This is a genomic window from Novosphingobium sp. ZN18A2, assembly GCF_036784765.1.
GTDB lineage: Bacteria > Pseudomonadota > Alphaproteobacteria > Sphingomonadales > Sphingomonadaceae > Novosphingobium.
The window spans coordinates 1,285,115-1,341,525 of record NZ_CP136651.1; the positions used below are offsets into that span (position 1 = coordinate 1,285,115).

52 protein-coding genes (2 of these 52 running past the window's edge) are annotated in these 56,411 nt (G+C 64.5%); 30 read left to right on the forward strand and 22 right to left on the reverse strand.

The genetic code is table 11. From position 1 onward, the window contains the following. Positions 1 to 776, forward strand: partial view of a lipoyl synthase gene (gene lipA / locus RXV95_RS06440; protein WP_338468185.1) — the 3' portion only. The gene continues 187 nt to the left of window position 1, outside the view; 776 of the gene's 963 nt are visible here — the last part of the coding sequence; its start codon lies beyond the left edge, outside the window; the stop codon is at positions 774 to 776. A gap of 5 nt (positions 777 to 781) precedes the next feature. Beyond that, the gene (locus RXV95_RS06445) at positions 782 to 1,243 is read left to right on the forward strand and encodes a type II toxin-antitoxin system RatA family toxin (RefSeq protein ID WP_338468186.1); all 462 of its coding nucleotides are present in this window, start codon (positions 782 to 784) and stop codon (positions 1,241 to 1,243) included. 264 nt (positions 1,244 to 1,507) lie between these two features. Here RXV95_RS06445 and RXV95_RS06450 read toward each other — a convergent pair whose 3' ends face one another. From RXV95_RS06450 to RXV95_RS06460, 3 genes are read right to left on the reverse strand one after another with little or no spacing between them, the layout of a single operon-like run. Next, positions 1,508 to 2,032, reverse strand: a complete 525-nt coding sequence (locus RXV95_RS06450; RefSeq protein WP_338468187.1) for a CinA family protein — start codon at positions 2,030 to 2,032, stop codon at positions 1,508 to 1,510. Further along, positions 2,032 to 2,580, reverse strand: coding sequence for a hypothetical protein (locus tag RXV95_RS06455; protein ID WP_338468188.1), 549 nt, complete (start codon positions 2,578 to 2,580; stop codon positions 2,032 to 2,034). Before RXV95_RS06455 ends, RXV95_RS06450 begins: the two co-directional genes overlap by 1 nt. 26 nt (positions 2,581 to 2,606) lie before the next feature. Then, on the reverse strand, positions 2,607 to 3,791 hold the full coding sequence (locus RXV95_RS06460) for a bifunctional 2-C-methyl-D-erythritol 4-phosphate cytidylyltransferase/2-C-methyl-D-erythritol 2,4-cyclodiphosphate synthase (RefSeq protein WP_338468189.1): 1,185 nt from the start codon (positions 3,789 to 3,791) through the stop codon (positions 2,607 to 2,609). Positions 3,792 to 3,872: 81 nt separating this feature from the next. On the opposite strand from RXV95_RS06460, the gene dusB reads away from it, so the two are divergent. The 8 genes from dusB (at position 3,873) to RXV95_RS06500 (ending at position 13,978) form a co-directional block, all read left to right on the forward strand. Beyond that, entirely contained in the window at positions 3,873 to 4,889 is a 1,017-nt protein-coding gene (gene dusB, locus RXV95_RS06465; protein WP_338468190.1) for a tRNA dihydrouridine synthase DusB, read from the forward strand. Between the two features lie 44 nt (positions 4,890 to 4,933). After that, positions 4,934 to 6,043 (forward strand): ATP-binding protein, encoded by a 1,110-nt coding sequence (locus RXV95_RS06470; RefSeq protein ID WP_338468191.1) that lies wholly within the window; start codon positions 4,934 to 4,936, stop codon positions 6,041 to 6,043. Further along, positions 6,040 to 7,497, forward strand: a complete 1,458-nt coding sequence (locus RXV95_RS06475) for a sigma-54 dependent transcriptional regulator (RefSeq protein WP_338468192.1) — start codon at positions 6,040 to 6,042, stop codon at positions 7,495 to 7,497. The genes RXV95_RS06470 and RXV95_RS06475 overlap by 4 nt, the downstream gene beginning before the upstream one ends. Positions 7,498 to 7,555: 58 nt before the next feature. Next, positions 7,556 to 9,805, forward strand: a complete 2,250-nt coding sequence (locus tag RXV95_RS06480; protein WP_338468193.1) for an ATP-binding protein — start codon at positions 7,556 to 7,558, stop codon at positions 9,803 to 9,805. Between the two features lie 28 nt (positions 9,806 to 9,833). Next, a complete protein-coding gene (locus tag RXV95_RS06485; protein ID WP_338468194.1) occupies positions 9,834 to 11,213 on the forward strand; it encodes a sigma-54 dependent transcriptional regulator in 1,380 nt (459 codons plus the stop codon). A 181-nt stretch (positions 11,214 to 11,394) separates the two neighbouring features. Further along, a complete protein-coding gene (gene hfq, locus RXV95_RS06490) occupies positions 11,395 to 11,997 on the forward strand; it encodes an RNA chaperone Hfq (RefSeq protein ID WP_338468195.1) in 603 nt (200 codons plus the stop codon). A gap of 69 nt (positions 11,998 to 12,066) precedes the next feature. Further along, positions 12,067 to 13,389: a GTPase HflX gene (hflX, locus tag RXV95_RS06495; RefSeq protein WP_338468515.1), complete on the forward strand. Its 1,323-nt coding sequence runs from the start codon at positions 12,067 to 12,069 to the stop codon at positions 13,387 to 13,389. 151 nt (positions 13,390 to 13,540) lie between these two features. Next, positions 13,541 to 13,978: a peptidylprolyl isomerase gene (locus RXV95_RS06500; RefSeq protein ID WP_338468196.1), complete on the forward strand. Its 438-nt coding sequence runs from the start codon at positions 13,541 to 13,543 to the stop codon at positions 13,976 to 13,978. 24 nt (positions 13,979 to 14,002) lie between these two features. On the opposite strand, the gene mazG is transcribed toward RXV95_RS06500, so the two are convergent. From mazG to RXV95_RS06515, 3 genes are read right to left on the reverse strand one after another with little or no spacing between them, the layout of a single operon-like run. Further along, a complete protein-coding gene (gene mazG / locus RXV95_RS06505) occupies positions 14,003 to 14,779 on the reverse strand; it encodes a nucleoside triphosphate pyrophosphohydrolase (RefSeq protein WP_338468197.1) in 777 nt (258 codons plus the stop codon). A gap of 11 nt (positions 14,780 to 14,790) precedes the next feature. Further along, the gene (locus RXV95_RS06510) at positions 14,791 to 15,336 is read right to left on the reverse strand and encodes a histidine phosphatase family protein (protein WP_338468198.1); all 546 of its coding nucleotides are present in this window, start codon (positions 15,334 to 15,336) and stop codon (positions 14,791 to 14,793) included. A gap of 3 nt (positions 15,337 to 15,339) precedes the next feature. Beyond that, a complete protein-coding gene (locus RXV95_RS06515) occupies positions 15,340 to 17,940 on the reverse strand; it encodes an ATP-dependent DNA helicase (RefSeq protein ID WP_338468516.1) in 2,601 nt (866 codons plus the stop codon). 267 nt (positions 17,941 to 18,207) lie between these two features. Here RXV95_RS06515 and RXV95_RS06520 point away from each other — a divergent pair, with 267 nt between their 5' ends. Next, positions 18,208 to 19,227 (forward strand): adenosine deaminase, encoded by a 1,020-nt coding sequence (locus tag RXV95_RS06520; RefSeq protein WP_338468199.1) that lies wholly within the window; start codon positions 18,208 to 18,210, stop codon positions 19,225 to 19,227. 1 nt (position 19,228) lies between these two features. Then, a complete protein-coding gene (locus RXV95_RS06525; RefSeq protein WP_338468200.1) occupies positions 19,229 to 19,801 on the forward strand; it encodes a phosphoribosyltransferase family protein in 573 nt (190 codons plus the stop codon). On the opposite strand, the gene RXV95_RS06530 is transcribed toward RXV95_RS06525, so the two are convergent. Then, positions 19,798 to 20,688, reverse strand: coding sequence for a mechanosensitive ion channel domain-containing protein (locus RXV95_RS06530; RefSeq protein WP_338468201.1), 891 nt, complete (start codon positions 20,686 to 20,688; stop codon positions 19,798 to 19,800). The two genes, RXV95_RS06525 and RXV95_RS06530, sit on opposite strands and share 4 nt — an antisense overlap. A gap of 254 nt (positions 20,689 to 20,942) precedes the next feature. On the opposite strand from RXV95_RS06530, the gene RXV95_RS06535 reads away from it, so the two are divergent. From RXV95_RS06535 to RXV95_RS06545, 3 genes are all read left to right on the forward strand, one after another. Next, entirely contained in the window at positions 20,943 to 21,986 is a 1,044-nt protein-coding gene (locus RXV95_RS06535) for a rod shape-determining protein (protein WP_338468202.1), read from the forward strand. Between the two features lie 70 nt (positions 21,987 to 22,056). Then, positions 22,057 to 23,694 carry a lysine--tRNA ligase gene (locus tag RXV95_RS06540; RefSeq protein WP_338468203.1) on the forward strand — a complete coding sequence of 546 codons (1,638 nt, stop codon included), beginning with the start codon at positions 22,057 to 22,059 and terminating at the stop codon, positions 23,692 to 23,694. After that, on the forward strand, positions 23,669 to 24,211 hold the full coding sequence (locus RXV95_RS06545) for a DUF1003 domain-containing protein (protein ID WP_338468204.1): 543 nt from the start codon (positions 23,669 to 23,671) through the stop codon (positions 24,209 to 24,211). Before RXV95_RS06540 ends, RXV95_RS06545 begins: the two co-directional genes overlap by 26 nt. A gap of 3 nt (positions 24,212 to 24,214) precedes the next feature. On the opposite strand, the gene RXV95_RS06550 is transcribed toward RXV95_RS06545, so the two are convergent. Together RXV95_RS06550 and RXV95_RS06555 are read right to left on the reverse strand one after the other, a co-directional pair. Next, positions 24,215 to 26,116: a DUF885 domain-containing protein gene (locus RXV95_RS06550; RefSeq protein ID WP_338468205.1), complete on the reverse strand. Its 1,902-nt coding sequence runs from the start codon at positions 26,114 to 26,116 to the stop codon at positions 24,215 to 24,217. A 2-nt stretch (positions 26,117 to 26,118) separates the two neighbouring features. Continuing rightward, positions 26,119 to 26,781 (reverse strand): 2OG-Fe(II) oxygenase, encoded by a 663-nt coding sequence (locus tag RXV95_RS06555; RefSeq protein ID WP_338468206.1) that lies wholly within the window; start codon positions 26,779 to 26,781, stop codon positions 26,119 to 26,121. 291 nt (positions 26,782 to 27,072) lie between these two features. Between RXV95_RS06555 and RXV95_RS06560 the strand changes: the two genes are divergently transcribed. Next, on the forward strand, positions 27,073 to 27,456 hold the full coding sequence (locus tag RXV95_RS06560; RefSeq protein WP_338468517.1) for a winged helix DNA-binding protein: 384 nt from the start codon (positions 27,073 to 27,075) through the stop codon (positions 27,454 to 27,456). Between the two features lie 185 nt (positions 27,457 to 27,641). Here RXV95_RS06560 and RXV95_RS06565 read toward each other — a convergent pair whose 3' ends face one another. Both RXV95_RS06565 and RXV95_RS06570 read right to left on the reverse strand, forming a co-directional pair. Continuing rightward, positions 27,642 to 27,779 (reverse strand): entericidin A/B family lipoprotein, encoded by a 138-nt coding sequence (locus RXV95_RS06565; RefSeq protein WP_338468207.1) that lies wholly within the window; start codon positions 27,777 to 27,779, stop codon positions 27,642 to 27,644. Between the two features lie 77 nt (positions 27,780 to 27,856). After that, entirely contained in the window at positions 27,857 to 28,831 is a 975-nt protein-coding gene (locus RXV95_RS06570; protein ID WP_338468208.1) for a DMT family transporter, read from the reverse strand. A 5-nt stretch (positions 28,832 to 28,836) separates the two neighbouring features. Between RXV95_RS06570 and RXV95_RS06575 the strand changes: the two genes are divergently transcribed. Further along, entirely contained in the window at positions 28,837 to 29,061 is a 225-nt protein-coding gene (locus RXV95_RS06575) for a hypothetical protein (protein WP_338468209.1), read from the forward strand. 27 nt (positions 29,062 to 29,088) lie between these two features. Here the strand turns inward: RXV95_RS06575 and RXV95_RS06580 are convergent, their stop codons facing one another. After that, positions 29,089 to 30,639 (reverse strand): CpaF family protein, encoded by a 1,551-nt coding sequence (locus RXV95_RS06580; protein ID WP_338468210.1) that lies wholly within the window; start codon positions 30,637 to 30,639, stop codon positions 29,089 to 29,091. A gap of 114 nt (positions 30,640 to 30,753) precedes the next feature. Next, positions 30,754 to 32,310, reverse strand: a complete 1,557-nt coding sequence (locus RXV95_RS06585; protein ID WP_338468211.1) for a hypothetical protein — start codon at positions 32,308 to 32,310, stop codon at positions 30,754 to 30,756. Between the two features lie 242 nt (positions 32,311 to 32,552). On the opposite strand from RXV95_RS06585, the gene RXV95_RS06590 reads away from it, so the two are divergent. Then, on the forward strand, positions 32,553 to 33,470 hold the full coding sequence (locus RXV95_RS06590) for a DMT family transporter (protein ID WP_338468212.1): 918 nt from the start codon (positions 32,553 to 32,555) through the stop codon (positions 33,468 to 33,470). Next, positions 33,470 to 33,808, forward strand: coding sequence for an HNH endonuclease (locus tag RXV95_RS06595; RefSeq protein ID WP_338468213.1), 339 nt, complete (start codon positions 33,470 to 33,472; stop codon positions 33,806 to 33,808). The genes RXV95_RS06590 and RXV95_RS06595 overlap by 1 nt, the downstream gene beginning before the upstream one ends. 3 nt (positions 33,809 to 33,811) lie before the next feature. Here the strand turns inward: RXV95_RS06595 and RXV95_RS06600 are convergent, their stop codons facing one another. The 6 genes from RXV95_RS06600 to RXV95_RS06625 form a co-directional block, all read right to left on the reverse strand. Beyond that, positions 33,812 to 34,129, reverse strand: a complete 318-nt coding sequence (locus RXV95_RS06600) for a hypothetical protein (protein WP_338468214.1) — start codon at positions 34,127 to 34,129, stop codon at positions 33,812 to 33,814. A gap of 100 nt (positions 34,130 to 34,229) precedes the next feature. Beyond that, positions 34,230 to 34,484, reverse strand: a complete 255-nt coding sequence (locus RXV95_RS06605) for an ATP synthase F1 subunit epsilon (RefSeq protein ID WP_338468215.1) — start codon at positions 34,482 to 34,484, stop codon at positions 34,230 to 34,232. Positions 34,485 to 34,537: 53 nt separating this feature from the next. Next, a complete protein-coding gene (gene atpD / locus RXV95_RS06610; RefSeq protein WP_338468216.1) occupies positions 34,538 to 35,995 on the reverse strand; it encodes a F0F1 ATP synthase subunit beta in 1,458 nt (485 codons plus the stop codon). A gap of 24 nt (positions 35,996 to 36,019) precedes the next feature. Next, positions 36,020 to 36,889 (reverse strand): F0F1 ATP synthase subunit gamma, encoded by an 870-nt coding sequence (locus RXV95_RS06615; protein WP_338468217.1) that lies wholly within the window; start codon positions 36,887 to 36,889, stop codon positions 36,020 to 36,022. Between the two features lie 28 nt (positions 36,890 to 36,917). After that, the gene (gene atpA / locus RXV95_RS06620; protein ID WP_338468218.1) at positions 36,918 to 38,447 is read right to left on the reverse strand and encodes a F0F1 ATP synthase subunit alpha; all 1,530 of its coding nucleotides are present in this window, start codon (positions 38,445 to 38,447) and stop codon (positions 36,918 to 36,920) included. 14 nt (positions 38,448 to 38,461) lie between these two features. Next, positions 38,462 to 39,016 (reverse strand): F0F1 ATP synthase subunit delta, encoded by a 555-nt coding sequence (locus tag RXV95_RS06625; protein WP_338468219.1) that lies wholly within the window; start codon positions 39,014 to 39,016, stop codon positions 38,462 to 38,464. A gap of 134 nt (positions 39,017 to 39,150) precedes the next feature. On the opposite strand from RXV95_RS06625, the gene RXV95_RS06630 reads away from it, so the two are divergent. Then, the gene (locus RXV95_RS06630) at positions 39,151 to 39,867 is read left to right on the forward strand and encodes a dienelactone hydrolase family protein (RefSeq protein ID WP_338468220.1); all 717 of its coding nucleotides are present in this window, start codon (positions 39,151 to 39,153) and stop codon (positions 39,865 to 39,867) included. Positions 39,868 to 39,926: 59 nt separating this feature from the next. Here the strand turns inward: RXV95_RS06630 and RXV95_RS06635 are convergent, their stop codons facing one another. After that, positions 39,927 to 41,492, reverse strand: a complete 1,566-nt coding sequence (locus RXV95_RS06635) for a serine protease (protein WP_338468221.1) — start codon at positions 41,490 to 41,492, stop codon at positions 39,927 to 39,929. Positions 41,493 to 41,597: 105 nt separating this feature from the next. Between RXV95_RS06635 and ada the strand changes: the two genes are divergently transcribed. Then, positions 41,598 to 42,650, forward strand: a complete 1,053-nt coding sequence (gene ada / locus RXV95_RS06640) for a bifunctional DNA-binding transcriptional regulator/O6-methylguanine-DNA methyltransferase Ada (protein WP_338468222.1) — start codon at positions 41,598 to 41,600, stop codon at positions 42,648 to 42,650. 13 nt (positions 42,651 to 42,663) lie between these two features. Here ada and RXV95_RS06645 read toward each other — a convergent pair whose 3' ends face one another. Then, positions 42,664 to 43,296 carry a glutathione S-transferase gene (locus tag RXV95_RS06645; protein ID WP_338468223.1) on the reverse strand — a complete coding sequence of 211 codons (633 nt, stop codon included), beginning with the start codon at positions 43,294 to 43,296 and terminating at the stop codon, positions 42,664 to 42,666. A gap of 29 nt (positions 43,297 to 43,325) precedes the next feature. Next, on the reverse strand, positions 43,326 to 45,491 hold the full coding sequence (locus tag RXV95_RS06650) for a primosomal protein N' (protein ID WP_338468224.1): 2,166 nt from the start codon (positions 45,489 to 45,491) through the stop codon (positions 43,326 to 43,328). Positions 45,492 to 45,628: 137 nt separating this feature from the next. On the opposite strand from RXV95_RS06650, the gene fsa reads away from it, so the two are divergent. The 9 genes from fsa to RXV95_RS06695 form a co-directional block, all read left to right on the forward strand. Beyond that, positions 45,629 to 46,282, forward strand: a complete 654-nt coding sequence (fsa, locus tag RXV95_RS06655) for a fructose-6-phosphate aldolase (RefSeq protein WP_338468225.1) — start codon at positions 45,629 to 45,631, stop codon at positions 46,280 to 46,282. Positions 46,283 to 46,377: 95 nt separating this feature from the next. Beyond that, positions 46,378 to 48,192, forward strand: coding sequence for a cobaltochelatase subunit CobT (gene cobT / locus RXV95_RS06660; protein ID WP_338468226.1), 1,815 nt, complete (start codon positions 46,378 to 46,380; stop codon positions 48,190 to 48,192). Between the two features lie 32 nt (positions 48,193 to 48,224). Beyond that, complete coding sequence (locus tag RXV95_RS06665; RefSeq protein WP_338468227.1) at positions 48,225 to 48,926, forward strand: nitroreductase; 702 nt, start codon at positions 48,225 to 48,227, stop codon at positions 48,924 to 48,926. Between the two features lie 175 nt (positions 48,927 to 49,101). Then, a complete protein-coding gene (locus tag RXV95_RS06670) occupies positions 49,102 to 51,129 on the forward strand; it encodes a CHASE2 domain-containing protein (protein ID WP_338468228.1) in 2,028 nt (675 codons plus the stop codon). Beyond that, a complete protein-coding gene (locus RXV95_RS06675) occupies positions 51,122 to 51,877 on the forward strand; it encodes a hypothetical protein (protein WP_338468229.1) in 756 nt (251 codons plus the stop codon). Before RXV95_RS06670 ends, RXV95_RS06675 begins: the two co-directional genes overlap by 8 nt. Positions 51,878 to 51,893: 16 nt before the next feature. Continuing rightward, entirely contained in the window at positions 51,894 to 52,652 is a 759-nt protein-coding gene (locus tag RXV95_RS06680) for a hypothetical protein (protein WP_338468230.1), read from the forward strand. Positions 52,653 to 52,703: 51 nt separating this feature from the next. Next, positions 52,704 to 54,167 carry a cysteine--tRNA ligase gene (cysS, locus tag RXV95_RS06685; protein WP_338468231.1) on the forward strand — a complete coding sequence of 488 codons (1,464 nt, stop codon included), beginning with the start codon at positions 52,704 to 52,706 and terminating at the stop codon, positions 54,165 to 54,167. 115 nt (positions 54,168 to 54,282) lie between these two features. Next, positions 54,283 to 55,221 (forward strand): D-2-hydroxyacid dehydrogenase, encoded by a 939-nt coding sequence (locus RXV95_RS06690; protein WP_338468232.1) that lies wholly within the window; start codon positions 54,283 to 54,285, stop codon positions 55,219 to 55,221. Between the two features lie 196 nt (positions 55,222 to 55,417). After that, positions 55,418 to 56,411: the 5' portion of an acetolactate synthase large subunit gene (locus tag RXV95_RS06695; protein ID WP_338468233.1), read on the forward strand. It continues 668 nt past the right edge of the window; 994 of the gene's 1,662 nt are visible here — the first part of the coding sequence; its start codon is at positions 55,418 to 55,420; its stop codon lies off the right edge, out of view.

The following is a 56,411-nucleotide window of genomic DNA, read 5'->3' on the forward strand; positions in this document are numbered from 1 at the left end:
GCGAATGCTGGACGAAGAAGCACGCGACCGTGATGATTCTGGGAGACGTTTGCACGCGCGCCTGCGCGTTCTGCAACGTGAAGACGGGCATGCCGCGCAAGGTCGACCCGCTTGAGCCGGAACACGTGGCGACCGCCGCCGCAAAGATGGGGCTTGAGCACATCGTGATCACCAGCGTGGACCGTGACGACCTGCCCGATGGCGGCGCGGGCCAGTTCGTGAAGGTGATCGAGGCGCTGCGCCGCAACACGCCGGACACCACGATAGAAATCCTGACGCCCGATTTCCGCGGCAAGATGCGCCCGGCGATTGAAGCGATCGTTGCGGCCGGGCCGGATGTGTTCAACCACAACCTTGAAACGGTGCCGCGACTTTATCCCACCATCCGTCCCGGCGCGCGCTATTACGCGTCGCTGCGCCTGCTGGAGGAAGTGAAGGCGCACGATCCGATGATTTTCACCAAGTCGGGCATCATGCTGGGGCTTGGGGAAGAGCGGCTGGAGGTCCACCAGGTGATGGACGACATGCGCTCTGCCGGGATCGATTTCCTGACCATGGGCCAGTATCTGCAGCCGACGCCGAAGCACGCCAAAGTGATCGATTTCGTTACGCCGCAGGCGTTCGACGCTTTCGGCGCTATCGCGCGGGCCAAGGGCTTTCTGCAGGTCGCTTCCAGCCCGCTGACGCGCTCCAGCTATCACGCGGGCGAGGATTTCGCTGAAATGCGTGCCGCGCGTGAAGCCAGGCTGGCGAAGGCGGCGGCAAAAGCAGGCTGACCTAATTGACGCACCGGATCACCGAAACGCGGGCAATGCCGTGGTCGGCGCAGCAGATGTTCGACCTGGTGGCCGACGTGCGCCGCTATCCCGAATTCCTGCCATGGGTCGTCGCTACGCGGATCAGGTCCGACAGCGAGACCGAGATGGTGGCCGACATGCTGGTGGGCTTTTCCGCGTTCAAGGAGAAGTTCACCTCTCGCGTGGCAAAGCACCGGCCCGACCGGATCATGGTGGAATACCTTGAAGGCCCGCTGAAGAAGCTGGAAAACGGCTGGACGTTCGCGCCCGGAGAGGATGGCGGGTGCACGATCGAGTTTCGCGTGGAGTTCGAATTTCGCAGCGCGATCCTGGAAAAGCTGGCGGGGCAATACATGGACCGCGCGTTCCGCAAGATGGTGGCCGCCTTCGAAAAACGCGCGGCGGAGCTTTACGGACAACCGGCGAAGGCGCGGGGGAAAACGTGAAGGCCCGTTGACGGCTTCGGACACGCCGGATGGGATGCCGGAATGGCCGTAGTTGAGGGGAGCGGACATTGCACCAGCCCACCCCCAACCCCTCCCGCAAGCGGGAGGGGAGCGAGACTTGCGCCGCTGAAGGCGGCGCTAGTCGCAGCGGGGTGGGCAAATGCGCAACGTCCGCAATGTTAGCGTATCCGGAAGGTCGGCTTTCGCACAGGATCACCAGGAGGCGGATATTCTCCAGGTGTCTCGCGGCTTCCTCGGCCTGCCCTATTCCTCGCCCGCCTTCGGCAGCAGCAGTTCCAGCGCGATCAGCGTCGCCTGCCGGCGCACCTCGGCGCGGCTGCCGTTGCAATCGAAATGCTTCATCTCGGCGGTCACGTCTTCAGGGTCGCCGCCGCGCTCCGCCAATGCGAAAACCACCGTGCCCACCGGCTTTTGCGGACTGCCGCCATCCGGTCCGGCAACGCCCGTGATCGCGACGGCCACGTCCGCGCCGGAATGGGCCAGCGCGCCCTGCGCCATCGACCATGCGACCGCGACGGAGACCGCGCCGAATGTGTCGATCAGGTCCGCCGGCACGTCGAGCATTTCGCGCTTGGCTTCGTTCGAATAGGTGACGAAACCGCGGTCCAGCACCGCCGAGCTGCCCGGCACTTCCGTCAGCGCGCCGGCCACAAGGCCGCCGGTGCAGCTTTCCGCCAGTGCCACCTTCCGGCCTGTCGCGGCGTTTTCGGCCACGACGCGCTTTGCCAGCTCTGCGATGTCGGGCGGAAGAAGGTTGCCGGTATCCATCACGCGGTGGCCTTGCAGACGGGCATCTTCACCTTTTCGCCGGCCTTGTCGCGCGACACCAGGACCATGATGAAGGCCACCAGGTCCGCCGTGTTCTGCGCGGGCAGCGGTGCGATCAGGCTGGTCCCGCGTTCGATGTCGCTGCAACTGGACGGCTTGATCCGGTCACCCACGAGTTGCTGCATCATGCCCTCCACGAACGGCTTCAATGCCTCGTCGGGCAACTGGCCGATCTGCTCCATCGTTTCCGGGTTCTTGCCCGCGCCGAATTTCAGGAACGCTTCTTTCGCCATCGGCCAGGCCGCGTCCTTGCCGGCAGCATAACGGGCAACAAGGTCGGCGCCTCTGGTGGCGAAGAAGCCGTTTGCCGAAAGGTGCGCGCGGCAGCTTTTCATCACGCCGCGCAGGACGGACGGCATGGAGAATGCAGCCATGCCCGAAACTTCCGCTTCGGTAAGGCACGGCGCAGGAGCGGCGGCGCTGGCGGCCTGCGCCTGAAGCAGCGCGGCACCGGCAAGCACGGCGAACGCGGGACGGGCAAGGGTCATCGGTCGTAACGCTCCAATGCGAATCCTCAAGGCGCGGGGAATACCGTGGCGATGGCCTGGGCTGCAATGCCTTCGCCGCGCCCGGCGAATCCCAGCTTCTCCGTCGTCGTCGCCTTTACGCTGACAGTATCGGGCGCAAGCGCAAGGATTTCCGCCAGTCTCGCGCGCATCGCGTGCTTGTGCGGGCCGATCTTCGGCGCTTCGCAGACGATCGTCACGTCGACATTGCCGATCACATAGCCCGCTTCGCGAACCAGCGCGGCGGCATGGGCCAGGAACCGGTCGGACGCGGCGCCGCGCCATTGCGGGTCGTTTGGCGGGAAATGCTCACCGATGTCGCCCGCGCCCACGCTGCCGAGCAGGGCATCGACGAGCGCATGGATCGCAACGTCGGCATCCGAATGCCCGGCAAGTCCGCGCGGATGGTCTATCTTCACGCCGCACAGCCACAAGTCCACTCCATCGGCCAGGCGATGCACGTCAAAGCCGGTGCCGGTGCGGGGGTAAAGCTGTGTCATGGACTGTTCCTCGCCTGCCTCCGATGTGCCGAAATCTGAAGCAAAGGTGATCTTCTTCAGCGCCTCGTCGCCTTCGACCAGCGCCACGGCCAGTCCGGCGGCCTGCGCCACCTGCGCATCGTCCCCCGCGTCCGGCGCGCCGTCCCATGCGCGATGCGCGGCAAGGATATCGGCATAGCGGAACGCCTGGGGCGTCTGCACCCGGCGCAGCGCCTCTCTCCGGGCGGGCGCGCCCATCAAGGCCCCTTCGGCATGGCACAGGCTGTCCACCACCGGCAGGACGGGGATTGCCCCTGGCCATTGGCCAAGCGCCGCGACCAGCGCGTCCATTACGCGGCGGGGCAGGCCGGGGCGGGCGGCGTCGTGGATCAGCACCCGCGCGGGGGCATCCGCCTCGAGTGCGTCCAGCGCCCGGCTGACAGAAGCCTGCCGCGTTTCGCCGCCGGTCACGAAGCGAATGCGATCCAGCCCCTGTGCCGCGCTTCGGGCTATCGCTTCCGCCCCTTCGGGAATCGCCACGACGATGGGAGCGACGCCCGCGCCGGCCAGCGCTTCCAGCGAATGGCGCAGCAGCGGCTTGCCGCGCCACGGCGCGAACTGCTTGGGCACCTCTCCGCCCGCGCGCAGGCCCTTGCCCGCGGCGACGACGATGCCCGCGGTTCCGGGGGCAAGGGGAGGGACGCTGTCCTGCATGACCGGCGGCCTCTATCAGCCTTGCCGGACTTGCCGCAATGCACTATGCGCTGCCTGTTTTTTAGGCAGACCCGTTTTCAGATGACCGAAGCTCCCGTTCCGCCCACTCTCGCGCCGATCAGCGTCGGACCCGTGCAGATCGACTGCCCGGTGATCCTCGCGCCGATGACCGGCGTGACCGACAGGCCGTTCCGCACGATGGTGCGGCGCTATGGCTCGGGCCTCAACGTGACGGAGATGATCGCCAGCGAAGCGGCGATCCGCGAAACGCGCCAGTCGATCCAGAAGGCCGAATGGGACCGCATCGAGGAACCCGTGTCGATGCAGCTTGTCGGCTGCGATCCCGCCAGCATGGCCGAAGCGGCAAAGTTGCAGGAAGGCAATGGCGCGGCGATCATCGACATCAATTTCGGGTGTCCGGTGCGCAAGGTTGTGGGGCAGCTCGCCGGTTCGGCGCTGATGCGCGAAGTGCCGCTGGCAACGAAGCTGATGGAAGCGACCGTCAAGGCGGTGAACGTGCCGGTCACTGTCAAGATGCGCATGGGCTGGGACCACGGCGACCTGAACGCGCCTGAACTTGCGAAGATTGCCGAAGACCTGGGCGTGAAGATGGTCACCGTCCACGGCCGCACCCGCAACCAGATGTACAAGGGCAGTGCCGACTGGGCCTTTGTGCGCAATGTAAAGCAGGCGGTTTCCATCCCCGTGGTTGTCAACGGCGACGTGTGCAGCATAGACGATGCCGCGCAGGCGCTGGAACAGTCTGGCGCGGACGGCGTGATGATCGGGCGCGGCGCCTATGGCCGCCCCTGGCTGCTGGGGCAGGTGATGCACTGGCTGCGCACCGGCCAGCGGCTGGACGATCCGGGCATCGAGGAACAATATCGCACGATCGTAGAGCATTACGAGGCGATGCTTGACCATTATGGCAGCTTCACCGGCGTTCGCATGGCGCGCAAGCACCTGGGCTGGTACACCAAGGGGCTGCCCGGTTCGGCGGAATTCCGCAACAAGGTGAACTTCATCGAAGACCCGCGCGAAGTGCTGGACCGGCTGGAAGGATTCTACGCCCCCGCAGAACGCCGCGCGGCGGCTTGAGTGGTTCGCCATGATGGTTCCGGATCGATGAACGGGCCGGGGCAATGAGCGGGCCTGGCGATTGGCGGCGGCCCGATCCGCAGCGCATCGTTGCAAGCCTTCCGCTCGCGGTGCTGATGCTGGCGCCGGACCTGACGATCGCATCCGCCAACCCCGCGGCCGAACAGCTTATCGGGCAGGGCGCGCGCCGCCTTTCGGGCAAGCCGGTGGCGTCCATGTTCGAATTCGAGGAACCGCTGATCCTGCAGCGGCTGGTGGAAGGCGATGCGCAACTGTTCGCGCGCGGGTGCAAGGTTTCGATCAAGGGCCAGCGCCCGCGCCGGCTGGACGTGATGACCGCGCCCGTCACCCATGCGCCGGGCTGGCAATTGCTGGCGCTGCATGAAATCATGGGGGTAGAGGCGCTGACCGGAGACGGCAGCGGCGCGGGCGGCGGCGATGGCGTTGTGCTGCGCGCGCCCGAAGTTCTGGCGCATGAAATCAAGAACCCGCTTGCCGCAATCCGCGGTGCCGCGCAGTTGATCGACCGAAAGCTGGAAGGCCATGACAAGGCGCTGCCGGGGCTGATCACGGCGGAAGTGGACCGCATTGCCAAGCTGATAGACCAGATGCAGTCGCTTTCGCGCCGCAGCCAGGAACCTGCCGTAAACTGCAACCTGCACGAAGCCGTGCGCCGCGCCCAGGCAGTGATCGCAGCGGGCCGGCCGGATGCGGTTACGATAGAGGAAGAGTTTGATCCGTCTCTTCCGGCGGTATCGTGCAATCCCGATGCACTGGTGCAGGTGGTGCTCAACCTGCTGACCAATGCCTTCGAAGCGAACGAGGGAAGCGAGAAGCCGCGCGTTGCCGTGCGCACACGATTTGCCAGCGGCATCGCGCTTCATGCCGGGCCGGGCGGCAAGCCGTTGCGCCTGCCGATCGAACTGCGGGTGACCGATAACGGGCCGGGCATCGATCCGGCGCTGCGCGACCACATCTTCGAACCGTTCGTCAGCGCCAAGAAAAGCGGGCAGGGGCTGGGGCTGGCGCTGGTCCAGAAACTGGTGCGCGAGATGAACGGACGCATCACCCACGATCGCGACGACGCGCGCGGCCTTACGCACTTCAGGCTGCACCTGCCCGTCGCCGAAACCGGAAAGGAAACCGGCCGATGAGCAGGCGTGTGCTGCTTGTGGAGGACGATGCGTCCATCGCTATCGTCATCACGGCCGCGCTGGAGGACGAAGGCTATATCGTCGACCGGTGCGATTCGGTGGCAGGGCGCGACGCACTGCTGGCCGAGAACGATTACGCGGTGATGCTGACCGATGTGGTGCTGACCGACGGTGACGGGATAGAAACGCTGGGCCGGGTGACTCAGGCGCACCCCGCGATGCCGATCATCATCCTGTCTGCGCAGAACACGCTCGATACGGCAGTCCGCGCGACCGATACCGGCGCGTTTGAGTATTTTCCCAAGCCCTTTGATCTGGACGATCTGGTGCGCACGGTGCGCCAGGCGATCGGTTCCGCCGAACAGTCCGAAGACGTGGGCGGAGACAAGCCGCAGGCGATGCCGCTGGTGGGCCGCAGCCCGGCGATGCAGGCAGTGTTCCGCATGATCACGCGCGTTCTGCGCAACGATCTGACGGTGCTGATCCTGGGCGAATCGGGCACGGGCAAGGAACTGGTGGCGGAAGCCATCCACCAGCTGGGCAATCGCGCGTCTGGCCCGTTCGTGGCGGTCAACACTGCGGCCATTCCCGCCGAACTGATCGAGAGCGAACTGTTCGGCCACGAAAAGGGTGCATTCACCGGCGCGGTCGCCCGCCATACCGGCAAGTTCGAGCAGGCAAGCGGCGGCACGCTGTTCCTCGACGAGATCGGCGATATGCCGATGCAGGCGCAGACCCGCCTTCTGCGCGCGCTGCAATCGGGCAAGATCCGGCGCGTCGGCGGCGCGGAAGAGATTGCCGTCGATGCGCGCATCATCGCGGCGACCAACAAGGATCTGATGCCGATGATTGCCGCCGGGCAGTTTCGCGAAGACCTGTATTATCGGCTCGCCGTCGTTCCGATCGAGCTTCCCGCGCTGCGCGAACGGCGCGACGACATAGAGGCGTTGGCGCGCCATTTCCTGGGCCTTGCCGCGAACGAGGGCCTGCCGCGCCGCCAGCTTTCGGAGGACGGCGCGGCCCTGCTGGCGCGTCAGCCCTGGCGCGGCAACGTGCGAGAGCTCAGGAACTTTGTCTATCGCCTTGCCCTGATGAGCCGCGACGACGTGATCGACAGCGCGGCGATCCTGCCGCTCCTTGAGGATGGCGATATGGGGCAGGGCGGCGATGGGACCGGCGGCGCGGCGGGTGTTTCGGGCCACGGCGCCGGCATGGGCGATCCAACGCTGGACGTGGCATTCGCGCACTGGCTTGCGGATGCCGATCCGCAGCCCGGCGCGCTTTACGAAGCCGCGCTTGCCGCGTTCGAAAAGCCGCTGTTCGAACACGCGCTTGAGCAGACAGGCGGTAACCAGCTTCGTGCGGCGCAGCTTCTGGGGATAAATCGCAACACATTGCGCAAGCGGCTGGTGCAGCTCGACATCGATCCGGAGCGTTTTGCCGCGCGGGGTTGATGCCGTTACAAAAAATGGCTTGCATTCCTGCAACAGCAGGTGTTGTTTCCGCGCAACTATGGCACGGTCGCCTTCCGCAAGATCAAACCGCTCGCCGCGCTGGTGGCGCCGGACGCTGGTGGCGTTGCGGCGTGCCAATATATTCCTGCTTCTTGAATTGCTTTCTGCCGCCGCGCTGGCGGTGATGGTCGTGGTCAGCTGGATGGCGCTGACCAACACCGATACATCGGGAACGCTTCTGCCTTCGCGCCTGTCCAGCAGCCTGCTGATCGGCACGCTGGTGCCCGCGATGGCGCTGATCGTGCTGATCGGGCGGCGCATGGCGCTTCGCCGCGCGGCAAAGAGCGTTGCGGGCACTAACGGGCGCTTTCACGTCCGGCTGGTCTGGCTCTTCTCGCTGATCGCCGCGGTTCCGACCCTGCTTGTGGTGGTCTTCGCCTCGCTTCTGTTCCAGTCGGGCGTGGACTTCTGGTTTTCGGACAATTCGCGCAGCATCCTGCAAAACGCGAACCAGCTTGCGCGCGGCTATTACCAGCAGAACCTGCGCGAGGTGGAGAACGAAGCGATCGCCATGGCCGGCGACATGCGCAGCTATCTGAACCAGGCCCCGATCACGAGTCCCGATTTCGCAGAGGGCTATTCGTGGCAGGTGGTAACCCGCAAGTTGAGCGAATCCGCGATCGTGAAGCGGTCGAAGGACAATTCGTTCATCACGCTGGCAATCGTTGATCCGCAGAAGAACGATAACCGCCAGCGCATCACGCCGGAAGAGTTGAAGAAGCTCGACGCAGGCGAGGCGGCCGTGGTGCAGGTCCATGACGGACGGATAGAGGCGGTGACGCCGATCGACGCATCGCAGGGCCTGTTCCTCTATGTCGCGCGGTCCGACTACAACCCGCTGATGCTGCAACAGTCGCAGCGCGCGCAAAGCGTGGTGAAGGCCTATAACACGCTGGCCGAGCAGGCGCGCACGATCCAGCTTCGCTTCAACATTGCCCTGTTCACGATCAGCCTTGCGCTTGTGGGGCTGGCGGTATGGGCGGCGCTGCGCTTCGCGGACCGGCAGGTGGCACCGCTTGCCGAACTGCTGTCCGCCGCGCGCGACGTGGGATCGGGCAACTTCGCGGTGCGCGTGCCCTATCAGGGTGGCGCGGATGAGATCGGCCTGCTCAGCCGCGCGTTCAACCGCATGACCGCGCAGATCGAAGGCCAGACCAAGGCGCTGGTGGGGGCCAATTCCGAACTGGAAGAGCGCCGCGCCTTTATCGAGGCGGTGGTGGAATCGATGACCGCGGGCATCGTTTCGGTCGATCAGCACGGCACGGTGCAATTGATGAACAGTTCCGCGCAGAAGCTGTTGCTTGACGACGGCATGGCCGGAACGGCGCAGGGCATGAAGCTGGCCGAGGTTGCGCCGCAGTTCGATCAGTTGGTGCGTAATGCGCAGCGCAGCGGCGTTATCCAGTACGCCAAGGATGGCGACCTGCTGACTCTCGCCGTGAAGGTGGTTGCCGATCCCGAAGGCCACGTGATCACGTTCGAGGATATCACGCGCCAGTTGCTCGACCAGCGCCGCGCCGCATGGTCGGACGTTGCGCGGCGCATCGCGCACGAGATCAAGAACCCGCTCACGCCGATCCAGCTTGCGACGGAACGGCTGCGCCGCCGCTATGGCAAGCAGATCACCGCCGATCCCGAACTGTTCGAGGAACTGACCAGCACCATCGTGCGTCAGGTGGGCGACCTGCGGAAGATGGTTGATGAATTCTCATCCTTCGCGCGCTTGCCCAAGCCGGTGTTTCGCGGAGAGGACGTGGCCGACCTGGTCCGCCAGGCGCTGTTCCTTCAGGAAGTCGCGCATTCCGACATCGCCTATGCGTATGAAAGCGACGAGACGAACGTGCCGGTGCAGTGCGACCGCCATCAGATCGGCCAGGCGATGACCAACGTCCTGAAGAACGCGGCCGAAGCGATCGAGGCCCGCGCCGCGCGCGCGGAAGTGGATTATCGCGGCCGTATCGCCGTTTCCATCGCCAGCGACGAGGACACCGTGACCGTGACGATCGAGGACAACGGCGTGGGCCTTCCGGCAGAGCGCGACCGTATCCACGAACCCTATGTGACGACACGCGAAAAGGGCACGGGGCTTGGCCTCGCCATCGTCAGCAAGATCGTTGAGGAACACGGCGGCGAAATGACGTTCTCGCCCGCGCCGGGCGGTGGCACGCGCGTTACCATGCATCTGGCGCGCGATCCGGTTCACGTATTGGCCGAGCGCGGGGAGGGCGCGGCCGAGGCTGCCGAATAGACAGATATAGCTTGCGGAAGACCAATAGATGTCCCTTGATATCCTGATCGTCGACGATGAACGCGACATTCGCGAACTGGTGGCTGGTGTGCTCAGCGACGAGGGGTACGAATGCCGTCTGGCGGCAGACAGCACGTCGGCCCTGGCCGCGGTGGACGAGCGCCGGCCGAGCCTGGTGCTGCTGGACGTGTGGCTCCACGGCAGTCCGATGGACGGGCTGGAGGTGCTTGACGAGATCAAGAAGCGCGAGCCCGAATTGCCGGTGATTATCTTCTCCGGCCACGGCAATATCGATACTGCCGTCTCCGCGATCAGCCGCGGGGCGATGGATTTCCTGGAAAAGCCCTTCGAAGCGGAGCGCCTGCTCCTGCTGGTCGGCCGCGCGACAGAGACGGAGCGGTTGCGGCGCGAAAACGCGCAACTGCGCCAGGGCGTGACGATTTCTGACGAATTCACCGGGTCGAGCGGCGCGATCAACACGGTGCGCGCGACGTTGAAGCGCGTCGCCAATACCGGCAGCCGCGTGCTGATTACCGGGCCGGCCGGATCGGGCAAGGAAGTGGCCGCGCGCCTGCTGCACAGCTGGAGCCCGCGCGCCAACAGTGCCTTCGTCACGGTCAATTCGGCGCGCATCACGCCCGAACGCTTCGAACAGGAACTGTTCGGTGAAGAGGCTGACGGCAAGCTGGTGCGCGCAGGGCTGCTGGAAATGGCCGATGGCGGCACGCTGTTCCTTGACGAAGTGGCCGAAATGCCGGCGTCCAGCCAGGCGCGCATCCTTCGCGTGTTGACCGAACAGACCTTTGCCCGCGTTGGTGGGCACCGGCAGATTCGCGTGGACGTGCGCGTGGTCTCGTCATCGTCCCGCCCACTGGAAAAGGAGATCGAGGAGCGCCGCTTCCGCGAAGACCTGTTCTACCGGCTCAACGTTGTGCCGGTAGCGATCCCCTCGCTTACCGAACGGCGTGACGATATTCCGGCATTGGTCGATCATTTCTTCGCGCGCTATGCGGCCGACCAGGGCGTTTCGCCGCCGGCGATCGCTTCGGAAGCGATGGCGGCGCTGCAAAGTTATGACTGGCCGGGTAACGTGCGCCAGCTTCGCAACGTCGTCGAACGCACGGTGATCCTTGCTCCGCAAGAGCGGCTGGGGCGCATCGAAGCCGATATGCTTCCGTCCGAAATCGTGTCCGGCCCGCTGGGCGATTCGAACGGCGCGTCCGCGTTGATGGGCGTGCCGCTGCGCGAGGCGCGCGAGAATTTCGAGCGGGAATACCTGCGCGTCCAGATCCGGCGCTTTTCGGGAAACATCTCGAAAACCGCCAATTTTATCGGGATGGAACGCTCTGCCCTGCATCGTAAGCTGAAGCTGCTGGGAATGGCAGACCGGAAGGAAGACGACGACTGATCGTATCTTTTCTACCAATTGATGATAAAAAATCGGAACGCCGGGTTGTTTTCCAAGTTTACGCGAAGGCAATCCGCCAATAGAATTGCATCCGAACCCGGTTTGTCGCGATGGAGACATCGTGACGGGCCAGATTGCGGGACCAGCGACCGGCCCCGCCAAAAGCATGGAGTCACGAGAAATGACCGGCAAGACACTATCCGCACGCCCCCGGCCCAAGTCCGAGCCGGCGGTTGAAGAGACACCTTCGGCCCCCCGCGCATCGTCGCGAGCGGCCACGGCCAATGGCCACGCATCCGGCAAGGCCGGGCAGAACCTTCAGGACGCTTTCCTCAACTTGCTGCGCAAGAACAAGGTGCCCGTCACCATGTTCCTGGTGAAGGGCGTGAAGCTTCAGGGCATCGTCACCTGGTTCGACAACTTCTCGATCCTGCTTCGGCGCGACGGTCAATCGCAGCTGGTTTACAAGCACGCGATCTCCACCATCATGCCGGGCTCGCAGATCTCTATCGAGCAGTTCATGGGCGGTGGCGAGGATTCGGGCAGGAAGAACCGCCTGTTGCAGGACGTGTTCCTGTCCAGCGTGCGCGATGCCGGCGTGCAGGTCACCATGTTCCTGGTGAACGGCGTGATGCTGCAGGGCAAGGTCGCCGCATACGACCTGTTCTGCATGCTGCTTGAGCGCGAGGGATATGTGCAGCTTGCCTACAAGCACGCGGTATCCACGATCCAGCCGGCCAGCCATGTCGACCTTTCGGGCGACTGGGACGGCGAGGAAAGCTGATTAGGGACGCCTGAGCTGAGCGGACGCAACCCCGAAGACGACACGCGCACGCGCGATTCGGATGAGCTGATCGGTGAAGTGACCCGCGGCGCGCGGGCGCTTGTGGTCGTGCCCGATATCCGCATCCGCGGCGCGGGTCTGGGGGAAGACGCGGACGCTCGGCTGGAGGAAGGCAAGGGGCTTGCCCTTGCCATCGGCATCGAAGTGGTTGAGGGTTTTGTCCTGCCGATCCGGCAGGTGAAGCCGGCCACGCTGTTCGGTGAAGGTCAGGTCCAGAACATCGGAATCGCCGCCAACCAGTCCGACGCGGAACTGGTTATCGTCGATGGTGCGCTGTCGGCGATCCAGCAACGCAACCTTGAGGAAAAGCTGGGGCGCAAGGTCATAGACCGGACCGGGCTGATCCTGGAAATCTTCGGGGAACGTGCCGCCACCGCCGAAGGGCGGCTGCAGGTGGAACTTGCGCACCTCGATTACCAGGCCGGGCGGCTGGTGCGGTCATGGACGCACCTTGAGCGTCAGCGCGGCGGCTTCGGATTCCTTGGCGGACCGGGCGAAACCCAGATCGAGGCGGACCGGCGCATGATCCGCGACCGGATGGCCCGCATCCGGCGCGAACTGGAGCAGGTGCGCCGCACGCGCGGCCTCCACCGCGAAAGGCGCCAGCGCGCGCCGTGGCCGGTGGTGGCGCTGGTCGGCTATACCAACGCGGGAAAGTCCACGCTGTTCAACCGCCTGACCGGCGCGGGCGTGATGGCGGAAGACCTGCTTTTCGCAACGCTTGACCCCACCATGCGCGCGATCCGCATGCCCGGCGTGGAAAAGGCGATCCTGTCCGATACCGTGGGCTTCATTTCCGACCTTCCGACCCAGCTTGTCGCGGCGTTTCGCGCCACGCTGGAGGAAGTGACGGCGGCCGACGTGATCGTGCACGTGCGCGACATTTCCAACCCCGCCAGTGCCGCGCAGAAAAAGCAGGTCGAGGACGTACTGGAAGACCTGGGCGTGCTGGGCGGCGAAGAGGGAGAGCCGGGCGAGCAGATTCCCATCGTCGAGGCGTGGAACAAGTGGGATCTGCTTTCGCCCGACGAACGGGAAACAAGGCGAGACATCATCGCCGCGAACGTGGCGGACGTGCCGGTGGTGCCCATTTCCGCGCTGACCGGCGAAGGCACGGATGACCTGTTGCAACTTGTCGGCAGCCTGCTGACCGGCGAGGCTGAAACGATCGAGGTGTCGCTGCCGGTCAGCGACGGGCAGAAGATCGCGTGGCTCCACGCGCATGGCGAAGTGCTGGACGAGCATGAGCGTGAGAATGCGGGCGGCGTGCCGGAACTGTGCATGAAAGTGCGGCTGGCGAAAAGGGACGTGGGCCGCTTTTACAGCCTGTAAGGCGCCAGGCCCGCTGCAATCCTCCCCGTCCGGCGCCGGGCATTGACGGACCGGCTTTGAATCACCACCCTAAAGGGGAACTGGCGCGCGACGATGCGCCGATCGAGCGGCGCCGCGCGCGCCGGAACCGAACAATCCAAAAGGAATATCCATGCAGACGGCCAAGAACGGCGATACCGTCGTTATCGATTTCGTGGTGCGCACCGCCGACGGACGCATTGTGGGCAGCACAGAGCAGGAAGGCCCGCAGACCGTGACGCTGGGTGAATCGCAGATCTTCCCGCAGGTCGAATCCGCGCTGAACGGCATGGAAGTCGGCAGCGAACAGGAGGTGACGGTTGCTTCCGACGACGCGTTCGGTCCGCGGCGCGAAGAACTGGTGATCCAGATCCCGCGTGCGAACCTGCCGCAGGAAACCGAACCGCAGCCCGGCATGGGGCTTTCGGCGCAGCAGCCGGACGGTTCCACAATCGACATGATCATCACCCAGGTGAGCGATGCAGACGTTACGGCCGACGGCAACCACCCGCTTGCCGGGGAAGACCTGCATTTCGGCCTGACGCTGGTCGAGATCAAGCCCGCTGCATAATCGGCGGGCATAGCGGCGGAGTGGTTATTCCGCCGCTTTTACCCGCTGCCAGAGGACTTCCTGTTCGTCGAGCGAAAGCTCGGCGAACGTCCCTGGCGCGAGCGCTTCCATCGCCCGAAATCGGCGTTCGAACTTGGCGTTGGCAGCGCGCAGCGCGTCTTCGGGTGCTATGCCGTTGGCGCGGACAAGGTTGACCGCGGCGAACAGCAGGTCGCCCGCTTCCAGCAGGCGCTCTTCATCGGTTGTTGCGGCGGCAAGCTCGTCCATTTCTTCGGCCACCTTCGCCGCCGGGCCTTCAGTGTCGGGCCAGTCGAATCCCTGCCGCGCCGCACGTTTTTGCAGTTTTTCCGCGCGCATCAGTGCGGGAAGGGCCAGCGCCACGCCGTCCATGGCGCTGGTCGCGCCCTTTGCCTCGCGCTCTTTCGCTTTCAACGCTTCCCAGCGTTCCTCGCGCCCAGTGGGTTCGTGATCGCCTTCATCGAAGATGTGCGGGTGGCGCGCTTCCATCTTTTCGGAGATCGCATCGGCAACCGATCCGAAATCGAACTGTCCCGCTTCCTCGGCCATGCGCGCATGGAACACGACTTGCAGCAGAAGGTCGCCCAGTTCCTCGCGCAGCAGGGCCATGTCGGACCGCTCGATCGCGTCGGCCACTTCATAGGCTTCCTCGATCGTGTAGGGCGCGATGGTAGAAAAATCCTGCGCCAGGTCCCATTCACATCCGCCGCGCGGATCGCGCAGGCGCGCCATGATCGCCAGAAGGCGCTGCATCGGGGCAAGGTCGGGCAGGCGGTCGGTCATTCCGGTGATGCTCAGTCCACCATCTGCGGGCCAAGCGAAGGATCGAGATCGCGCGGGCGCGTCATCGCCACGAGTTTCGCGCTGCGTTCCGCCACGTCGGCCCAGCGGTCCACCGGGATTTCCAGCACGGCGAAGGTCGCCGTGGGGAACTTCATCTCCACTTCGTCACGCAGCGGGCTCGATCCGTCGTCGGGCACAAGGTCGAAGATCAGGTCTTCAAGGCCGGGGTTGTGGCCCACCATCATCACGCTGGCCGGATCGCCAGAGATGCCGTGGAGCAGGTCCAGCAGGGTCGCCGAACTGGCAAGGTAGATGCGCCGGTCCCATTCGACCGGAAAGCTTTGACCGAACGCCTTGGTCGCTTCCTCGATCGTTTCGGCCACGCGCACCGCGGGCGAGGCGATCACGCGGTCGAAATGGAAGCCCGAATCGCGCACATGCTCGCCCATCAACCGCGCGCCCTTGCGTCCGCGCGCGTTCAGCGGCCGGTCGAAATCGCGCGCGCGCGCATCCGACCAGTCGGACTTGGCGTGACGGAAAAGGCCAAGGGTCTTCAAGCGCTATCCTTCTTGTGCGGCATTTGCAGGGGCAGACGCGCCATCAGGGGAAGCACGCCGGGCGACGCGTTGTAAAGCCTCTTCAAGCGTCAACCGCGTGACAGGCGTGCCCGGCGGGAAAGCGGTGAGCAGCCGGCTGGGAAAGGCGGCGGAAAGCACAACGAAAGCGCCGTGGTCTTCGCGGCTGCGGATCAGGCGGCCGAATGCCTGCGCCAGCCGCGCGCGGATGATCCTGTCGTCGAATGCAGAGCCGCCGTTCGCGGCGCGGCGCGCGCGATGGAGGATCGACGGTTTGGGCCAGGGCACCTGTTCCATTACCACCAGCCGCAGCGAATGGCCGGGCACGTCCACCCCGTCGCGCAGCGCATCGGTGCCCAGCAAGGAAGCATGCGGATCGTCGCGGAAGATATCCACCAGCGTGCCGGTGTCGATGGGGTCGACGTGCTGGGCGTAAAGCGGCAGGCCTTCGCGCGCCAGGCGGTCGGCGATGCGGCCGTGCACCGCGCGCAGCCGCCGGATCGCGGTGAACAGGCCAAGCGCCCCGCCGTGCGATGCGGAAATCAGCCGGGCATAGGCGGCGGCCAGCGCGGCGATGTCGCCCTTGGGAACGTCCGTGACGATCAGCACTTCGGCCTGCGCCGCATAATCGAACGGGCTTTCCGCGGCGAAAAGGTGCGGGGCGATATCGAGGTGCCCGACGCCGCTTCGCGCAACCGCGCTTTCCCAGTCTTCACCCTCGGCGCTCCGGTCGCACAGCGTGGCGCTGGTCATCAGCGCGCCGTGCGCCGGGGCGAGAACGACTTCGGCAAAAGGCTTCATCGGGTCAAGGAAATGGCGGTGCAGACCCACGTCCCATTCGCGCCCGTCGGACCGGTCGACCGAAAGCCAGTCCACGAAATCGGGATCGGGCGATCCGCCCAGCCGGCCCAGCAGCGCAATCCACCCGGCCAGCAGGTCCGTGCGCCAGCCGATTGCGCCGCGCGCGCCTTCGATCCGTGCGCGGGCCTGACCGTCGAGCCAGTCGGGCGGGTCTTCGACGATCGCTTCCAGCCGTAGCGCCAGCTTGACCAGCGGGCGGCGCAGCGCCTCAAGCGCTTCCTGCGCGGCAACGGCGATTTCAACGTATGGTCCGTCAAGCTGGGCGGCCTCTGTCTCAAGGCCGTAACCTGCATCCTGCCCGCCGCTTTCGTCGCGCGCATAGATCAGCGCACGGGTGGCTGACAGCAGCATTTCAAGCGGGCCGGAGGGCGTGTTTTCCTGCAACCGGGCCAACCAGCCTTCCGATGGCAGCGCCTCTGCCGCCTCGCGCGCGTTGGCAATCGCCTTGGCGCCGTCCTCGTCATAGCTGGCAACGTCCGCCAGCCGCGCGGCCAGACCGCGGCGGCGGCCGCGCGACTTGCCTTCGGGGCCGATCACCCAGCGGCGTAACTCTATCGTTTCCGCGCCGGTCAGCGCGGCGGCGAAGGTGGAATCGGCGGCATCGAATACGTGGTGCCCTTCGTCGAACACGATGCGCGTCGGCCGGTGGGCAATGTCGCGCCCGCGCGCGGCGTTGACCATCACCAGCGCGTGGTTGGCGATCACCAGTTCCGCTTGCGCCGAATCCCTCGCGGCGCGCTCGATGAAGCATTTGCGATAGTGCGGGCACCCGGCATAGACGCATTCGCCGCGCTGGTCCGTCAGGGCCGTGATGCCGCGCTTGCGGAACAGCGTGCCCAGCCAGCCGGGCAGGTCGCCGCCGATCATGTCTCCGTCCTGGCTGAACGCCGCCCATCGTGCGACGAGCTGCGCCAGGATCGCCGCGCGACCGCCAAACCCGCCTTGCAGCGCGTCTTCAAGGTTGAGCAGGCACAGGTAGTTCTCACGCCCCTTGCGCACCACGACGGCGGGATGGCCATCGCGCGATGCGGGGAAAGCGCGGCGGCTTTCGCGGCGCAACTGGCGTTGCAGCGCCTTGGTATAGGTGGAAACCCACACGGTGCCGCCCGATTGGTCCGCCCAAAGCGACGCGGGCGCGAGATAGCCGAAGGTCTTGCCGGTTCCGGTGCCTGCCTGCGCCAGCGTGACGTGCGGTTCGCGTTCGCGCCTGCGCGGTGCGAAAGTGACTGCGGCTTCGCGCGCATAGGCGCGCTGGGCGGGGCGGTTTTCCGCACCCGCGCCGGTCAGTTCCGCCAACCGCATTTCCACCGCACCGTCATCTAGCGTAACTTGCGCGGGCTGGGGCCGGTCGGGCGCTTCCTCCCATTCGGGCAGGCGTGAAAACAGCCAGCGTTCCGCCCTTTCGGGGCGGACGATCCGCGCGGCAAGCAGCGGCGCCCAGGGCCAGCGCATCTTGGCAAGCGACTGGAGCACGCTCCACGCGCCTTCGCGTTCGGCCCAGTCCTGGCGCTCGCACATCGCCAGCAGCGCCTCTGCCGCTTGCTGGAGCAGCAGCGGCACGGTCTCGTCGCCTGCGGGTTCGGGCAGGCCGCACGCATGGGCAAGACCTTTGGGCGTCGGCACGACGAACTGCGCCGGGCGGACGAAGGCGAACAGCTCCAGCAGATCCAGCCCCGAAAGATCCGGATAGCCAAGCCTGCTGGCCACCAGCGGCGCGTTCAGCATCAGTAGCGGGGTATCGGCGGCGGCGGTGATCGCTTCCCCCCGGCCGACGCCGCGCGTGGCGCCTTCGCCCTGTCGCAACCAGCAACCGGCATGACTGGCATGAAGCGCGGGAAGGGGAAGCGCGGAAGGCGGAAGGGCGGGCGCGTCGCTCACGTTTACGGCCTAGAACGAAAAACGAACGAAGAGCAAGGGCGGGCCGCGCGGTTGACCACCGTTTGCTGGCGGTCCAGCAAGGTTGTGCCGCAATCGACCCGAAGGGAATCGAACATGTCCCCCGCTGCCCGCCACGCGCTGATCGAACGCCTGCCCAAGGCCGAATTGCACCTGCATATCGAAGGTTCGCTGGAGCCGGAGATGCTGTTCGCGCTGGCGGAGCGGAACGGGGTGGAGATTCCGTTTGCGTCTGCCGAAGCGGTGCGCGCCGCCTATGATTTCTCCAACCTGCAGGACTTTCTCGACATCTATTACCAGGGGATGAGCGTGCTTGTGACAGAGCAGGACTTTTTCGACCTGACGATAGCCTATCTTAGGCGGGCGCATGCGGACAATGTCCGGCACGTAGAGATATTCTTCGATCCGCAGGGCCACACGGAGCGCGGGATAGCGTTTGCGACCGTGATCGGTGGCATCGCGCGCGCGCTTGACGAGGGGCAGGCGCGCCTGGGCATCACGCACCGGCTGATCATGTGCTTCCTGCGGCACCTCAGCGAGGAAGCGGCGCAAGCGACGCTGGACGAAGCGGGGCCGTTCCTGGACCGGATCGACGGGGTGGGGCTGGACAGTTCGGAAGTCGGCCATCCGCCGTCGAAGTTCGCGCGCGTTTTCGCCAGCGCGCACGACCTGGGGCTGCACGTTACCGCGCATGCGGGCGAGGAGGGGCCGCCCGAATATGTGCACCAAGCGCTGCACCAGCTTCACGTAGAGCGGATCGACCACGGAAACCGCGCGCTGGAAGATGCGGACCTTGTCCATCATCTGGCGCGCGACCAGATCACGCTGACGGTTTGCCCGCTGTCCAACCTGCGCCTTTGCGTAATCGACCGGATGGAGCACAGCCCGGTGAAGGCCATGCTGGAACACGGGCTGAAGGCCACGATCAATTCGGACGATCCCGCCTATTTCGGCGGCTATGTGAACGACAATTTCCGTGCCGTTGCCGATGCGCTGGACCTTTCGGCCGCGCAGATCGTGGAATTGTGCGAAAATTCGTTCAGCGGATCGTTCCTGCCCGAAGCGGAAAAGGCGCGCCTCATCGCGGAACTGCACGTTGCGGCAGGAGCCGCCTGACATGGACGAGGTGGAGAAAACCTGGCTTACGGCGGACGGCTTGCTGGCGGACAGCTTCCGCCTTGCGCGGCAAGTGCTCGATTCCGATTTCCGGCCCACGCACATCGTCGGCATCTGGCGCGGCGGCACGCCGGTGGGCATCGCGGTGCAGGAACTGCTGGAATTCCACGGGATAGAGACGGATCATATCGCGATCCGCACCGCCAGCTATTCGGGAATAGACCGGCAGGATGCCGAAGTGCGCGTCTATTCGCTGGGATACCTGATCGACACGCTGAACCCCGACGACCACCTTCTGGTGATTGACGACGTTTTCGATTCCGGTCGGTCGATAGAGGCGTTCCTGCGCGAACTGCGCGCGCGGTGCCGTTACAACATGCCGCGCGAAGTGCGCATCGCGACGGTTTACTGGAAGCCACAGCGCAACCGCACCGCGCTGGCGCCCGATTTCTATGTCCATGAAACCGACGACTGGCTGGTGTTCCCGCACGAGTTGTGCGGCTTGTCCGAACGGGAAATCCGCGCGCACAAGCCGCAGGCGTCGATCGTGCTAGATGAGGACGCCGGAGCTTAGGCCGCCTCGCGGTCCTGCCGCTCCATGGCCAGCTTCAGGTCGCCCACCGGAACCTTGTCCTTGAAGGTGTGGGTGACATAGGGGAACGGTATCTCGATTCCGGCTGCGTCCAGTTCCCGCTTGATCGCGAAGATGATGTCGCTCTTGGTCATCAACCGGTCGCGCTGCGCGGCGTCGGACCACCAGCGCACCAGAAAGTCTATCGAGCTTGAGTTGAACTCTTGGGCCAGGATGTCGATCCCGCGCCCCTGATCGATGCCTTCGACCGAATCGAGCGCCTTGCGGATCGCCGAGCGCGAGGCGTCCAGATCGCTGTCGTATGACACGCCCACAACGATCTGGTCGCGGCGGGTGGACTGGTCCGTAAGGATTTCGACAGGGTTCTTGAACAAAACCGAGTTGGGCAGGATGGTCAGTTCGCCCGAAAGCAGACGGATATGCGTTTCGCGCAGCGTGATGCGTTCAACCTTGCCCAGAATCCCTTCGACCGTGATCAGGTCGCCGATGTGCATCTTCTCGCGCAGCATGATGAGCACGCCGGCAAGGAAGTTTTCGAAGATGTCCTGAAACGCGAAGCCGATCGCCAGCGCGCCGACGCCCAGACCGGCGAACAGGCTTGCCGGCGTCATGCCCGGAACCGCCACAGTGGCCGCGATCATGATGCCCGCGATCCAGATTGCCAGCCGGACCAGCGTTGCCAGCAGTTGTTTCAGGTCGTCACGAATCGACGTTGCCCGGGTCAGCCGTGTGGCAATGGCGACCGCCGACCGTGCGGCGATGAACGTGACGAAAAGTATGACGATGGCGATGACAAGGCTCGGCAGTGCCTGCACCAGCCCGGTTGCCATGGATTCGACCTGCTTTTGCAGTGTCTCGACGTAATTCACGCGAATTCTTTCCCTTCCGTTGTGTGTTCCCTTTTTAACCGGAATGGCGGCATCTGGTTCCGGCGCGGCGCCGCTTGCGCTGCGCGGACGCGCCAGCCGGCGCGCGTCGCTCCGTCGCGAAGGCCCGTCGCTTTGTCTCGCAAAACGCGCGAACGCGCCTCAGGTTCATCTGACGGACAGGTTCGCGTCCCCTAACGCATTCAGGGCTTCCGGTTCAGGACCGGAAGATCGGGTGCAAGGGGTTCACACACCATATGTCTTTCTACGACCGCTTCCAGTTTGGTTCGGCCGCTCTGGCCATCGACCTGGGAACCGCGAATACCGTTGTCTATGTGCGCGATCGCGGGATCGTGTTGGCCGAACCGTCGGTCGTCGCGATCGAGACGGTGAACGGGATCAGCCGGGTTCGCGCGGTGGGTGACGATGCCAAGCTGATGATGGGCAAGACCCCGGACAACCTGAATGTCGTGCGTCCGCTGCGCGCGGGCGTGGTGGCTGACATCGAAGTGGCCGAGCAGATGATCAAGCACTTCATCGACAAGGCCCAGGGCGGCGGGTCGCGCTTTCGCCGCGCGCCCGAAATGGTGATCTGCGTGCCCTCCGGCGCGACGGGTGTCGAACGCCGGGCGATCCGCGATGCGGTTACGAATGCCGGGGCAAGGCAGGTCTGGCTGGTGGACGAGCCGATGGCCGCCGCGATAGGGGCCGGGCTTCCCGTGACGGAGCCGGTGGGCTCAATGGTCGTCGATATCGGCGGCGGCACCACGGAAGTCGGGGTTATCTCCATCCAGGGGCTGACCATGAGCATGTCCGCCCGTGTTGGCGGGGACCGGATGGACGAGGCGATTGTCGCCACGATCCGCCGCAATCACAACCTGCTGATCGGCGAAGCGACGGCAGAGCGGATCAAGCACGAAATGGGCAGCGCGCGTCTGCATGAGGGTGACGAGGATCGCTCGATGCTGGTGAAAGGGCGCGACCTGGCGCGCGGGGTGCCGCGCGAAATCGCGGTCTCGCAAGCCGAACTGGTGGAAGCCCTGGCCGAACCGGTTGGCCAGATCGTCGAGGCCGTGCGCCATGCGCTTGAGGAAACCCCGCCCGAAATCGCGGCGGATATCGTCGATACCGGCATCGTGATGACCGGTGGCGGCGCGCTTCTGCGCGATATTTCCACGGTGATTGCAGATGCCACCGGCTTGCCTGTGACCATCGCCGAAGACCCGATGAACTGCGTTGCGCTTGGCGCGGGGCGGTCGCTTGAAGACCTGCACTATCGCGGAGTCCTGCACCCGGCGTAACGGGCTTGCGGCCGACTGCGGGGCAACAATCCCTTGCCAAGCCGCGCGGCAAGCGCAAAAGGCGCAGGCCATGACCGATACAGCTTTGATCGATGCCGCACTGAATTCCAAGGCCTGGCCGTTCGAGGAAGCGCGCAAGCTTTTGAAGCGCTATCCGAACGGGAAACCGGGCGGCGAACCTGTGCTGTTTGAAACGGGCTATGGCCCCAGCGGGCTGCCGCACATCGGCACGTTCCAGGAAGTGCTGCGCACCACGCTGGTGCGCCGCGCCTATGAAGTGCTGGTGGGTGCGAAGCCCGAGGATGGCAGGACGCGCCTCGTCGCGTTTTCGGACGACATGGACGGGCTGCGCAAGGTGCCCGACAATGTGCCCAACCAGGGGCTGCTTGCCGCGCATATCGGCCACCCGCTCAGCCGCATTCCCGATCCGTTCGGCAAGTATGAGAGCTTCGCACACCACAACAACGCGATGCTGCGCGAATTTCTTGACCGGTTCGGCTTCGATTACGAATTCGTCTCGTCCTCGGGCCTCTACAATTCCGGCGGGTTCGACGATGCGCTGAAGAACGTGCTGCGCAACTACGACGCGATCATGGGCGTGATGCTGCCCACCCTGCGCGAAGAGCGTCGCCAGACCTATTCGCCCGTGCTGCCGGTATCGCCCAAGACGAACGAGGTTTTGCAGGTGGCGGTGCAGGTGATCGATGCCGAAGCGGGCATCGTGCGCTTCCACGACCACGGCGAGGACATCGATCACTGCATCCTTGGCGGGAAGGCCAAGCTGCAATGGAAGGTGGACTGGGCGATGCGCTGGGTCGCGCTGGGCGTCGATTACGAGATGTACGGCAAGGACTTGACCGACAGCGGCGTACAGTCGGGCAAGATCGCGAAGATCTTGGGCGGGCGCAAGCCCGAGGGCCTGATCTACGAGCTGTTCCTCGATGCCAATGGAGAGAAAATTTCCAAGTCCAAGGGCAACGGCCTGACGATCGAGGAATGGCTGACCTATGGCAGCGACGAAAGCCTTGGCTTTTATATCTTCCCCAATCCCAAGAGTGCGAAGCAGCTTCACGTGGGCGTGATCCCGCGCGCGGTGGACGATTACTGGCAGTTCCGCACGAAGATCCCGGACCAGCCGGTTGAACAGCAGGTGGGCAACCCCGCGTGGCACCTGCTTCGCGTGAACGGATACCAGGGCGGAGACGGCGATAGCCTGCCGGTGACCTACAGCCTGCTGCTGAACCTTGTCGGCGTGCTGGGCGCGGGCGCCACGCGCGAGCAGGTGTGGTCGTACCTCGGCAATTACGTGGAAAACGCCACCCCCGATGCGCATCCCGACCTGGATGAACTGGTGGGCAAGGCGCTTGCCTATAACAGCGCCTTCATCGCGCCGACGCTGAAGCGTCGCAGGCCCGAACCGAACGAGGCCGCCGCGCTGGCCGCTCTCGACGAGGAACTGGCCGCGACCTCCGACGATGCGACGGCGGAGGAACTGCAGAACCTCGTCTACGAGATCGGAAAGGATCCGCACTACGGGTTCGACCAGTTGCGCGACTGGTTCAAGGCGCTTTACCAGACGCTGCTCGGTTCCAGCCAGGGGCCGCGCATGGGCAGCTTCATCGCGCTTTACGGCATAGGCAACACGCGCCGGCTGATTGCCGAGACGCTGGATGGAGCGCCCGATGGCGCATCGCAAACGGCTGGCTGAACAACTTGCGGAAGACCTGCTCGGCAGGCCTTTCGACGAGCTGGACGCCGAAGAGCAGCGCGTGCTCGAGCGTGTCGCGTCAGGAACGCTTATCGGTATGGATGCGGATGAACTGGCGGCTGTGAACGCCAGTTTCGGTGACAGGCTGGCCGACCGGGTTGCCGCCGTTGGCGGCAGCTGGTCGTTCATCATCGCCTTCGCCGTTGTCCTGTTTGCGTGGATGGTGCTGAACAGCAATATCGGCCAGCACCTGGGCATCGCGTGGGACCGCTATCCCTATATCTTCCTGAACCTGATGCTTTCGATGCTGGCCGCGATCCAGGCGCCGGTTATCATGATGAGCCAGAACCGCCAGTCGGCAAGGGACCGCATCGCGGCCCGGCACGATTACGAAGTGAACCTGCGCACCCAGCTTGAAATCCTGCGCGTCCACCGCAAGCTCGACCGGCTGACCGCACGGCTGGGCCACCTGATAGAGGATGCGGAGGGCGGAGCGGATCGCCACCCGAAATCCTGACGGTCAGCGCGCGTCCTTCGTCGCCTTGATCCAGCGGTCCACCTTGGCTTCCAGCACGGGCAGGGGCAGCGCGCCGGAACCAAGCACCTGGTCGTGGAATGCGCGAATATCGAACCGGTCGCCCAGTTCACGCTCCGCCTTGGCGCGCAGGCGCTGGATCGTCAGCGCGCCGATCTTGTAGGCGAGCGCTTGCCCCGGAATGGCGATATAGCGTTCCACCTCGGCGGTCGCGTCGCTGCGGCCCATGCCGGAATTCGCCAGCATGTAGTCGATCGCCTTGTCGCGGCTCCAGCCCTGCGTGTGAATGCCGGTATCGACCACGAGCCGCATCGCGCGCAGCATCTCGTCATCCAGCGTGCCCCAGTGCTGCCACGGGTCCTTGTAGAACCCCATCTCATAGCCCAGCGTCTCGGCATAGAGCGCCCACCCTTCCACATAGGCGGTGTTGCCGCCGAACCGCTGGAAGTCCGGAAGGCTCTCGTCCTCCTGGGCAAGGCTGATCTGGAAGTGGTGGCCCGGCGCGCCTTCGTGCAGGTAAAGCGTGGTGATCCCGGTCAGGAACCGGCTTTTCAGGTCATATGTGTTGAAGAAGAAGATACCCGGCCGCGATCCGTCGGGCGAACCCTGATTATAACTGCCACCCGCTTCGTACTTGGCGCGATAGGCGGGATAGGGTTCGATGAGCAGGGGCGTCTTGGGCAAGTGCAGGAAATAGCGCGGCGCCAGCGCATCCACCTTGCGGCCGACTTCGCGGAACCCGTCGGACAGCTGCTTTGCCGTGGTGGGATGGTATTCGGGATCGGTGCGCAGGTGGTCGAAAAAGGCGGGCAGGGGGCCGTTGAAGCCCATCTGTCGCTTCACCTGTTCCATCTCGCCCTGGATGCGCGCGACTTCGGAAAGGCCAAGGCGGTGGATTTCCGCGGGGTCCATGTCCAGCGTCGTGTTCTCGCGGATCAGCAGGCGATACAGCTTCGCGCCGCCCTTCATTTCCGAAAGGCCCACGCTTTCACGCGCGGCGGGCAGGTATTCATTAGCCAGGAACCCGCGCAGCTTGCGGTAGGCTGGATACACGCTTTGCTCGATCGTGGCCCTGTATTCGCGCTTCAGGCGGTGTCGGGTCCGCCGCGTGAAGCTCTCCGGAAACTGGTTTACCGGCGAATAGAACGGGGATTGGTCCACCGGCTGCGCCAGAAGGGCGTCAATCTGCCCGATCATGTTGCGCACGGTCAGCTTGGGTTCCACCGCGCCGCTTGCCATTCCCCCCCGGAATTGCGCGATGGCGTTGCCGAACACCACGCCCAGAACCCTGTCGCGCGCAAGGTTCGCCTCAAAATCGGCCACGCTATCAAGCGGTACGGCACCGTCGCCCGCCGCGATGCTGGGATATTCGACCTGGAACCCGCCGAAATGGTTGAACGGCTGAACATCGGTCAGCGCGGTGTATTCCGGCTTCAGCGCGTCGCGTTCAAGATCCTTGTCGTACCTGAACACATCGTAGGACACGCGGTGTTGGGCATCGAGCCGGTCGCGGTCGATCCTGCCCAGCCGCGAAAGCGCGATGGCATTGGACGCGCGCAGCATTCGCGTGCGGCGCGGGGTGAACAGGATTTCGAACTGCCTTGCTGTAACCTGCTCTCCGCGGCCGAGCATGGCAATCGGATCGAGTGCCAGCTCCGCGCGTTCGTCGTCCGCGAAAAGCCTGTCGAGCTTTGCGTCCTCGCTGGTCGCCGCAACCTTTTCCGGCGTCTGGGCTTGTGTCGCGGCGCTTGTTACCGCGAATGTAGGCGCGCTGCTGCCCAGCGCCGCGGCTGCGATGACAAGGATCGCACCGCGGTGCAGCAATTGCGCGCGCTTGCGGCGGCCCGCCGCGATCCCCGCCATGTTCCCCGTCATGTTCCCCGTCATGTTCAATGCCACGAGCGTGACCTGTACCACTTGGTGACGACGTATTTGACGCCGCGCTTCACCGGCGTGCCCGCGTGCAGCGTTTTCGGGTTCGGCGATCCGTCGGGAGACATGTTGTTCCACACCAGCAAGGCGCCGCGCTGGGGCGGTACGCTCAGGTCGACTTTCGGAAAGTCCGTCGATCCGCCTTCCTCCACATCGGAGAGATAGGCCATTGCCGTCCAGCTGCGCTGCCCGCCGCGCTCCTGCTCGGTGGGCCAATAGCTGGTGCCGGTGTTGAAGAAATCGAAATGCGCGCGGAACTGCTGGCCCTTCTGGTATCGCTGCACCTGCATGGTTTCACCGTAACCCGGCTCGATCCCCAGCAGGTCGTCGATGCGGCGTTGCAGGATCTGGATCAGGGGATCCCAAGGGTCCACGTCGCCCGAATAGCTGGTGCGGCCGCCGTCCGCGTTGTTGTTGTAGGTGGGAGAGGGGCGCGCGACCTTGTCGGTAATCGCGATCAGTTTATCGCATTCCTCGTCCGAAAAGAAATTGGCGACGCCATAGATTTCCAGCCCGTCCACCGGAAGCCGGTAGCAACTGGGATCGGCGTCCAGGCGTTCGCGGACGGCCTTGCCCAAGGCAGCAAGAGCATCGGTATCGTGGGCGGTTTTTCGTACCATCTTTGACCTGGCTCATTGGTTCGCCGCGCCTAATGGCGCATCGGGCAGGCTGCGGCAAGAGCGGCGCGGTTCGTCCGGAACGGACTATTCAACGAGCGGCGATAGCGGAAAATCGCGATATGTAGCGTCATGTTGGATTAAAAACGGGTCTGCCAAGTGTTCTGCGGGTCGTCGCCAGTCGTTTTTTTGCACGCATAATGTCAATCAACGTGGAACTATTTCACGGGCAAATGCGTTCAAATGTCGAAACGGACGAACTCCGGTAAGGGACGGAGGATTATTGCATTGGATATGATTACAATTCCGCATCGCGCTGCACATGACAAGGCGCGGGTGATCTATAAGAGTCGCCGCGAAAGAGACGATTGCGCCTCTGGATTGCGAAACCTCTTCGGGGAGCCGGCCTGGGACATTCTTCTGGATCTTTTCATAGCTGCGCAGCAGGGGGCGCAGGTTCAGGTATCTTCGGTATGCCTTGATGCCAACGTGCCTTCGACAACGCTCTTGCGCTGGCTTGCACGCCTTGAACGCGAAGAATTGATCACGCGCGCGGCCGATGATCGCGATGGGCGCCGCCGGTTCGTGATGCTTACCGAGCGTGGTGAACAATTCATGCTCGAACTGCTGGCCACGCTCGATGCGAAGTCGCCGGCAGGGTCAGGAAGCATCGTCTGATTGAATGGCGAAGGCGCGCCGCCGGTGGCGACGCGCCCTGCCTGCCGGGGTACCGGCAAATTCCAAATCACAACCTGCTTAACGGTATCGTCCAGACCGGCCGCCATTGGCGGCATGGTGGATTGATTCTGACATTTGCTTTCCTGCCGGTCAGGCGGCGGTAAATGTCAGAATCGAAACACTAACTAATTACCATTGATGGCGTCTTCACCGGCCTGACCGACGGACTGGATGTCCTTGCCGGCGCCCTTCACGGTTGCGCAGGCGGAAAGGCCCATCACCAGTCCGCCCATCGCGCAGGCGAGTATGAACTTGCGGATCATCGTCGAGTTCTCCCTTCGGGTTTCGCCGTCTGGCCCCGGTCGTATCGGGCCGAACCGCAACGGCGCATTACATTGTGTCAAGAACGCCGCACGGGCAAGCCTGGTTCCGCAGCCGGGGATACGCGGGCGCCACGGGGCGTGCGTCCCTCACGCCAGACGATGACAAGCCCGGCCACGACGATGGCCGGCGCGCCGATGAACGTGGCGACGGGCGGCAGGTTGCCGAAAACCAGCCAGCCCCACAGCGTCGCCCAGCCGAATGCCGTGTAGTCCATGGCGATAACGCTGGAAACAGGCCCGAAGCGCAGCGCGGACGTAAGGCATAGCTGCGCCGCCGATCCCAGGATACCGATGCCCAGCAACAAGGCCCACCCCGCAGCATCGTGCCGCACGCCGGTGAGGGGAAGGGCCAGCGCCAGCACGGGCACGCTGATCGCGGAAAACCAGAAGACGATGCGCAAAGGTTCTTCGGTGCGGCCCAGGTCGCGCAACTGGATGGATATCAGGGCAACCATGAATGCAGCCCCGACGCCGACCGCAAGACCGTCGAGCGGGATCGTATCCCCGCCGCCCGGCCCGGCCACCACCAGCACACCCGCAAAGTCCAGCGCCACCGCGAACCATCGGAACGGTCCCACGTGTTCGCGCAGGACGGTGGCCGCCAGCACGACGGCGAATATCGGCGCCGTGAAGCCCAGAACGGTCGCCTGAGCGAGCGGAAGCAGCATGACCGCGCCGAAATTGAGGACCATTCCCGCAATTCCCATCGCCGCGCGGCGCGCGTGGATCGGCAAGCGCCTGGTGCCAAGGCGCCAAAGCTGCCTGCGTGCGGCCAGCCAGCCGCCGATCAGCAAACCGGGAAAGAACTGACGCCAGAAAATGATCTCTGGCAACGCGATGCCGTGCCTGCCTGCAAGTTTCACCAGCACCAGCAACAGCGAGAGGAACACCATGGCCAGCAGGCGCAGGCCAAGGGCCAGGACGGGGCGGTGGTTCTGTTCCATCTCGCGCCAGCGCATAGCCGCGTGTGCCGGCGTGGCAAGCTTGCGCATGGGCGATGCGTGCCTATCTGGCTGCCATGGACGATTGGCAACCGATGGCAATTTACGGCCTTGTGGCGGGATCGCTGGCTATTCTATCGTGGTTCGGCGATCGTCGCCGGATGCGCCGCAGCAACCCGGACGCGGTTGGTTTCATGCCGTGGACCGCGATCTTCTTCTTCTCGACCATCGTCGCGTGCGTGACGCTGGGCCTTGCCGCACGCGACTGGTTTACCGCCTGAGCGCGCTGCCCAGAATCAGAGGGGGCATCAGAGGCAGGCTTCGAGGAACGCCTGGTCGAATCCGAACTGGCGCGCCTTTTCCAGCGTATAGGGGCGAAGGCCCGATGCGCGGAATTCGCCGATGATCTTGCCATCCTCGGTCTCGTCCAGATATTCGAACTTGAACAGTTCCTGGGTGACGATCACCTCGCCCTCCATCCCGATCACTTCGGTGATGTTGGTGGTGCGGCGCGAACCGTCGCGAAGGCGCTTCACCTGCACGATCAGGTCGACCGATTCGGCGATCTGGCGGCTGATCGCTTCCTTCGGGATCTTGATGTCGCCCATCAGGATCATGTTTTCCATACGGCCCAGGCACTCGCGCGGGCTGTTGGCGTGAAGCGTACACATCGAACCGTCGTGGCCGGTGTTCATCGCGGCGAGCAGGTCGAAACATTCCGCGCCGCGAATTTCGCCCAGGATGATCCGGTCGGGACGCATACGCAGCGCGTTCTTCACAAGATCGCCGATGGTGATTGCGCCTTGCCCTTCAAGGTTCGGCGGGCGCGTTTCCAGCGGCAGCCAGTGCGGCTGCTGCAAGCGGAGTTCGGCCGCGTCCTCGATCGTCAGCACGCGTTCGCCCGGATCGATCATCTTCGACAGGGCGTTGAGCATGGTGGTCTTACCCGAGCCCGTACCGCCCGATATGACGATGTTCATGCGGCACGCGCCCGCGATCTTCAGCGCGGTGGCCATCTTGTCGCTCATCGAACCGAAGTCCTTGAGCATGTCGATGGTGATCGGCTTTTCGGAAAACTTACGAATCGAGATCGCGGTGCCGCGCAGAGACAGCGGCGGCACGATCACGTTCACACGGCTGCCGTCCTTCAGGCGGGCGTCGGCAAGCGGGGTGGTCTGGTCGACGCGGCGGCCAACCTGGTTCACGATTCGCTGTGCGATCTGGAACAGGTGGCTTTCGTCGCGGAACCGGATCGGGGCGAGCTGGAGGCGGCCCTTCTTTTCGATATAGGTCTGCTCCGGCCCGTTCACCATGATATCGGACACGTCCGGATCGTTGAGCAGCTCTTCCAGCGGCCCGAAGCCGAGCAATTCGTCGATCAGCACCTTTTCCAGCGCGAACTGTTCGCGCCGGTTCAGCGTGACCTTCAGTTCGGCCAGCACCTCCATGATGATCGGGCGGAATTCCTCGGAAAGTTCTTCCTTGGACAGCGTCGCCGCCGCTTCGGGATCGACACGTTCCAGCAGGCGCGGAAGCACCTGTTCCTTGATCTTGTGGACGCTGGCCTCGAACCCCTCGGCCTGTGCGGCGGGGGCGGACACGCCGTTGGCGCGGTCGGCAAGCCGGGTCAGCGCATCGGATTTCAGCGCCTGTTGCGAAGCGCCGGAAGCCGCCTGCTCGTTGCCGGGAAGCGGGGGGAACTGATCGCCGCCGGCGGGCATGCCCGTCGGCACCGGAGCGGACGACGGCGCAGACTTGCCTGCACCCGCTTCGCCGCTGGTTTTCATCGGGCGCGCAACGCCGAACGAGGGACGATTGGCCCCGCCGCCCATACCGTTTTTCCGACCGAATGCACTCATATCAGACCTTCCCGTCATGACCCGCGCAGAAATTGCGCCCCCTGGTCAGCCAAGTTTGTTCAAACATGGTGAATAGTTTGCAAACCTTCAGGAATTGCTAACTTCACTTTCCAATCAGATGCCCGCCGGCCGCGGCCAGGGTGTATCCCAGCATCGACGGCCCGACCGCGACTGGACATCGTGAGGTGAAGCGGGTCGTACCATGCCGGGCACGAGGTCCAGATCGGCAAGGTACGTGCCTTTCGGAATGCCTTGTCCTTGAATGCCGTGATGTGCGACCGTGCCTGCATCCCAAGCTTCGAATATCGTGCAGTGCGTTTCTGGCGAATCGGGTTCGCGAAATGCACGTGAAATTTCCATGCCGCCGGTAACGCTGCCGATGATGAGCATGATCATCAACCAGTTGCGATATTCCCCATCGTTGGCGAGCATGCGCTCTGTTACCAATACTGAAAGGATCGCCAATGCGGGGATCGATGCGCGCATCATCAGATCGATTGCTGCACCGACCTGGAGAAACGGCAAGAACAGCAGGATCATGCCGACGATTGCCAGAGTGGCATCGAACTTTCGTTGCTGTATGGCTACAGCGATCAGGGGATAGAGAAACGGGACGACCTCAATAAGCATGAACAGTGCCCAGACCATCAGCGCAATGTCGTATAAATGATACCCCACCGCACCCGGGTCGGAGCCCAGATAACGCAGTGTGGGATAGACTAGGGCGACGGCCAAGGCCGGAAAAGCAACATCGCCGACGCACAATTTACGCGAGGCAATCAACGAGATGCCCGCGTGTGCCGCAAAGGGCATAAGCCCAATGAGCGCCAGGGGAGACCAGATCGCGGATAGCGGCGTTGCGATCAACAGCAAGCGGGCTGGGGCCAGCCCGCGAAGCCAGAGCAGGTAGCATACCGTGCCCACCCATCCGGCAATTGCGTGCTGCGGTACCCAGAACAGCAGGGTTATGGTGGAACTGTATTCAAGCCTTCCAGCCCACAGTTCGAGATGATCGTATGTGAAGCCGTGCGTGAGCAGCGCACCGACAACATCAAGACCGCTGAATGCGACGAAGACAGCCAGCGCCAGAAAGCGGTGGCTGGCGCGGTCGAACATGGCAGAAGCCGCAGTCAGCAAGGTTCCGATGATGAATGCGTTCTGGGCCAGCAGGATCAAGTCAGCGCCTCTGGCGCCGATCAGTTTCCATGCCGCCGCAGGGATTAGATACACCCCCAATGGCGCCCGCAGCAGGAATTTACCGCCATCGTGCAGATAGACGAACGGCCAAGGATTGACGCCCATGTCATGCATCACGGCGCTGCGGACTTGCCAATCCACATTCGCATAGAAGAAGCGCCCTTCGCCTGCGATCACCAGCAATATCGCGATTATCCCCGTGCAGACCAGCCAAGTGCCGATTGTGGGGGCGTCGGCGGTATCGCCGTTCCACGGTGTGCGCAGTACGGCCCAGGCGATTGCGGCAAGACAAGCGATTCCGGCAAAAACTGCGGAAATTCCGCCGATTCCGAGAAAGCGCCAAAGCAAAATGTTGGATGAACCCAACATGACAAATGTTAATGCCAGCAGCATGCGCACGGGGATGGTCCTTTCGAGCCATTGCCAGCGCGGCCATTCCATGGCCTCTTCCGGTTCGTTAACAGTTGCTGTCATGGCCACCCCTCCAGGAGAGGGAGCGTATTGCATTGCCATGGTTAATTTTCCGCTAACAGAAAGGCGTGCGCCGCCGCCATCCCGGAAGCAGGATCGTTTTGGGCCAGGCCGGCTCGCCCGCGCTGCGAAAACGGTTCGCCGAAAGTTTCAGCTGGTGCTTGCTTTGCAGGCATTGCGTTGCCTAGGGCAGGTTTCCCACGTCCCCGACGTTCACTTGTCCGGTTGAGTCCAGGAGTGCCCATTTGACCAACGATCATCGCGCCGGCCTGCTCTTCGCGCTGGCGGGTTTCGGCACGCTTGCGATCGGAGACGCGGTGGTCAAATCGATGGCCGGGATGTGGCCGGGTACGGCTGTTGCCATGCTGCGCTATGTGTTCGGCGCGACCTGGCTTTCCGCCGTGCTCTATGCGCGGGAAGGGCGGGCGGGCTTCATCTTTCCCAAGCCGCATATCCAGTTGCTGCGCGGCTTTGGCGTTTCCCTGTCGTCCGTCGCCATGTTTTGCGCGCTGTTCCTGATCCCGCTGGCGGAGGCGATCTCAATCGGCTTTACCGCGCCGATGATTACCGCGCTGCTTGCCTCGCTGGTGCTCAAGGAGCCGATGCGCCGCGAAACGTGGATTGCCAGCATCGTGGCTTTTGTTGGCGTCCTGATTGTGCTGCGGCCCAACTTCGCGGTGATCGGCTGGGCGGCGCTGCTGCCGCTGCTTTCCGCCATCGGGATGGCGCTTTTGGTCATTGGAAACCGCAAGGTCGCCGGACATGCCAGCGCGCTGTCGATGCAGGTGGCGCTCGCCGTGTTCGCCATGCCGTTTCTGCTGGTCGCTGTTCTCGTCGGGCATGCCTCTGGCCTGCCTGCGCTTCACGTTGGCACACCGGACTGGAGCGTTGTGGCGCGCTGCGCGCTTGTAAGTGTGACCGCAAGCGTGGCGCACGGGCTGATCTATCTGGCGACCACGCGCGCCGGTGCGGCGACGATCGCGCCGATGACATATGCCCAGCTTGTTGTCGCCACATTGCTGGGCTGGGCGATATTTGCCGAGACGCCGGACGCCATTGCCTTGCTTGGCGCGGCGATCATTGTCGGGGCGGGGCTTTACCTGTGGCGCGCAGGCGTCGCGCGTGAACCCCGGCGCCCGCGCAAGGAAAGGAAAATCGCCTGATGGCGCGCAAGAACCGTTGGGGACTGGAAGAAGACGAGGACGAGGCACAGGACGCGCCCGCTGAGCCATGCTGGCTGTGCGAGCGGCCTCTGGGCGAAGTGGTCGAATGGCATCATCCCGTGCCCAAGAGCCGGGGAGGGCGCGGCAAGGTGGCGATTCACCCCATCTGCCACCAGACGATCCATGCGCAGTTCACCAATGCCCAGCTTGGCCGCATGGGCGAAGACCTTGCCGCCATTCGCGGCGACGAGGCTGTGGCGAAGTTCCTTGACTGGATTGCCGACAAGCCGGCCGATTTCCACGTGCGGACAGACAAGCCGGGCGGCAGGCGACGCTGACGGTCAGCCGTCGGGAATAACGAAGGTCCGCTCGATCGCGTTGCGTCCGCGCGCGTCGAGATCGGCCCAGCTTTCCTGCGCGTCCGTGGCCGACATTCCGCGTTCGCGCTGCACACCGACGAAAGCGGTGCGCAACTGCGCCCGCTCGCTTTGGCAGGCCTTATCCAGTTCTGCCGATATCCGGTCTGCAGCCACGTGCCGTTGCCGCGCAGAGCGGGCGGTGGCGAACATGCAGCTCCAGTAGGCCTCGTTCGCCGCGTCGGCGTGCGCGATGGCGGGGCTGCTTGCGGCAAGCGTCAGGGCGACAAGGGATGCGATCATGGCAATTGTCCTTTTCGGGACGGGTTGCCACAAATTGCTGAATAAAATGCAAAAAGGGCGGTCCCGAAGGACCGCCCCTGAAATGCATATGCCGGTTGAATCAATCCTCGACGTGTTCCGCAAGGACCGTCAGGCCGTTGGCGCCCACTTCGGCAAACCCGCCGCGCACCTGGATTTCGACCGGGGCTGCGCCGTCGGTCGCATAGATGCGCAGCGCGCCGTCGCGCACCGTGGTCATGAACGGCGCATGGCCTTCCAGCACGCCTTCCTCGCCCTCGGTTCCGGGGACGACGACCATATAGACCTCTTCCGAGCGGACCAGCTTGGCGGGCGTGACGAGTTCGAAGTGCAGCATTCTTGTCTAACTCCCCCCCTCCCGCAAGGGGAGGGGTTGATAGCTGGATCGGATCAGGCGTTGTCGGCCAGCTTCTTGGCCTTTTCCACCGCCTCGTCGATGCCGCCGACCATGTAGAAGGCCGCTTCGGGCAGGTGGTCGTATTCGCCATCCACGACCGCCTTGAACGAGCGGATCGTGTCTTCCAGCTGCACGAACTTGCCGGGGATGTTGGTGAACACCTCGGCCACGTGGAACGGCTGGGACAGGAAGCGCTGGATCTTGCGCGCACGGGCGACGGTCAGCTTGTCCTCTTCAGACAGCTCGTCCATGCCCAGAATGGCGATGATGTCCTGCAGCGACTTGTACTTCTGCAGCGTTTCCTGGACCTTGCGCGCCGTTTCATAGTGCTCCTGGCCGACCACGCGCGGCTCGAGAACGCGGCTGGTGGAATCGAGCGGGTCGACCGCCGGGTAGATGCCCAGCTCCGAAATCGCGCGGTTCAGCGTGGTGGTGGCGTCAAGGTGGGCGAACGAAGTCGCCGGCGCCGGGTCGGTAAGGTCGTCCGCGGGAACGTAGATGGCCTGGACCGAGGTGATCGAACCCTTGGTGGTCGAGGTGATGCGTTCCTGAAGCTGGCCCATGTCGGTGGCAAGCGTCGGCTGGTAGCCCACGGCCGAAGGAATACGGCCGAGCAGCGCCGACACTTCCGAACCCGCCTGCGTGAAGCGGAAGATGTTGTCGACGAAGAACAGCACGTCCTGGCCTTCCTGGTCGCGAAAGTATTCCGCCATGGTCAGGCCCGAAAGCGCGACGCGGGCACGGGCGCCCGGAGGCTCGTTCATCTGGCCGAACACGAGCGCCACCTTCGAACCGTCGGAGATGGCGTTTCCGTCGGCGTCCTTAGCGATAACGCCGGCGTCGAGGAATTCGTGGTAAAGGTCGTTACCTTCGCGGGTGCGTTCACCCACGCCCGCGAACACGGACACGCCGCCGTGACCCTTGGCGATGTTGTTGATCAGTTCCTGGATCAGCACGGTCTTGCCCACGCCGGCGCCGCCGAACAGGCCAATCTTGCCGCCCTTTGCATAAGGGGCGAGAAGGTCGATGACCTTGATGCCGGTGACGAGGATCGCCGCTTCGGTTGACTGTTCGACGAAGGGCGGTGCTTCTGCGTGGATCGGGGCGGTCTGGTCCGCGCCCACCGGGCCGCGCTCGTCGATGGGCTCGCCCACGACGTTGAGGATGCGGCCGAGCGTCTTGGGGCCGACCGGCACCGAGATCTGCGCGCCGGTGTTCACCACGTCCTGACCGCGGGTCAGGCCGTCGGTGCCGTCCATTGCGATGGTACGAACGGTGTTTTCACCCAGGTGCTGCGCAACTTCGAGAACAAGGCGATTGCCGTTGTTGTCGGTTTCCAGCGCGGTGAGGATGGCCGGCAGTTCGCCTTCGAAGGTCACGTCGACGACGGCGCCGATGACCTGGCTGATCTTGCCGAGGGTGGTCTGGTTGAGAACGGGGGCGGTGGCCATTTTCGTTTCCTTGCCTACGATGCCTTAAAGCGCTTCCGCGCCGGCAATGATCTCGATGAGTTCGGTGGTAATCGCGGCCTGGCGGCTGCGGTTGTACTGGATGGTAAGCTTGTTGATCAGGTCGCCCGCGTTGCGCGTTGCGTTGTCCATCGCGGTCATCGACGCGCCGTGTTCGGACGCTTCGCGTTCCAGCAGCGCGCCGAAAAGCTGCGTGCGGACATAGCGCGGCAGCAGTTCCTTGAGGATTTCCTCTTCGTCCGGCTCGTATTCCACCACCGCGCCGCCTTCATCGGCGACTTCGGGTGCAGGGACGGGGACAAGCTGCTGCACGACCGGGTCCTGCGCCAGTGCCGACTTGAACACCGGCGCAACGAGATGCGCCACGTCGAACCGGCCGTTGTCGAACATTTCGAGCAACTGCGCGGCAATCGCTTCGGCTTCCTCGAAACCGGGGGTGCGCACCGCGCTGGTATCGAACCACTCGGCAATCGACTTGTCGTAATCGCGTTTGATCGGCGCGCGGCCCTTGCGGCCGACCAGGAAGAACTGCACGTCCTTGCCTTCCGCGATCAGCGCCTTGGCTTTGGCCTTCGCCGCCTTCACGATGTTGGCGTTCAGGCCGCCGCAAAGCCCCTTGTCGGTGTTAACCACGACAAGCAGGTGACGCTTGTCCGATCCGGTGCCGGCGAGCAGTTTGGGCGCGCTTTCGCCCGTGATCTTCGACGCGATCGAGGCCATGACCTTGGTCAGACGCTCGGCATAAGGGCGCGCGGCTTCGGCCGCGGCCTGCGCCTTGCGCAGCTTCGCCGCCGCGACCATCTGCTTGGCCTTGGTGATCTTCTGGGTCGATTTGACCGAGTTGATCCGGCCCTTGAGTTCCTTCAGCGAGGCCATGACGGCTCCCTAGCTAGTCTCTTCAGGCTCAGGCGAACTGCTTGGCGAAAGCGTCGAGCGCGGCGACGGTCTTCGCCTTTTCGTCGTCGCCGAATGCCTTGCTGTCACGGATCGCGGCCAGCACGTCGGCGTGGTTCTCGCGCATGAACGCCAGCATTTCCGCTTCGTACTCGGTCACCTGGTTCACCGCGATGCCATCGAGATAGCCGTTGGTGCCGGCGAAGATCGACACGGTCTGCTCTTCGAACGGCAGCGGGCTGAACTGCGGCTGCTTGAGCAGCTCGGTCAGGCGCGCGCCGCGATTGAGCAGCTTCTGCGTCGAAGCGTCGAGGTCGGAACCGAACTGGGCGAAGGCCGCCATTTCGCGGTACTGCGCAAGCTCCAGCTTGATCGAGCCGGCGACCTTCTTCATCGCCTTGGTCTGGGCCGAACCGCCCACGCGGCTGACCGAGAGGCCAACGTTGATGGCCGGGCGGATGCCCTGGTAGAACAGGCCCGTTTCAAGGAAGATCTGACCGTCGGTGATCGAGATCACGTTGGTCGGGATGTACGCCGAAACGTCGCCTGCCTGCGTTTCGATGATCGGCAGCGCGGTAAGCGAACCGTTGCCGTTATCGTCGTTCATCTTCGCCGCGCGTTCCAGCAGGCGGCTGTGAAGGTAGAACACGTCGCCCGGATAGGCTTCGCGGCCCGGCGGGCGGCGGAGAAGAAGCGACATCTGGCGATAAGCGACAGCCTGCTTCGAAAGGTCGTCGTACACGATCACCGCGTGCATCGCGTTGTCGCGGAAGAATTCACCCATCGTGCAGCCGGTGTAGGGCGCCAGATACTGCAGCGGAGCAGGCTCCGAAGCGGTGGCGGCAACGACGATGGAGTATTCCATCGCGCCGTTTTCTTCCAGCTGACGCACGATCTGCGCGACGGTGGAGCGCTTCTGGCCGACCGCGACATAGATGCAGTAGAGCTTTTTGCCTTCATCGTCGCCCTGATTGACGCCCTTCTGGTTGATGAAGGTGTCGATCGCGACGGCGGTCTTGCCGGTCTGGCGGTCACCGATGATCAGTTCGCGCTGGCCGCGGCCGACGGGCACGAGCGCGTCGATCGCCTTGAGGCCGGTCTGCACGGGTTCGTGCACCGACTTGCGCGGGATGATGCCCGGCGCCTTCACTTCCACGCGCTTGCGCTCGGTCGCCTCGATCGGGCCCTTGCCGTCGATCGGGTTGCCCAGCGCGTCGACCACGCGGCCCAGCAGGCCCTTGCCGACCGGAACGTCCACGATGGTTTCGGTGCGCTTGACGGTATCGCCTTCCTTGATCTCGGCGTCAGAGCCGAAGATCACGACGCCGACGTTATCGGCTTCGAGGTTCAGGGCCATGCCCTTCACGCCATTGGCGAACTCGACCATTTCGCCGGCCTGGACCTTGTCGAGGCCGTGGATGCGGGCGATGCCGTCACCCACCGACAGAACGGTGCCGACTTCCGAGACCTGTGCCTCGGTGCCGAAGCTGGCGATCTGGTCCTTGATGACCTTCGAGATTTCAGCGGCGCGGATTTCCATTGGTGTGCCTTTCGTCAGCCCTTCATGGCCTGGGCGAGAGAGTTGAGACGGGTGCGGATCGAGCTGTCGATCTGCCGGCTGCCGATCTTCACGATCAGGCCGCCGAGAATTTCGGGGTCGACGCGGGTGCGCAGTTTGACCTCACGGCCTTCGCGCGCCTTCAGCGTCTGGGAAAGTTGTTCGACCTGGCTCGAATCGAGCGGGTGCGCGGAAATGACTTCGGCGCTCACCTCTCCGCGCTGGGCGGCGGCGATCGCGGCGAAGGCGCGGATCATGCCGGGCAGCGAGGCGAGCCGGCGATTGGCGGCAAGGACGCCGAGGAATTTCGTGGTGAGATCGGAAAGGCCGAGCAGGCCAGCGACCGATTCCATCGCCTTGCCCGCCGCATCGCGTCCGACCTGCGGATTGCGGGTCAGGGCCGAAAGTTCGGCCGATTCGCGGATCGCCGCGTCTAGCTTTTCGAGGTCTGCCTCGACTCCGCTGACGGTGCCGTTCTCGCTCGCAAGGTCGAACAGCGCCGCTGCGTAGCGTCCTGCCAGACTGGCTGTTATGCCGCCGGAAATCTCCACGCGCCTTAAATCCCCTATCCGTTTCGGGCTGACAGGGTGAACCAAGCGCGAAAATCGCGCTGACACCCCCCAGATGGGGGCGCGCCTAGCAACGATTGTGCCGGTGCGCAAGATGCGCGAAAGGGTTCGACCCAATGGCCAGTTCGGGCGTGGCGGAAGGAGCGGATGAGATGGGCGAATGGATCACGATCGCGATGGACGATGGCTATGATATGCCGGTCTATCGCGCGCCTGCCAGTGCAGAGCGGCGCGGCGGTCTGGTGCTGGTGCAGGAAATCTTTGGCGTTACCGAACATATCCGTGACCTTTGCGACGAATATGCGGCCGATGGATATGAAGTGCTCAGCCCCGGCCTGTTCGACCGGGAGGCGCCGGGATTCGCGGCGGACTACGCAGGCCCAAGTTATGACCGTGCCATAGAAATCGCGCGAGGAGAGCATTCGTTCGAGCAGAGTCTTTCCGATTCCGCGCGGTGCGTGGATTGGCTGGCCGCCCAGGGCGGCCCGGTTTTCGTTGTCGGCTATTGCTATGGCGGTTCGGTCGCCTGGCGGCTGGCGCAGACTCACGACGGGCTTGCCGCCGCTTCGTGCTATTACGGTGGCTTCATCGCCACGCGCTTTGCCGAAGAAGCGCCCCGTTGCGCCACGATCGCGCATTTCGGGCGATACGATCCGCTGGTAGAGTTTCCCCCGGTCGAAAAACTGATCGAAAAGCAGCACCCGACCGCGCAGGTTTTCGTTTACGAAGCGGGACACGGCTTCAATTCGGACCGGCGCAAGGACTATCATGAAGAGAGCGCCGACCTGGCGCGGGAGCGGACCTTGCAACTGTTCCGCGTGCTGGGTGGTTAGGACCGCTTACGCGGCAGCGACACGTCCGGCATTGAACGCCGACGGCGCAGCGATTCGCGTCAACCGGCTTCGCCTGCCGGGGTGCAGGTATAGACCAGCCGCTCTTGCGGGCGTGGGGGAAGCAGCGCCTTGATTGCATCCTGCGCCGCGCCGAGTTCGCGCACGGCGGCCTCGTCGGCGCCGCATTCCGGCGGGGTGTATTTGCCGCGCGCATCGCGGGCCTTGGTCATCGCGTCCAGCCCGAGGAGATAGCGTTCCACCGTGTAGGTGCGCGATTTCGGGTCATAGCTGTTCACCGAAACCGTCTCTTCCGAATTGGGCACGAGGATGCGCGACCATCCGTCCGCGTCGAGGCCGTATTGCGTGCGTCCGTTCACGCATCCCTTTTCCCCGAATTCGAGCGGGACGTCGGTGATGTCGGAAACGGTCACGCGGCTGCGCTGCGGCTGGAACACGCAGACCATCTTGCCTGTCCCGTCACCGGCCTTCACTTTTGCGGGCTTCGCGGACGACGAAGCCTGCGGCGCAGCAAGCAGGTCTTTCGCGCGTTCGTCTATCGACGAAAGCGGCGGCCGGGTGAGCCATGCGATGACCGATCCGACCAGAAGCACCACGGCAACGCCCCCGGCAATCTTCGCTTCGCGCTCGTAATCCGATCCGCGCGCGGTCAGCACAAGCGCGCCGCCCGCCGTCACCAGCGCGGCGGCCAGCAGCAGGGCCGCCATCGCCATGCCGTTATCGCGTTCCGACAGAACCTGCAGTTCCGCCTTGCGGTGCGCGTCGTCCGACGCGCGCTGTTGCGCTTCGGCCTTCGCCGCATCGGCAGCGGCCGCCTTGGCCTCGGCGTCGAGCGCGCGGCGGTCCTGTTCGTCCTGATAGGCGGCAAGCGACTGGCATTGCACGCCCGTCAGGTGCGCTTCCACCCCCGCGTCGCGCAGGAACGGCGCCAGTTCGCGCATCGAAACGGCAAAGAAGAACGAGGAATCGGTGCCGTTGTCGCTGATCGTGCCGAAGCTGTTCACACCCACCACGCGGCCGCACGAATCGAGCAGCGGGCCGCCAGAGTTGCCCGAACCGATCGGGGCGGTGTGCAGGATCGTGTCGAATCCGCGGGCGCTGCGCCCCGCCGAAACATAGCCGCGCGTCTTTACCGGCGCCTGCGGATCGACCAGGTCCGCCATCGAAAGCCCCTGCGCAAGGTCCACGTTGCCGGGATAGCCCACCGCGAACACTTCCGATCCGTCGCCCACGGCGCCGGTAAACAGCGTTGCGGCGGGTATCGCGCCCGGCTCGGCCAGTTTCAGCAGCGCAAGGTCGTTGCGCGGGCTGTAGGCGACAAGCTTTGCCAGGTATCCCTTGCGTCCTTCGGGCGGGACGATGCCGACGATCATCGTATCGTCCTGCCGCAAGCGCGAAACGACGTGGGCGTTCGTCACCACCAGCGTGGGCGTTACCGCGAAGCCCGATCCGTGGCCGACGAGCGAGGTGCGCGTGCCGTCCGTCGACAGCAAGACGATTCGGACAACCGAGCGCGCGGCGGCGGTAATATCGGCCGGTTCAGCCCGCGCCGTGGTGGAGGTGAGCGCGCAAAGCGCAAGCAACAGGGCGGCGATGATGCGGGTCACGATGCGCTTCTTAGGCGAGCGGACGGTTTGATCGCAAGCGGCGGGACGCGCGTCATGATAGGGTGTGCCAGATGTCCGCCACTTGCCATCGACGCGGAGGATGCCATGACCGTTCACACCATGATCGAAACGATCGATCCCGATGAGGCCTGGCAGGCCGTTCTCGCGCGTGACCGCAGCTTTGACGGGCGATTCGTGACCGGGGTGCTGACCACCGGTATATATTGCCGCCCGTCGTGCGCGGCGCGGCATCCCCGGCGCGAGAACGTGCGCTTCTTTGCCGACGGCGCAGCCGCGCGCGCGGCGGGATTGCGGCCCTGCAAGCGTTGTTCGCCCGACGATGCCAGCCGTGACGAGCGCGCGGTGCTATCCGCCATCGCCGCGATCAAGGCGGCGGGGCAGCCGCTGGCGCTGGCCGCGCTGGCGCAAGAGGCGGGCTATTCCCCGTCGCATTTCCAGCGGATATTCGCCCGCCATACCGGCCTTTCGCCGGCAGCCTATGCCCGCGCCCTGCGCAGCCAGCGTGCGGCCGACGTTTTGAGCGGGGGCGGACGGGTGACCGATGCAATCTACGATGCGGGCTATTCCGGCCCGTCGCGATTCTACGATGAACAGGAAGGGCGGTTGGGCATGGCACCTTCGGCCTGGGCGAACGGCGGCAAGGGTGTGACGATTCATTGGGCGGTGGTGCCCACCAGCCTTGGCGAAATGCTCGTCGCGGCCACGGACAAGGGCGTTTGCCGCCTGTCGTTCGATGAAGGGCGCGCTGCGCTGGAACGCCGGTTTCCCAAGGCCGAACTGGTTGACGGGGGAGAGGACTTTTCCCGGCTGCTGGCAGACATCGTTTGCGCGGTGGAGCGCCCGGGCGATTTCGCGCATATCCCGCTCGACGTGAAGGGCACGGCCTTTCAGGAAGCCGTGTGGCGCGAATTGCGGCGTATCCCCGCGGGCGAAACGCGCAGCTATGCCCAGATCGCCGCCGCCGTCGGCAAGCCGGGTGCTGTCCGCGCGGCCGGTTCGGCGAACGGGGCGAACAACGTTGCCGTGTTGATTCCCTGCCACCGCGTCATCCGATCCGACGGCAGCCTTGGCGGCTATGCCTATGGCCTGGACATCAAGCGCGAACTTCTGGCGCGCGAGCGCGGTGAGGGAGACTAAGGGGAATCCGCCCTCAGTCGAGGACCGGCTCCATCCCCGGCTCTGCCCTGGCCATCGCGGCGCGATAGGCGGGACGCTCTCCGATGCGGGCGAGATAGGCCTTCACATTGGGGAACGGATCGATCGAGGCATTGCGGAAGGCGCGTGCCGTCGTCAGGCAATAGACCATCATGATGTCAGCCGTGGTCAGGTTGCGCCCGCCGAAAAATGGCACTTCGCCCAGCCGCTTCTCGATCATGTCCCAGCAGATCCGCGCCCGGTCGCCCACGAAACCGGCAGCGGGATCGCCACCGGCGAACGTCACCGCCAGTTGCATCATCAAGGTCGTCATGAAGGTGCCGTTCGACCAGTGGAACCAGAACAGGTGGTCCGCGAAATCGGGATCGTCCACGCCGGGGACCAGCTTTCCGTTGCCGTGCTTCGCCACCAGGTAATCGCAGATCGCCCCGCTTTCGCCCAGCACCAGGTCGCCGTCGGTGATGACGGGTGCGATGCCCATCGGGTGCAGCGCCTTGTATTTGTCGGGCGCAAGGCGGTTGTCGACGCGCCTGTCATATCGCTTCAGTTCGTAATCGAGGCCCAGTTCCTCGCACAGCCAGACGATGCGTTCGGACTGCGATATTCCAAGATGGTGGACGGTGAGCACGGCACTTCTCCCGATTGTGTTTGTGGGGATCACACGAACGAATAGGGGTCGACGTCGACACCCACGCGAACGCCGCCGGGAAACTGCAGCGGATCGAGCCATTCGCGCAAGATGCGTTGCAGTTCGGTCGACCGGCGCGCGTTGACCAGCAGGCGATAGCGATAGCGGCCGCGCAGCAGCGAAAGCGGTGCGGGGGCGGGGCCAAGTACCATGAAGTCGGCCAGGTGCGGCGCCGTTCCGCCGATGGCGCGGGCCGCGTCGCGCGCTTCGGCTTCGTCCTCGCTCGATACGATGATCGCAGCCCAGCGCCCGAAGGGCGGGGCGTGCGCGTGGCGGCGCGCTTCGGCTTCGGCTTCATAGAACGCATCGCGCTCGCCGCTTGCCAATGCCTCGATCACCGGCGCCTCGGGATGGCGCGTCTGGATCAGCACTTCGCCCGGTTTCTCGCCGCGTCCGGCGCGTCCGGCAACTTGCGCGACCTGTTGATAGGTACGTTCCGCCGCGCGCAAGTCTCCGCCTTCCAGCCCCATGTCGGCATCGACCACGCCCACCAGAGTGAGTTCGGGAAAGTGATAGCCCTTGGTGACGAGTTGCGTGCCCACGATCACGTCGATCGCGCCTCCGCTGGCGCGTTCCACGAAGTCCGCCGCCTTGGCCGGGCTGGTCAGCGTGTCCGACGTGACCAGCGCGACGCGCGCTTCGGGCAGGATTTCCGCCACCTCGTCGGCAATCCGCTCCACCCCCGGACCGCAGGCGACGAGGCAATCGGGCTCACCGCATTCGGGGCAGGTTTCGGGCTGGGTGACCTCGTGCCCGCAATGATGGCAGGCAAGTCGCTTCGACAGGCGGTGCTCGACCAGCCAGGCAGAGCAATTGGGGCACTGGAAGCGGTATCCGCAATTGCGGCACAGCGTGAGCGGGGCATAACCGCGCCGGTTGAGGAACAGCAGCGACTGTTCGCCCTTCGCCAACCGGTCCTTCAGGGCTTCCACCAGCGGAGGGGCAAGCCACTTGCCGCGCTCCGGCTGCGTTTCGGTGAGGTTGACGATGTGGATGTCCGGCAATTGCGCCCCGCCGAAACGGTCGGGCAGCACGATGCGTTCATAGCGGCCCGCTTCGGCCATTTGCAGGCTTTCGAGCGCCGGGGTCGCACTGGCAAGGATGACCGGCACCTTTTCGAACAGGCCGCGCATCACCGCCACGTCACGCGCGTTATAGCGCACGCCGTCATCCTGCTTGAAGCTGATTTCGTGCGCTTCGTCCACGACGATGCAGCCAAGCGCCGGGAAAGGCAGGAACAGGGCCGAGCGCGCGCCGACCACGACTTTCGCGTCGCCCAGCGCGACCGCACGCCACGCGCGGCGGCGCTCGCTCGCCTTCAGCGAGGAATGCCAGGTGACGGGCGGAACTCCGAAACGGTCCTCGAAGCGTTTCAGGAACGTTTCGGTCAGCGCGATTTCGGGCAGGAGCACCAGCACTTGCCGGTTATCCTCCAACGCGGCGGCGATCGCCTCGAAATAGGTTTCCGTCTTACCCGATCCGGTCACGCCGTCGAGCAGGAAGGGCGCAAAGTCGTGCGCGCGCACCGCGGCCACGAACCGATCCGCCGCGGCCTGTTGCCCTTCGCTGAGATCGGGCACGGCGAAGCCGGGGCGCGGCGCCGGATAGGGGCGGTCCGCATCGACTTCCACCGCTTCCATGATCCCGGCATTGACCATGCCGCGCAGCACCCCTTCCGATACGCCCGCGATGTCCGAAAGCTCGCGGATCGTGCCTTGCTGGTCGTTCAGCAGGTCTATCGCCTGCGCGCGCTGCGGGGTCAGGCGCACGGGCACGTCGCCGGTCAGCCGGTATTCGGTGATGGTGCTTCCCCCGCGCAGCGCCGCGCTGCTCGACAGCGCCATGCGCGCGACAGAGGCGAAAGGGGCAAGGTAGTAATCCGCCGTCCATTCGATCAGCCGCCGCAGCGGTGCGCCCAGCGGCGGTACGGGAAGGACGCCTGCCAGCGGGCGCAGCTTCGAATCGGGAACATCGGTTCCCGGCAACCGTTCTGGCTCCCAGACGATCCCGACGATCTGCCGCGGCCCCAGCGGGGAGACGACGACGCTTCCGGGCCGAACGTCCATCCCATCGGGCACCCGGTAATCGAGCGGGCCGAGCGCGGCGTTGAAGACGAGGCAGCGGACGCGGTCCATCGCTTCCCTCTATGGGGGCGGACAGGCGCATCGCAAGCACGCTTTCTCCACACCCTGTCACGCCGCGCCTGACAGGGCCGCCGCGCTTGCCTATAGGCGAGCGCAAGAATCACCTCCCCAGCCGGAAGGGACAAGCCATGAAATTCTTCGTCGACACCGCCGATACCGCCGAAATCAAGGACCTGGCCGCAACGGGCCTGCTTGACGGTGTGACCACCAACCCTTCGCTGATCGCCAAGTCCGGCAAGGACTTCAAGGAAGTGACGAAGGAAATCTGCGGTATGGTGGATGGCCCGGTCAGCGCCGAGGTTGTCGCGCTCGATCACGAAGGGATGATGCGTGAAGCCGAAGTGCTGCGGAAAATCGCCGATAACGTGTGCATCAAGGTACCGATGACGTTCGACGGGCTGAAGACCTGCAAGGCGCTGACCGGCGACGGCACGATGGTCAATGTCACGCTGTGCTTTTCCGCCAACCAGGCGCTGCTTGCGGCGAAGGCGGGCGCGTCATTCGTTTCGCCCTTCGTCGGACGGCATGACGACAACGGCTTCGACGGTATGGACCTGATCCGCGACATTCGCCTGATCTATGACAACTATGCCTTCGAAACCGAAATCCTTGTCGCCTCGATCCGCCACGGCATCCACGTGCTGGAAAGCGCGCGGATCGGCGCCGATGTCGCCACGATGCCGCCCGCGGTGATCCGCGGCCTTGTGAAGCACGTGCTGACCGACAAGGGGATCGAAGGCTTCCTGGCCGACTGGAAGAAGACGGGCCAGTCGATCGGCTGAAGCCCGTCGGTCGAGGCCCGGGCGGGCGGGGATACCTGGCGCGCACTTCAGTTTTTTCTTGAAACTGCGACTGGCCCTCGCGGTATAGGCAACCCATGCGTGACGAATCCCCACTCGACCAGTTCAAGTCCGCCCTGACCGGTGCGGCCCGCGCCATCGCGCACGAGCCGGAAGTGGAGGTGGCGTGGACGGCGGACGCGCCCAGCCAGTCCGGCACGGCGATGCGGGTGCCCATGCCCGGCCGCAACCTGTCGCCGGACCAGATCGCGGAAGCGCGCGGGTTCGCCGATTCGATGGCGCTGAAGCTGCTCCACCACGATACGGCGGAGCACGCCGCCCACGCCCCGGCGGAGCCGGTTGCGCGGGCCTGCTATGACGCGGTCGAGCAGGTGCGTTACGAAGCAATCGGCTCGCGCGATTACGCGGGGATGCGCGGCAACCTTGATGCCGCGCTGGCGATCCGCACCGCGTCCGATCCCATCGCAAGGGCCGACCGGGCGGAAGACGTGCCGCTGCAGGCCGCGCTTTCGCTCCTGCTTCGCGAGCGACTGACCGGGCAGCCCGTGCCCGATTCCGCCCGCGCGGCAACAGACATGGTGCGCGAATGGATAGAGGATCGCGCGTCCGCCGATTTTGACGATCTTGCCGCTTCGCTGGACGATCAGCACGCCTTCCAGGCCAAGGCGCTGGACATGCTCCAGCATCTGGAACTGACCCGCTCGCCAGAGGATACCCCGCCCGAAACGGACGAGGACGACAGCGACGAGGGCGAGGACGATAGCCAGGACGGCGAGGATTCGGACCAGCAGCAGGACGAACAGCCATCTGAAGTCGCCGGCGATTCGGAAGAGGGCGAGGACGAATCCGACGGCGAAACGGAGATCGACCAGCCGGAGGATTCCGAAGAAGGCGAGATGACCGACGATGGCGAGGAGGGGATGCTTCCCACCCGCGCCAACCGGCCGTGGATCGACCTCCCCGAAACGTTCGAATACAAGGCCTATACCGACAGTTTCGACGAAGTGGTCGGGGCCGAGGAACTGTGCGACGATGATGAGTTGCAGCGCCTGCGCGCTTACCTCGACGCGCAGTTGAAGGGGCTGCAATCGGTCGTCACGCGACTTGCCAACCGGCTACAGCGCCGGCTGATGGCGCAACAGAACCGGTCCTGGGATTTCGACCAGGAGGAAGGGCTGCTGGACGCCGCGCGGCTGGCGCGCGTGGTGGTATCGCCCGGCCATTCGCTGTCCTACAAGATCGAACGCGATGTTGAGTTCAAGGATACCGTCGTCACGCTGCTGATCGACAATTCCGGATCGATGCGCGGACGGCCCATTTCCATCGCGGCAATCAGCGCCGATATCCTGGCGCGCACGCTGGAACGCTGCGGCGTGAAGACAGAGATACTGGGCTTCACCACCCGCGCGTGGAAGGGCGGGCAAAGCCGAGAGGCGTGGCTGGCTGGCGGAAAGCCCGCGCATCCAGGACGGCTGAACGACCTTCGCCACATCGTTTACAAGAAGGCGGACGAGCCGTGGCGCCGCGCGCGCAACAAGCTCGGCCTGATGATGCGCGAAGGGTTGCTGAAGGAAAACATCGACGGCGAGGCCTTGTTGTGGGCGCACACGCGCTTGCTTGCCCGGCCAGAGGACCGCCGCATCCTGATGGTGATTTCGGACGGCGCGCCGGTGGACGATTCGACGCTGAGCGTGAACAACGCGGGATACCTGGAACAGCACTTGCGCCGCGTTATCGACTGGATCGAGAAGCAATCCCCGGTCCAGCTTGTCGCCATCGGCATCGGCCACGATGTGACTCGCTATTACCGCCGCGCGGTGACGATCATGGACGTGGAGCAACTGGGCGGCACGATCATCGAGCAGCTTGCGGGGTTGTTCGAGGACGATTGACGGCAGCGGTTTAACCGGCCAGTTAAACGGCGATGACACAGCAAGCCACGCCCCTTTCGCGCATGACCGTTTCCGAAGCCGTTGCCACCCGCCGCTCTGTGCGCCGGTTCCTGAGGGAAGCCGTGGGGCGCGATGTGCTGGAGCGCGTTCTGGAAAAGGCGCAGCGCGCGCCTTCGGGCGGCAACGTCCAGCCCTGGAACGCGAATGTATTGACGGGCGCGCCGCTGGCCAGGTTGCTGGATGCGGTTGCGGGCGTGATCCCGCAGGGCCGGGCGGCGCACGCGCCGGAATACCACATCTATCCGCCGGAGCTTGAAGGCGCATACGATGCGCGACGTTTCGGCGTGGGCGAGGCGATGTACGCCGCGCTGGGCATCGCAAGAGAGGACAAGAAGGGACGCCTCGGCCAGTTCATGCACAATTTCCGCGCATTCGATGCGCCGGTGCTGATGCTGGTCCACACCCCGCGCTATATGGGGCCGCCGCAATGGTCCGACATCGGGATGTGGCTGCAAACGGTCATGCTGTTGCTGCGTGAAGAGGGTCTGGATTCCTGTGCGCAGGAAGCCTGGGCAGTCTATACCCCGCAAATCCGCGAATGCGTGACGATCCCGGACGATCACATCTTCTTCTGCGGCCTTGCGATCGGCCATCGCGACCCGGTCGCGCCGATCAATACCTTCGATGTTCCCCGCGCCCCGCTGCAAGAATCTGTCGCGTTCGAAGGATTTTAGCGCGCGCCACGGTTGGCAGCGGCGGCATCGTCCGCCTATGGTGTGCGCCAAAGCATAACGAGAGCTGTGGGTCGCGGCTAAATCGAGGGGTGACGGTGCTGTCCGCCGTCGCCGCGAGGGGAGACATACGTGCCTGCGAACACACGGACACGGAAAGCCGCGACGGGAGCGGCCGATGCCTGACAAGCGCCAGGATCGCATGGAGCGGCGCGTGGGGCGCACGGTCTCGCAACTCGGCTGGCAGCGCGTGGCGGTCGCCGCGATCCTGCTTGCCGTGGCGCTGTTCCTGGCCGCGCGCAGTTGGCATCTTCCGTTGCTGCGCGACGCGGAAAGCGCGCTTTACGATATCCGCACCGCGGCGCTGGCGCCGGCAACCGATCCCGACAAGCGGGTGACGCTGGTGGTCTATACCGCCGATACCAACCGCAAGACCGGCCAGATATCCCCGGTGGATCGCACGATCCTGGCAAAGGCGCTGAAACAGATAGATACGCTGGGCGCGAAGGGCATCGGCATCGATATCCTGTTCGATTCGCCCCAGCCGGACGATCCGCTGCTCAAATCGACGCTGAAGGCGATGAAGACGCCGGTTTTCCTTGCCTATGCCAACAGCAAGACCAACCCTGAAGCGATTACATATGAGCAGACGCAGGATCTTTCGGCCTATATCAAGTCGGTAACGACCAGCGACGTCGGCCCGGCGAGCATCCTGCTGGAAACCGATAACGACGGCGTGGCGCGGCACTGGCCGCACCAGTATCCGGGCCTGCCGCCACTGCTGTCCGTGGCGATGACGAAGAACGTCAAGGGCGACGCGGACATGCGCTTTGCCAGCTATACCGGCCCGATCCGCTATCGCGTGCCGACCGCCAGTGACCGCCCGGTGTTCGACAAGATCCCGATAGACCTGCTGGCCGATCCTGACACCGCACCGCTGATGGCCGAGGCGATTACCGGCCGATACGTGCTGATCGGCGGCGACTTTTCCGATTTCGACCAGTTCGACACGCCGTTCACGCGCACGGGCAACCCGGTAACGGGCGAGACGCGCATGATCGGGGTGGAAGTTCACGCCTCCATGCTGGCGCAATTGCTCGACCACTGGTTGCCGGTGAATATCCCGCCGTGGCTTAAGTGGCTCGCGGCGGCGATTGTCGTGCTGCTGGGCGCGGCGACAGCGGCGGGGCAAGTGCGCACTTGGCTGCTGGCGATCGGCGTACTGGTGCAGTTCGCGGCCTTTCTGGCCTTGCCCTATTTTCTTGCGCGGAGCGGGTTCGATACGCTGGGCCTGCCTTCGGTCGGCTGGATCGTGGGCTGGCTGGTCGCCTATACGGCGGTGAGTTCGGCCCTGCGCGCGATCAACGCCGCGCAGCGCGAGTTCGCGCAAGGGGCGCTGGGAAAATACCTGCCCCGTTCCGTGGCGAGCGAGATCATGCGCAATCCCGAACGTCTTTCGCTGCACGGCGAAAAGCGCGAGATATTCTGCGTGTTCACCGACCTTGAAGGCTTCACCAAGCTGACCCACGCGGTAGAGCCGGAAATGATCGCCCAACTGCTCAACGACTATCTCGACCGCCTGTCCGCGGTCGTGCTTGAATACGGCGGCACGCTCGACAAGTTCGTGGGCGATGCGGTCGTGGCCTTCTGGGGCGCGCCTATCGCCTACCCCGACGATGGAGAGCGCGCGGCGAAGGCGGCCTGGGCGATGTACCAGGCGGGCGAGGCGTTCCGCCAGGCCGTGCCCGAAGGCGTGCCGAAGATCGGGCGGACGCGCGTGGGCTTGCACTATGGCGAGGCAATTGTCGGCAATTTCGGCGGGGAGGGGCGCATCCAGTACACCGCGCTGGGCGATGCGATGAACACCGCCGCGCGGCTGGAAAGCGCGAACAAGCCGCTGGATACCAAAGTGCTGGTCAGCCGCGAGGCGATGGAGCGCACCGGGCTGGACTGGTTCCGCCCGATGGGCCGGGTCACGCTGCGCGGCCGTTCCACCCCGGTCGAGATTTTCGAACCGACGCCCGATGCGACCGACGAGGAACGCGCACGGGTGCGCGAACTGATCGCGGCGCACGAGCAGGGAAATTCGGATCGTGTGCAGTCACTCACAGCGAAGCTCGCCGAATCGATGCATGACGATGCCGTGATCAACCTCGTCCAGAGGCTGACCCAGACGCATAAAGGAGAAAGCTATGTCCTTGGCTAATTCGAAGGCGCTCAAGGCGATGGCGGCAGGGGCTGCGGCCATTGCATCGCTGGCCATCGGCGGCGCGGCAATGGCCCAGGCGGTCATCATCCGGTCAACCGGGCCATCGGCGGCGCAGTATCCGCAAGGGCGCAAGCTGCCCGCCAACGCGACCGTGACGCTGAAATCCGGAGACCGCGTGACTGTGCTCGACAAGTCGGGCACGCGCGTGCTCTCCGGGCCGGGCAGCTTTGCTATGAACGGCAAGGTCAACCGCGACGGTGAAGGCACCTCTCTTGCCAGCGCGATCCTGTCCAGCGGGTCCAGCCGCCGCACCCGCACCGGGGCCGTGCGCGGCGCGCCGGTGGAGCAAGCCCCGCCGGGACCGGGCAGCGTGTGGTATATCGATGTCAGCAAGGGCGGCACCTATTGCGTGGCCGATCCGTCAAAGCTGGTCCTGTGGCGTCCGAACCGCACGGAGGAGGCTACCGCCACGCTGACCGCCGCCGACGGCACGGTGGCCGATCTTGTCTGGAAGCGCGGCAACGCGCTGAAGCTTTGGCCGGCCGCGACGCTGCCTGTGGTGGACGGGCAGACTTACACCTTCAGCGATCCCGTGGGGCCGGCGGTGAAGATCACCACCAGGCTGCTGGGGCCGCTGCCTCCTGATCCGATGGAGGTTGCCGCGAAGATGGGCGAACTGGGCTGCAACGCGCAGCTTGACGTCATGGCCAACGCCGCGGCCCCGGCCGGTTCGGGCGGGATGTAAGGCGATGCGCAACGTGATGAAGACGATTGCCGCCTTGGCTGCCGTATCGCTGGGACTGGCCGTTTCGGCGCAGGCGCTGGCGCAGTCGGTGATCGTGCGGTCCACCGGGCCTTCGGCATCGTCCTATCCACCGGGCAAGCGCCTGCCTGCGGGCACGAAGATCACTCTTCGCAGCGGCGATGTGGTGACGGTGCTGGACAAGGTCGGCACACGCGTGCTGCGCGGCGCCGGCTCGTTCGACCTCGATGCCACGTCCACGCGCAATATCGGCGGTGCGGCGCGGCTTGCCCGGTCGATGAACAGTCCGGTCGCTGTCCGCGCGGGGGCGGTACGCGGCGGCGTGCCTAACGAAGCCGGCCCGATCCTGCCGCCCAGCATCTGGATCGCCGATATCGACAAGGGCGGCCGCGTCTGCGTGCCGCGCGGCAGCGATCTCTATCTGTGGCGCGGCGAAGCGTCGCAGCGCCGCTATACTTGGCTGGGTGAGGCGGAAGGCGGCGCGATGACCCGCATCCTGTGGCCGAAGAACACCGCGGGCGTTCCCTGGCCCAGGGCGGTTGTTTCCCTGTCCGACGGGCAGGCCTATCGCTCTGTCGACGATAGCGCGTCTGACAATGGCGTGGATTTCGAACTGGTCGTGCTCGATCCCGACAAGGTGCCCACCGATGCTTCCGGGCTTGGCGTGATGCTGCTCGACAATGGGTGCAAGGCGCAGTTCGAGTGGCTGGCAAAGACGCTGGAAGAACCGGCGGCAGAATCGGCGACGGCCCCGTAGGGACGCTCTCCGCTTGACCGCGCCATGCGGGGCGGGGCAAGGGCGCTGGCGATGACAGACGCCCCTGCCGTTCCGCTGACGCTGTTCAACAGCCTGACCCGCAAGCCCGAGGTGTTTCAGCCGGTTCATCCGGGCGAAGCGCGCGTCTATTCGTGCGGGCCGACGGTTTATAACTACCCGCACATCGGCAACATGCGCGCCTATGTTTTTGCCGATATTCTGGGCCGCACGCTCAGCTTCAAGGGTTACCGGCTTACCCACGTCATCAACATTACCGACGTGGGGCACCTGACGGACGATGCCGACGCGGGCGAAGACAAGATGGAGAAAATGGCCGCGCAGCGCGCGCAATCCATCTGGGACATCGCTAAGCATTATACCCAGGCTTATTGGGCGGACATAAAGGCGCTCAACATCCGTCAGCCCGCGCACTGGTCTATCGCCACGGACTATGTTCCGGCGATGATAGAGTTCGCGAAAGGCATCGCGGAAAAACACTGCTACGAACTCGACAGCGGGCTGTATTTCGATGTTTCCACGGTGGACGATTATGGCCGCCTCGCCCGCGCCCATACCGAAGAAGGCGAAGGCCGGATTGATGCGGTGGAAGGCAAGCGCAACGCCGCCGACTTCGCGATCTGGCGCAAGACTCCGCCGGGCGAAAAGCGCCAGATGGAATGGGATTCCCCGTGGGGAAAGGGCGCGCCGGGCTGGCACCTTGAATGCAGCGTGATGAGCGGCAAGCTGCTGGGCTTTCCGTTCGATATTCACACCGGCGGGATCGACCACCGGGAAATCCACCACCCCAACGAAATCGCGCAGAACCAGGCGTTCTGCTGCACCAACGGGCTGGACAATGCCGCGAACAGCGGCGCGCGCATCTGGATGCACAACAACTTCCTTGTCGAGCGCAGCGGCAAGATGAGCAAGTCGGCGGGCGAGTTCCTGCGGCTGCAACTGCTGATCGACAAGGGCTATCACCCGCTCGCCTACCGCATGATGTGCCTTCAGGCGCATTACCGCAGCGAGCTTGAGTTCAGCTGGGAAGGGCTGGGCGCGGCGCTTGTGCGATTGAAGCGCATGGTGATGGCGGTGGGCCAGTTGAAAGAGCGCGCTTCCACACCCGCCGAAAGCTGGGGGCCGAAACTCACGCCGCTGATGGCAAAGTTCGATGCCGCGGTGTCTGACGATCTCAATACGCCCATCGCGCTCACCGCGACGGAAGAGGCGATCGCGATGAAAAAGGTCGATCCTGCCGAGAAGCTGGCGCTTGTTTCCGCGATGGATGCGGTGATGGGGCTGGGCCTGCTCGACCTTGAGCGCACGGCGCTGCGGATTCGCCCGAAGGATGCGACGGTCAACGAGGCCGAGATCGAAGCAACACTCACCGCGCGCAAGGAAGCCCGCGCCGCGAAAGATTTTGCAAAGTCCGACGCGCTGCGAGACGAGCTTGCCGCCAAGGGCGTCGAGGTCATGGACGGCGATCCACTCGGCTGGGAGTGGAAGCTGGGCTGATCCGTCCCCCTCCCGCTTGCGGGAGGGGTTAGGGGTGGGCATTGTCTTTCCAGCGAATCTTGCGGTCCAAGGCGCCCACTCCCGGCCCCTCCCGCAAGCGGGAGGGGAGAAAAGAGTGACCGTCTTTGTGATGAACGTCTTGGCGCGCCCATTGATCGAGGGGCGCTTGCCCGACTGGATCGAGCCGCGCTTCTTCGACACGACCGAGCACTTGTTCGAACTGGCACCGAAAGCCGAAATCGGCTGGTTTGACCTCCACAAGAAAGAGGACATGGCCGAAGCGATCAGGCGGGCCGCGAGCCTGAAATGGCTCAACTCGGTCTATGCCGGGGTCGACGGGTTTCCGCTCAATATCCTGCGGGAACGCGGCGTTGCGTTCACCAACGGCGCAGGAATCAACGCGATCACCATTGCCGAATACATCACGATGGGGATGCTCAATATCGCCAAGGGCTATCGTGAGGTCGTGCGCGCGCAGGACCGGCACGAATGGCTGCGCGATGCGCCTGGAACGATGGAACTGGCGGGCAGCCGCGCACTGATCCTTGGTTACGGCGCGATCGGGAAGCGCGTCGAAAAAATCCTTCACGGGCTTGACGTAGAGGTGACGAAAGTGCGCCGTTCGACCGGTGAGGGCACGCTCGGTCCGGATGAATGGCGCGCGCGGCTTGGTGAGTTTGACTGGATCATCGTTTCCGTGCCCGCCACCGCCGAAACCGAAGGACTGATCGGTGCGGCGGAGCTTGCCGCGATGAAGCCCACCGCCTGCGTCATCAACGTTGCGCGCGGTTCGGTGATAGACCAGCCGGCGCTGGTTGCGGCGCTGCGCGACGGACAGATCGGTTCGGCCTTTCTTGACGTGACCACGCCGGAGCCACTGCCCGCCGACGATCCGTTGTGGGATCTGCCGAGTGCGCACATCACCATGCATCTGTCGGGCCGGTCGCAAACCCGCATGTTCCAGCGCGGGGTGGAGCGCTTCCTTGCCAACCTGGAACGCTTTCGCGCCGGTGAGCCTTTGGAATACCGGGTAAACCTGGACCTGGGATATTGACCGCGCGGGCCGCGAGCCGCTGCAAGTGATTTGCAGCCGCAAGGGGTGACTTGCCCGCAAGGCTTTGATAGTCCTTGCGGGCAAGGCGGGCGCGGGGGCCATAACGATAACGTTGCCCCGCCTGAGGTCGCAATTGACTTGGGGAGAACGGACGCGCGCCTGGCCGTGTGCGGACCGTCAGTCAGGAGCGGCATATATGGCCAACGGTTCAGGCAAGAAGGCGTCCGACGTATTCATCGAATGCCTTGAGGCGGAAGGCGTCGAATATGTGTTCGGCGTTCCGGGTGAGGAAAACCTGGATTTCCTCGATTCGCTGTCACGGTCCGAAAAGATCAGGCTTGTGCTGACCCGCCACGAACAGGGCGCGGGCTTCATGGCGGCGACATACGGGCGGCATACCGGCAAGACCGGCGTCTGCCTGGCAACGCTTGGTCCCGGCGCCACCAACTTCGTTACCGCGGCCGCCTATGCTCAGCTAGGCGGGATGCCGATGATGATGATTACCGGCCAGAAACCGATCAAGAAATCGAAGCAGGGCCGCTTCCAGATACTAGACGTGGTTTCCATGATGGGGCCGATCACCAAGTATGCGCACCAGCTGGCCAGCGCCGACAACATTCCCAGCCGCGTGCGCGAGGCGTTCCGCCTGGCCGAAGAGGAAAAGCCGGGCGCCGTGCATCTTGAATTGCCCGAGGACATTGCCGACGAGCACACCGATTCCCGCCCCATTCCGGCCTCTGTCGCGCGCCGCCCTTCGGCCGAGTCCAAGGCCGTGCGCATCGCGGTGAAGGCGATAGAGGAGGCCAAGGCGCCGGTGCTGGTGATCGGTGCGGGCGCCAACCGCAAGATGACCGGCCGGATGCTGCGCCAGTTCGTTGAAAAGACGGGCATTCCCTTCCTGACCACGCAGATGGGCAAGGGCGTGATCGATGAACGTCATCCAAAGTTCCTGGGCTGCGCGGCGCTTTCCGCCGGGGACTTCGTGCACCGCGCGGTCGAGGATGCGGACGTTATCATCAACGTCGGACACGACGTGATCGAAAAGCCGCCGTTCTTCATGCGCGAGGGCGGGCCGACGGTGATCCACGTTTCGACGCGCACGGCGGAAGTCGATCCGGTCTATTTCCCGCAGATCGAAGTGATCGGTGATATCGCCAACGCAGTCTGGCAGATCAAGGAAGACATCGTTC

What these genes read in the sequence shown, in the direction of transcription:
- RXV95_RS06450 (WP_338468187.1), bottom strand. Translation starts at nt 2,032, where the DNA reads ATGGATACCGGCAACCTTCTTCCGCCCGACATCGCAGAGCTGGCAAAG.
- RXV95_RS06455 (WP_338468188.1), bottom strand. Translation starts at nt 2,580, where the DNA reads ATGACCCTTGCCCGTCCCGCGTTCGCCGTGCTTGCCGGTGCCGCGCTG.
- RXV95_RS06460 (WP_338468189.1), bottom strand. Translation starts at nt 3,791, where the DNA reads ATGCAGGACAGCGTCCCTCCCCTTGCCCCCGGAACCGCGGGCATCGTC.
- dusB (WP_338468190.1), top strand. Translation starts at nt 3,873, where the DNA reads ATGACCGAAGCTCCCGTTCCGCCCACTCTCGCGCCGATCAGCGTCGGA.
- RXV95_RS06470 (WP_338468191.1), top strand. Translation starts at nt 4,934, where the DNA reads ATGAGCGGGCCTGGCGATTGGCGGCGGCCCGATCCGCAGCGCATCGTT.
- RXV95_RS06475 (WP_338468192.1), top strand. Translation starts at nt 6,040, where the DNA reads ATGAGCAGGCGTGTGCTGCTTGTGGAGGACGATGCGTCCATCGCTATC.
- RXV95_RS06480 (WP_338468193.1), top strand. Translation starts at nt 7,556, where the DNA reads ATGGCACGGTCGCCTTCCGCAAGATCAAACCGCTCGCCGCGCTGGTGG.
- RXV95_RS06485 (WP_338468194.1), top strand. Translation starts at nt 9,834, where the DNA reads ATGTCCCTTGATATCCTGATCGTCGACGATGAACGCGACATTCGCGAA.
- hfq (WP_338468195.1), top strand. Translation starts at nt 11,395, where the DNA reads ATGACCGGCAAGACACTATCCGCACGCCCCCGGCCCAAGTCCGAGCCG.
- RXV95_RS06500 (WP_338468196.1), top strand. Translation starts at nt 13,541, where the DNA reads ATGCAGACGGCCAAGAACGGCGATACCGTCGTTATCGATTTCGTGGTG.
- mazG (WP_338468197.1), bottom strand. Translation starts at nt 14,779, where the DNA reads ATGACCGACCGCCTGCCCGACCTTGCCCCGATGCAGCGCCTTCTGGCG.
- RXV95_RS06515 (WP_338468516.1), bottom strand. Translation starts at nt 17,940, where the DNA reads ATGCTGAACGCGCCGCTGGTGGCCAGCAGGCTTGGCTATCCGGATCTT.
- RXV95_RS06520 (WP_338468199.1), top strand. Translation starts at nt 18,208, where the DNA reads ATGTCCCCCGCTGCCCGCCACGCGCTGATCGAACGCCTGCCCAAGGCC.
- RXV95_RS06525 (WP_338468200.1), top strand. Translation starts at nt 19,229, where the DNA reads ATGGACGAGGTGGAGAAAACCTGGCTTACGGCGGACGGCTTGCTGGCG.
- RXV95_RS06535 (WP_338468202.1), top strand. Translation starts at nt 20,943, where the DNA reads ATGTCTTTCTACGACCGCTTCCAGTTTGGTTCGGCCGCTCTGGCCATC.
- RXV95_RS06540 (WP_338468203.1), top strand. Translation starts at nt 22,057, where the DNA reads ATGACCGATACAGCTTTGATCGATGCCGCACTGAATTCCAAGGCCTGG.
- RXV95_RS06545 (WP_338468204.1), top strand. Translation starts at nt 23,669, where the DNA reads ATGGCGCATCGCAAACGGCTGGCTGAACAACTTGCGGAAGACCTGCTC.
- RXV95_RS06550 (WP_338468205.1), bottom strand. Translation starts at nt 26,116, where the DNA reads ATGACGGGGAACATGACGGGGAACATGGCGGGGATCGCGGCGGGCCGC.
- RXV95_RS06555 (WP_338468206.1), bottom strand. Translation starts at nt 26,781, where the DNA reads ATGGTACGAAAAACCGCCCACGATACCGATGCTCTTGCTGCCTTGGGC.
- RXV95_RS06560 (WP_338468517.1), top strand. Translation starts at nt 27,073, where the DNA reads ATGATTACAATTCCGCATCGCGCTGCACATGACAAGGCGCGGGTGATC.
- RXV95_RS06565 (WP_338468207.1), bottom strand. Translation starts at nt 27,779, where the DNA reads ATGATCCGCAAGTTCATACTCGCCTGCGCGATGGGCGGACTGGTGATG.
- RXV95_RS06570 (WP_338468208.1), bottom strand. Translation starts at nt 28,831, where the DNA reads ATGCGCAAGCTTGCCACGCCGGCACACGCGGCTATGCGCTGGCGCGAG.
- RXV95_RS06575 (WP_338468209.1), top strand. Translation starts at nt 28,837, where the DNA reads ATGCGTGCCTATCTGGCTGCCATGGACGATTGGCAACCGATGGCAATT.
- RXV95_RS06580 (WP_338468210.1), bottom strand. Translation starts at nt 30,639, where the DNA reads ATGAGTGCATTCGGTCGGAAAAACGGTATGGGCGGCGGGGCCAATCGT.
- RXV95_RS06585 (WP_338468211.1), bottom strand. Translation starts at nt 32,310, where the DNA reads ATGACAGCAACTGTTAACGAACCGGAAGAGGCCATGGAATGGCCGCGC.
- RXV95_RS06595 (WP_338468213.1), top strand. Translation starts at nt 33,470, where the DNA reads ATGGCGCGCAAGAACCGTTGGGGACTGGAAGAAGACGAGGACGAGGCA.
- RXV95_RS06600 (WP_338468214.1), bottom strand. Translation starts at nt 34,129, where the DNA reads ATGATCGCATCCCTTGTCGCCCTGACGCTTGCCGCAAGCAGCCCCGCC.
- RXV95_RS06605 (WP_338468215.1), bottom strand. Translation starts at nt 34,484, where the DNA reads ATGCTGCACTTCGAACTCGTCACGCCCGCCAAGCTGGTCCGCTCGGAA.
- atpD (WP_338468216.1), bottom strand. Translation starts at nt 35,995, where the DNA reads ATGGCCACCGCCCCCGTTCTCAACCAGACCACCCTCGGCAAGATCAGC.
- RXV95_RS06615 (WP_338468217.1), bottom strand. Translation starts at nt 36,889, where the DNA reads ATGGCCTCGCTGAAGGAACTCAAGGGCCGGATCAACTCGGTCAAATCG.
- atpA (WP_338468218.1), bottom strand. Translation starts at nt 38,447, where the DNA reads ATGGAAATCCGCGCCGCTGAAATCTCGAAGGTCATCAAGGACCAGATC.
- RXV95_RS06630 (WP_338468220.1), top strand. Translation starts at nt 39,151, where the DNA reads ATGGCCAGTTCGGGCGTGGCGGAAGGAGCGGATGAGATGGGCGAATGG.
- ada (WP_338468222.1), top strand. Translation starts at nt 41,598, where the DNA reads ATGACCGTTCACACCATGATCGAAACGATCGATCCCGATGAGGCCTGG.
- RXV95_RS06650 (WP_338468224.1), bottom strand. Translation starts at nt 45,491, where the DNA reads ATGGACCGCGTCCGCTGCCTCGTCTTCAACGCCGCGCTCGGCCCGCTC.
- fsa (WP_338468225.1), top strand. Translation starts at nt 45,629, where the DNA reads ATGAAATTCTTCGTCGACACCGCCGATACCGCCGAAATCAAGGACCTG.
- cobT (WP_338468226.1), top strand. Translation starts at nt 46,378, where the DNA reads ATGCGTGACGAATCCCCACTCGACCAGTTCAAGTCCGCCCTGACCGGT.
- RXV95_RS06665 (WP_338468227.1), top strand. Translation starts at nt 48,225, where the DNA reads ATGACACAGCAAGCCACGCCCCTTTCGCGCATGACCGTTTCCGAAGCC.
- RXV95_RS06670 (WP_338468228.1), top strand. Translation starts at nt 49,102, where the DNA reads ATGCCTGACAAGCGCCAGGATCGCATGGAGCGGCGCGTGGGGCGCACG.
- RXV95_RS06680 (WP_338468230.1), top strand. Translation starts at nt 51,894, where the DNA reads ATGAAGACGATTGCCGCCTTGGCTGCCGTATCGCTGGGACTGGCCGTT.
- cysS (WP_338468231.1), top strand. Translation starts at nt 52,704, where the DNA reads ATGACAGACGCCCCTGCCGTTCCGCTGACGCTGTTCAACAGCCTGACC.